The sequence below is a fragment of the Nocardioides sp. genome (genome assembly GCF_036405735.1).
GTDB lineage: Bacteria > Actinomycetota > Actinomycetes > Propionibacteriales > Nocardioidaceae > Nocardioides.
Genome location: NZ_DASWXC010000095.1, coordinates 57,672 through 105,015, shown reverse-complemented (window position 1 = coordinate 105,015; position 47,344 = coordinate 57,672). Strand labels below are relative to the sequence as shown.

General features: G+C 73.0%; 46 protein-coding genes and 1 riboswitch (1 of these 47 running past the window's edge). Of the genes, 25 read left to right on the top strand and 21 right to left on the bottom strand.

Translation table 11 applies throughout. The features are described 5' to 3' along the window. Together VGE38_RS15520 and VGE38_RS15515 are read left to right on the top strand one after the other, a co-directional pair. Positions 1 to 2,540 (top strand): DNA translocase FtsK (locus VGE38_RS15520; protein WP_414690974.1); only part of this gene is annotated, 2,540 nt, incomplete at its 5' end. After that, the gene (locus VGE38_RS15515; protein ID WP_331143455.1) at positions 2,537 to 4,240 is read left to right on the top strand and encodes a helix-turn-helix domain-containing protein; all 1,704 of its coding nucleotides are present in this window, start codon (positions 2,537 to 2,539) and stop codon (positions 4,238 to 4,240) included. The genes VGE38_RS15520 and VGE38_RS15515, both read left to right, overlap by 4 nt. A gap of 57 nt (positions 4,241 to 4,297) precedes the next feature. On the opposite strand, the gene VGE38_RS15510 is transcribed toward VGE38_RS15515, so the two are convergent. Together VGE38_RS15510 and VGE38_RS15505 are read right to left on the bottom strand one after the other, a co-directional pair. After that, on the bottom strand, positions 4,298 to 4,978 hold the full coding sequence (locus VGE38_RS15510; protein ID WP_331143454.1) for a response regulator: 681 nt from the start codon (positions 4,976 to 4,978) through the stop codon (positions 4,298 to 4,300). After that, entirely contained in the window at positions 4,975 to 6,675 is a 1,701-nt protein-coding gene (locus VGE38_RS15505; protein WP_331143453.1) for a sensor histidine kinase, read from the bottom strand. The genes VGE38_RS15510 and VGE38_RS15505 overlap by 4 nt, the downstream gene beginning before the upstream one ends. A gap of 182 nt (positions 6,676 to 6,857) precedes the next feature. Here VGE38_RS15505 and VGE38_RS15500 point away from each other — a divergent pair, with 182 nt between their 5' ends. From VGE38_RS15500 to VGE38_RS15465, 8 genes are all read left to right on the top strand, one after another. Beyond that, positions 6,858 to 7,820, top strand: a complete 963-nt coding sequence (locus VGE38_RS15500; protein ID WP_331143452.1) for a Bug family tripartite tricarboxylate transporter substrate binding protein — start codon at positions 6,858 to 6,860, stop codon at positions 7,818 to 7,820. Beyond that, positions 7,817 to 8,338, top strand: coding sequence for a tripartite tricarboxylate transporter TctB family protein (locus VGE38_RS15495; protein WP_331143451.1), 522 nt, complete (start codon positions 7,817 to 7,819; stop codon positions 8,336 to 8,338). Before VGE38_RS15500 ends, VGE38_RS15495 begins: the two co-directional genes overlap by 4 nt. 13 nt (positions 8,339 to 8,351) lie before the next feature. Beyond that, a complete protein-coding gene (locus tag VGE38_RS15490; protein WP_331143450.1) occupies positions 8,352 to 9,884 on the top strand; it encodes a tripartite tricarboxylate transporter permease in 1,533 nt (510 codons plus the stop codon). Then, on the top strand, positions 9,881 to 10,288 hold the full coding sequence (locus VGE38_RS15485; protein ID WP_331143449.1) for a universal stress protein: 408 nt from the start codon (positions 9,881 to 9,883) through the stop codon (positions 10,286 to 10,288). Before VGE38_RS15490 ends, VGE38_RS15485 begins: the two co-directional genes overlap by 4 nt. A 65-nt stretch (positions 10,289 to 10,353) precedes the next feature. Next, positions 10,354 to 11,817, top strand: coding sequence for a 30S ribosomal protein S12 methylthiotransferase RimO (rimO, locus tag VGE38_RS15480; RefSeq protein WP_331143448.1), 1,464 nt, complete (start codon positions 10,354 to 10,356; stop codon positions 11,815 to 11,817). Between the two features lies 1 nt (position 11,818). Then, the gene (gene pgsA, locus VGE38_RS15475; RefSeq protein WP_331143447.1) at positions 11,819 to 12,424 is read left to right on the top strand and encodes a CDP-diacylglycerol--glycerol-3-phosphate 3-phosphatidyltransferase; all 606 of its coding nucleotides are present in this window, start codon (positions 11,819 to 11,821) and stop codon (positions 12,422 to 12,424) included. Positions 12,425 to 12,474: 50 nt separating this feature from the next. Next, positions 12,475 to 13,011 carry a CinA family protein gene (locus tag VGE38_RS15470; RefSeq protein ID WP_331143446.1) on the top strand — a complete coding sequence of 179 codons (537 nt, stop codon included), beginning with the start codon at positions 12,475 to 12,477 and terminating at the stop codon, positions 13,009 to 13,011. Between the two features lie 96 nt (positions 13,012 to 13,107). Beyond that, on the top strand, positions 13,108 to 13,413 hold the full coding sequence (locus VGE38_RS15465; RefSeq protein ID WP_331143459.1) for a helix-turn-helix domain-containing protein: 306 nt from the start codon (positions 13,108 to 13,110) through the stop codon (positions 13,411 to 13,413). A gap of 1 nt (position 13,414) precedes the next feature. Here VGE38_RS15465 and VGE38_RS15460 read toward each other — a convergent pair whose 3' ends face one another. From VGE38_RS15460 to VGE38_RS15450, 3 genes are read right to left on the bottom strand one after another with little or no spacing between them, the layout of a single operon-like run. After that, positions 13,415 to 14,182, bottom strand: a complete 768-nt coding sequence (locus tag VGE38_RS15460; protein ID WP_331143445.1) for a DNA-formamidopyrimidine glycosylase family protein — start codon at positions 14,180 to 14,182, stop codon at positions 13,415 to 13,417. Continuing rightward, a complete protein-coding gene (locus VGE38_RS15455) occupies positions 14,169 to 18,728 on the bottom strand; it encodes an ATP-dependent helicase (protein WP_331143444.1) in 4,560 nt (1,519 codons plus the stop codon). The genes VGE38_RS15460 and VGE38_RS15455 overlap by 14 nt, the downstream gene beginning before the upstream one ends. A gap of 43 nt (positions 18,729 to 18,771) precedes the next feature. Continuing rightward, positions 18,772 to 19,368 (bottom strand): GNAT family N-acetyltransferase, encoded by a 597-nt coding sequence (locus VGE38_RS15450; RefSeq protein WP_331143443.1) that lies wholly within the window; start codon positions 19,366 to 19,368, stop codon positions 18,772 to 18,774. A 191-nt stretch (positions 19,369 to 19,559) separates the two neighbouring features. On the opposite strand from VGE38_RS15450, the gene VGE38_RS15445 reads away from it, so the two are divergent. From VGE38_RS15445 to VGE38_RS15410, 8 genes are all read left to right on the top strand, one after another. Then, positions 19,560 to 20,918: an MSCRAMM family protein gene (locus tag VGE38_RS15445; RefSeq protein ID WP_331143442.1), complete on the top strand. Its 1,359-nt coding sequence runs from the start codon at positions 19,560 to 19,562 to the stop codon at positions 20,916 to 20,918. A gap of 84 nt (positions 20,919 to 21,002) precedes the next feature. Further along, positions 21,003 to 21,545 (top strand): DinB family protein, encoded by a 543-nt coding sequence (locus VGE38_RS15440; protein WP_331143441.1) that lies wholly within the window; start codon positions 21,003 to 21,005, stop codon positions 21,543 to 21,545. A 43-nt stretch (positions 21,546 to 21,588) separates the two neighbouring features. Beyond that, entirely contained in the window at positions 21,589 to 21,783 is a 195-nt protein-coding gene (locus tag VGE38_RS15435; RefSeq protein ID WP_331143440.1) for a DUF3046 domain-containing protein, read from the top strand. Positions 21,784 to 22,025: 242 nt separating this feature from the next. After that, positions 22,026 to 23,081, top strand: a complete 1,056-nt coding sequence (gene recA, locus VGE38_RS15430) for a recombinase RecA (protein ID WP_414690978.1) — start codon at positions 22,026 to 22,028, stop codon at positions 23,079 to 23,081. Beyond that, positions 23,071 to 23,805: a regulatory protein RecX gene (locus VGE38_RS15425; protein ID WP_331143438.1), complete on the top strand. Its 735-nt coding sequence runs from the start codon at positions 23,071 to 23,073 to the stop codon at positions 23,803 to 23,805. The genes recA and VGE38_RS15425 overlap by 11 nt, the downstream gene beginning before the upstream one ends. Beyond that, the gene (locus VGE38_RS15420; protein WP_331143437.1) at positions 23,802 to 24,308 is read left to right on the top strand and encodes a phosphoribosyltransferase; all 507 of its coding nucleotides are present in this window, start codon (positions 23,802 to 23,804) and stop codon (positions 24,306 to 24,308) included. The genes VGE38_RS15425 and VGE38_RS15420 overlap by 4 nt, the downstream gene beginning before the upstream one ends. A gap of 11 nt (positions 24,309 to 24,319) precedes the next feature. Further along, a complete protein-coding gene (locus tag VGE38_RS15415; RefSeq protein WP_331143436.1) occupies positions 24,320 to 25,081 on the top strand; it encodes a HipA family kinase in 762 nt (253 codons plus the stop codon). Next, entirely contained in the window at positions 25,078 to 25,518 is a 441-nt protein-coding gene (locus VGE38_RS15410; RefSeq protein WP_331143435.1) for a DUF3037 domain-containing protein, read from the top strand. Before VGE38_RS15415 ends, VGE38_RS15410 begins: the two co-directional genes overlap by 4 nt. A gap of 101 nt (positions 25,519 to 25,619) precedes the next feature. On the opposite strand, the gene VGE38_RS15405 is transcribed toward VGE38_RS15410, so the two are convergent. The 4 genes from VGE38_RS15405 to VGE38_RS15390 are packed head-to-tail and all read right to left on the bottom strand — an operon-like array spanning position 25,620 to position 29,086. After that, positions 25,620 to 26,363, bottom strand: coding sequence for a sirohydrochlorin chelatase (locus tag VGE38_RS15405; protein WP_331143434.1), 744 nt, complete (start codon positions 26,361 to 26,363; stop codon positions 25,620 to 25,622). Between the two features lie 52 nt (positions 26,364 to 26,415). Next, complete coding sequence (locus VGE38_RS15400; RefSeq protein ID WP_331143433.1) at positions 26,416 to 27,159, bottom strand: phosphoadenylyl-sulfate reductase; 744 nt, start codon at positions 27,157 to 27,159, stop codon at positions 26,416 to 26,418. Next, the gene (locus VGE38_RS15395) at positions 27,156 to 27,347 is read right to left on the bottom strand and encodes a hypothetical protein (RefSeq protein ID WP_331143432.1); all 192 of its coding nucleotides are present in this window, start codon (positions 27,345 to 27,347) and stop codon (positions 27,156 to 27,158) included. Before VGE38_RS15395 ends, VGE38_RS15400 begins: the two co-directional genes overlap by 4 nt. Next, positions 27,344 to 29,086 (bottom strand): nitrite/sulfite reductase, encoded by a 1,743-nt coding sequence (locus VGE38_RS15390; protein ID WP_331143431.1) that lies wholly within the window; start codon positions 29,084 to 29,086, stop codon positions 27,344 to 27,346. The genes VGE38_RS15395 and VGE38_RS15390 overlap by 4 nt, the downstream gene beginning before the upstream one ends. Before the next feature lie 365 nt (positions 29,087 to 29,451). Between VGE38_RS15390 and VGE38_RS15385 the strand changes: the two genes are divergently transcribed. Next, positions 29,452 to 30,894, top strand: coding sequence for a glycine hydroxymethyltransferase (locus VGE38_RS15385; protein ID WP_331143430.1), 1,443 nt, complete (start codon positions 29,452 to 29,454; stop codon positions 30,892 to 30,894). Between the two features lie 42 nt (positions 30,895 to 30,936). Here the strand turns inward: VGE38_RS15385 and VGE38_RS15380 are convergent, their stop codons facing one another. Together VGE38_RS15380 and VGE38_RS15375 are read right to left on the bottom strand one after the other, a co-directional pair. After that, positions 30,937 to 31,770: an endo alpha-1,4 polygalactosaminidase gene (locus tag VGE38_RS15380; protein ID WP_331143429.1), complete on the bottom strand. Its 834-nt coding sequence runs from the start codon at positions 31,768 to 31,770 to the stop codon at positions 30,937 to 30,939. Between the two features lie 16 nt (positions 31,771 to 31,786). Then, positions 31,787 to 33,484: an acyl-CoA dehydrogenase family protein gene (locus VGE38_RS15375; RefSeq protein WP_331143428.1), complete on the bottom strand. Its 1,698-nt coding sequence runs from the start codon at positions 33,482 to 33,484 to the stop codon at positions 31,787 to 31,789. Positions 33,485 to 33,501: 17 nt separating this feature from the next. On the opposite strand from VGE38_RS15375, the gene VGE38_RS15370 reads away from it, so the two are divergent. Then, the gene (locus tag VGE38_RS15370; protein ID WP_331143427.1) at positions 33,502 to 34,416 is read left to right on the top strand and encodes a YihY/virulence factor BrkB family protein; all 915 of its coding nucleotides are present in this window, start codon (positions 33,502 to 33,504) and stop codon (positions 34,414 to 34,416) included. 23 nt (positions 34,417 to 34,439) lie between these two features. Continuing rightward, positions 34,440 to 35,543 carry a potassium channel family protein gene (locus tag VGE38_RS15365; RefSeq protein ID WP_331143426.1) on the top strand — a complete coding sequence of 368 codons (1,104 nt, stop codon included), beginning with the start codon at positions 34,440 to 34,442 and terminating at the stop codon, positions 35,541 to 35,543. Between the two features lie 199 nt (positions 35,544 to 35,742). Here VGE38_RS15365 and VGE38_RS15360 read toward each other — a convergent pair whose 3' ends face one another. The 9 genes from VGE38_RS15360 to VGE38_RS15320 form a co-directional block, all read right to left on the bottom strand. After that, positions 35,743 to 36,003: a DUF3263 domain-containing protein gene (locus tag VGE38_RS15360; RefSeq protein ID WP_331143425.1), complete on the bottom strand. Its 261-nt coding sequence runs from the start codon at positions 36,001 to 36,003 to the stop codon at positions 35,743 to 35,745. 54 nt (positions 36,004 to 36,057) lie between these two features. Continuing rightward, positions 36,058 to 37,416: a pyridoxal phosphate-dependent decarboxylase family protein gene (locus VGE38_RS15355; RefSeq protein ID WP_331143424.1), complete on the bottom strand. Its 1,359-nt coding sequence runs from the start codon at positions 37,414 to 37,416 to the stop codon at positions 36,058 to 36,060. Continuing rightward, entirely contained in the window at positions 37,416 to 38,180 is a 765-nt protein-coding gene (map, locus tag VGE38_RS15350) for a type I methionyl aminopeptidase (protein WP_331143423.1), read from the bottom strand. The genes VGE38_RS15355 and map overlap by 1 nt, the downstream gene beginning before the upstream one ends. Positions 38,181 to 38,297: 117 nt before the next feature. Beyond that, a complete protein-coding gene (locus VGE38_RS15345) occupies positions 38,298 to 38,876 on the bottom strand; it encodes a DUF3618 domain-containing protein (RefSeq protein WP_331143422.1) in 579 nt (192 codons plus the stop codon). Continuing rightward, positions 38,852 to 39,298 carry a phage holin family protein gene (locus tag VGE38_RS15340; protein ID WP_331143421.1) on the bottom strand — a complete coding sequence of 149 codons (447 nt, stop codon included), beginning with the start codon at positions 39,296 to 39,298 and terminating at the stop codon, positions 38,852 to 38,854. The genes VGE38_RS15345 and VGE38_RS15340 overlap by 25 nt, the downstream gene beginning before the upstream one ends. Further along, a complete protein-coding gene (locus VGE38_RS15335) occupies positions 39,295 to 39,981 on the bottom strand; it encodes a hypothetical protein (RefSeq protein ID WP_331143420.1) in 687 nt (228 codons plus the stop codon). The genes VGE38_RS15340 and VGE38_RS15335 overlap by 4 nt, the downstream gene beginning before the upstream one ends. Positions 39,982 to 40,089: 108 nt before the next feature. Next, a complete protein-coding gene (locus VGE38_RS15330) occupies positions 40,090 to 41,094 on the bottom strand; it encodes a PfkB family carbohydrate kinase (RefSeq protein WP_331143419.1) in 1,005 nt (334 codons plus the stop codon). After that, a complete protein-coding gene (locus VGE38_RS15325; protein ID WP_331143418.1) occupies positions 41,078 to 41,749 on the bottom strand; it encodes an MBL fold metallo-hydrolase in 672 nt (223 codons plus the stop codon). The genes VGE38_RS15330 and VGE38_RS15325 overlap by 17 nt, the downstream gene beginning before the upstream one ends. Next, positions 41,746 to 42,546 carry a maleylpyruvate isomerase family mycothiol-dependent enzyme gene (locus VGE38_RS15320; RefSeq protein ID WP_331143417.1) on the bottom strand — a complete coding sequence of 267 codons (801 nt, stop codon included), beginning with the start codon at positions 42,544 to 42,546 and terminating at the stop codon, positions 41,746 to 41,748. The genes VGE38_RS15325 and VGE38_RS15320 overlap by 4 nt, the downstream gene beginning before the upstream one ends. Positions 42,547 to 42,660: 114 nt before the next feature. Here VGE38_RS15320 and uvrA point away from each other — a divergent pair, with 114 nt between their 5' ends. From uvrA to VGE38_RS15305, 3 genes are all read left to right on the top strand, one after another. Continuing rightward, complete coding sequence (gene uvrA / locus VGE38_RS15315) at positions 42,661 to 45,561, top strand: excinuclease ABC subunit UvrA (protein WP_331143458.1); 2,901 nt, start codon at positions 42,661 to 42,663, stop codon at positions 45,559 to 45,561. Positions 45,562 to 45,679: 118 nt separating this feature from the next. Then, entirely contained in the window at positions 45,680 to 46,144 is a 465-nt protein-coding gene (locus tag VGE38_RS15310; RefSeq protein ID WP_331143416.1) for a Rieske (2Fe-2S) protein, read from the top strand. 82 nt (positions 46,145 to 46,226) lie between these two features. After that, a riboswitch (guanidine-III (ykkC-III) riboswitch) is annotated at positions 46,227 to 46,291 on the top strand. 11 nt (positions 46,292 to 46,302) lie between these two features. After that, complete coding sequence (locus VGE38_RS15305; protein WP_331143415.1) at positions 46,303 to 46,617, top strand: DMT family transporter; 315 nt, start codon at positions 46,303 to 46,305, stop codon at positions 46,615 to 46,617. Positions 46,618 to 46,657: 40 nt separating this feature from the next. Here VGE38_RS15305 and arfB read toward each other — a convergent pair whose 3' ends face one another. Beyond that, a complete protein-coding gene (gene arfB / locus VGE38_RS15300) occupies positions 46,658 to 47,113 on the bottom strand; it encodes an alternative ribosome rescue aminoacyl-tRNA hydrolase ArfB (RefSeq protein WP_331143414.1) in 456 nt (151 codons plus the stop codon). Positions 47,114 to 47,194: 81 nt separating this feature from the next. On the opposite strand from arfB, the gene uvrC reads away from it, so the two are divergent. After that, a protein-coding gene (gene uvrC / locus VGE38_RS15295; protein ID WP_331143413.1) for an excinuclease ABC subunit UvrC crosses the window boundary here: on the top strand, positions 47,195 to 47,344 show its 5' portion. 1,830 nt of this gene lie beyond the right edge of the window; the window shows 150 of its 1,980 coding nt (coding positions 1-150); it begins with the start codon at positions 47,195 to 47,197; the stop codon falls past the right edge of the window.

Here is a 47,344-nt window from a genome sequence, read left to right as displayed (position 1 = left end):
CCGGGCGCGGGCCGATCGCCAGCCTCTTCCTCGCGCTCTTCCGCGGCGTGGCCGCGGTCTGGCTCGCCGTCGCCAACGGCATCGGCTCACTGGCCCGCAGCATCGGTCACGGTGCGCGCGAGCTCGAGCCGGAGCACCGCCGCGACGGCGCCGGCCTGTTCGTGCTGGGCCTCGCGCTGGTCGTGGCCGGCGCGGTCTGGTTCCAGATCGACGGCGGCGTGCTCGGCTTCGTGGGCGCCCTGGTCACCGGCTCGGTCGGCAAGGTGGGCTGGCTGGTCCCGCTCGCGCTGGTCTACGTCGCCGCCCGCACCATGCGTGACCCGGTCGGCAACGGTCCCGCTGGCCGTCAGGTGATCGGATGGTCCGCACTGTCGCTCGGGGTGCTCGGCATCGTCCACATCGCGAACGGCAACCCGCAGCCCCAGGGCGGCAACGCCGAGTCCCTGCAGACCGCCGGCGGCGCGGTCGGGTACGTCGTCAGCGCGCTGCTGCTCGACCTGCTCCGGTCCGCCTACGTCGTCGTGCCGCTGTTGCTGCTGCTCGCCTTCTTCGGCGTGCTGGTCGTCACCTCCACCCCGCTCTACCAGGTCCCCGAGAAGCTCGCCGCGATCCGGGACCGGGCGCTGGGTCGCGAGCACCTCGACGACCACGACGACCTCGGCGATGCCTACGAGGTCGGCCCGCACGACACCCAGCCCATCGGGCGGCGTGGCCGGAAGGCCAAGGACGCCGCCCTCGAGGACAGCTTCATCGACCCGGACATGGGCGACCCGGCGTACGACTCGCCCGTGCTCGCCGAGCGCGAGATCGCCAAGCGGCGCCGCCGTCGCAAGGACGCCCTCGACGTGGCGCTCGAGGAGGGCACCGCGGACGGCGACCTCGGTCTTGCGCTCTTCGCCGACGAGGTCCCGACGGCTGCTGCCGCGGTCGCTGCTGCCGCCGTGCCGGAGCCGACCGTGTCGCGCCGCAGGCCGGGCGCCACGGCCGAGCCGGTCGAGGAGAAGGGCGAGCTCGAGCCGCCCCCGCACACGCCGCTGCCGCAGCGCGTCGAGCAGCTGACGCTCGCCGGCGACGTCACCTACACGCTGCCCGGCAACGACCTGCTGAAGGCCGGCTCGCCCCACAAGGCGCGCTCGCAGGCCAGCGACGACGTCGTGGGCAGCCTGACCCGGGTGCTGGAGGAGTTCGGCATCGACGCCCAGGTCACCGGCTACACCCGGGGCCCGACGGTCACCCGCTACGAGGTCGAGCTCGGCCCGGCGGTGAAGGTCGAGAAGGTCACCGCGCTGAGCAAGAACATCGCCTACGCGGTGGCCAGCGCCGACGTCCGCATCCTCAGCCCGATCCCGGGCAAGTCCGCCATCGGCATCGAGATCCCGAACACCGACAAGGAGATCGTCTCCCTCGGTGACGTGCTGCGCTCCACGATCGCGCGCAACGACCACCACCCGATGGTCGCCGGCCTCGGCAAGGACGTCGAGGGCGGCTTCGTCGTCGCGAACATGGCGAAGATGCCGCACCTGCTGGTGGCCGGCGCCACCGGATCCGGCAAGTCGTCGTTCATCAACTCGCTGATCACCTCGATCCTGATGCGGGCCACGCCGGACGAGGTCCGGATGATCATGGTCGACCCCAAGCGGGTCGAGCTGAACGCCTACGAGGGCGTCCCGCACCTGATCACCCCGATCATCACGAACCCGAAGAAGGCCGCCGAGGCGCTGGCCTGGGTCGTGCGCGAGATGGACATGCGCTACGACGACCTGGCCAACTTCGGCTTCCGCCACATCGACGACTTCAACAAGGCGGTGCGGGCCGGCAAGGTGCAGGTGCCCCCGGGCAGCGAGCGGGAGCTCGCGCCGTACCCCTATCTCCTCGTCATCGTCGACGAGCTCGCCGACCTGATGATGGTCGCCCCGCGCGACGTCGAGGACTCCGTCGTCCGCATCACCCAGCTGGCCCGTGCCGCCGGCATCCACCTGGTGCTCGCCACGCAGCGGCCGTCGGTCGACGTGGTCACCGGCCTGATCAAGGCCAACGTGCCGTCGCGGCTCGCGTTCGCCACCTCGTCGCTCGGCGACAGCCGCGTCATCCTCGACCAGCCCGGCGCCGAGAAGCTCGTCGGACAGGGTGACGGGCTGTTCCTCCCGATGGGCTCCTCCAAGCCGATCCGCGTCCAGGGGTCCTGGGTCTCGGAGGCCGAGATCGCCGCGGTCGTGAAGGCGTGCAAGAGCCAGCTGGAGCCGTCCTACCGCGAGGACGTCACCGCGCCGGCCGCGTCCAAAAAGGAGCTGGACGACGACATCGGCGACGACCTCGAGCTCGTCGTGCAGGCCATCGAGCTGGTCGTCACCACCCAGTTCGGCTCAACGTCGATGCTGCAGCGCAAGCTGCGCGTCGGCTTCGCGAAGGCGGGTCGCCTGATGGACATCATGGAGAGCCGCGGCGTGGTCGGGCCCAGCGAGGGCTCCAAGGCGCGCGACGTCCTCGTGAAGCCCGACGAGCTGGACAGCGTCATCGCCACACTGCAGGGGGAGCTGTGACCGAGCAGACCGAGATCATGACCGAGCCGACCTCGTCGATCGAGCCGCCCTCGTTGATCGAGCCGACCTCGTCGATCGAGCCTGTCGAGATCCACCGCAACGGCCGGCTCGCGGCCGTCACCGGCGGGCTGGCGGCCGTGCTGGCCGTCGCGTTCCTGGTGCGCGGCTCCGGCGCGCTCGACCTGGCGCTGGGGATCGTGCTGGCGGCGCTGGCCGGCTACCAGCTCTTCACCGCCTGGGACGCGCGGACGCCGGTGCTGCTCGCCGACGCCCACGGCGTCCGGATCCGCCTCGGCGGCTCCTGGACCGGCCTGCGCTGGAACGAGATCGACGAGGTCGAGCACCTGCCGCGACGCTCGTGGTGGCGCGACGGCCGGCTCGTCGTGCTCCCGGTCGAGGAGGACCGCCACGTGGCCGCGCTCGGGTCCGCCGGACGACGCCAGGCCGCGGTCGCTCGCCGGCTCTATGGCGCGCCGTTCGCCCTCCCGCTCGGACTCGGCACCGCCGTGACCGGTGGCAGCGGCCAGCTGTCGATCCGCCTCGCCGACCTGGCCGGCGACGCCGCGACGATCGTCGAGATCGACCCCCTCGCGGAGGACGATCTGTCCGACGAGCGTTCGTCGGTCGAGCAGCCGGAGCCGCTAGGCGAGGGCGTCGTCGAGACCCCCGACCCGGTCGCCGACCCGATGACCGACACCGCCGAGCGACCGGTCTTCGCGAGCCCGACGCCGTCGCCGCTGCGACAGCCGATCGCGGCCGTCCGTGCCGAAGTCACCCGCGACCTGACCCGCGACTACACGATTGGCGCGAACGCGCTCAAGCTCGACACCGCCGATGCCGAGGACGGCACGGCGAGCCGCCTGCCGGAGGCCGACCAGCTCCGTCCTGCGCGCGACGTCGACTGGGCGGGCATCACGCCGATCGCCCGCCCCGGCGAGGCCGTCGAGCCGATCGTCATCGACGGGCTCGGCGCGACGCCGGCCGTCGAGCCGGTGATCGGCCCCGAGCTGGCCGCGGCGCGGACGCGGCTCGGCCTCGGCATCGACCAGCTCGCCGAGCGGACCCGGATCCGCCCCCACGTGCTGGAGTCCATCGAGGTCGACGACTTCGGGCCGTGCGGCGGTGACTTCTACGCCCGCGGCCACCTGCGGACGCTGGGCCGGGTGCTCGGCGTGGACGCCGCACCGCTGCTGCGGACCTACGACGCGACGTACGCCGACGCGCCGATCAACCCCCGCCGCGTGTTCGAGGCCGAGCTGGCCACCGGCGCCGGCGGCCCGATCCGGCGCATGAAGGGCGGCCCGAACTGGTCGGTGCTCGTCGCCGCCGTGATGGCGGTCGTGCTGGCCTGGTCGATCGCGCGCCTGGTCTTCGACGGCTCGGCCACCACGCCGCCACCGGCGCCCAGCCTCGGCAGTGGCTCGCAGGGCACGACCAACCCCTACGGCAACCTCCCGGCGCCCGTCCCGGTGTCGATCACCGCGGCGGGCGGCGGTGCCCACGTCGTCGTACGCGACGGTGGCGGCACCATCGTCTACACCGGTGACCTGGCGTTTGGCGAGACCAAGCTGCTCAAGGCCTCCCCGCCGGTGCGGGTGCAGTCCTCCGACGGCTCGGCGACCGTCGCCGTCGACGGCGGGCAGGGCGTCCCGCTCGGCGCCACCGGCGAGCAGGCCCAGCGGACGTTCACCGTCGACTGATCCGCCCCGGGCACCTGACGCCTCTCACACGCCTGCGGCGTGTCGCGGGGAGCAGCGTCAGGTGCCCGCGGCGGTCCGGAGCCGATAGCGCCGCTCGGGGCGTCCGGACGTCCCGTAGTTGAGCCGTACGGCGACCCGGTCGACGCTGCTGAAGTGCTCGAGGTAGCGCCGCGCGCTCACCCGGCTGATGCCGACCGCTGCGGCGCACTCGGCGGCGCTGAGCTCGGCGCCGTCCCCGAGCGCGGCGAGCACGGCCTCGGCGGTCTCGTTGCTGAGTCCCTTCGGCAGCTGGTCGCGGACCGAGGGCTGTCGCGCGAAGACCGCGTCGATGTCGGCCTGCCCCGGCCGCTGCAGCCCGCGGAGCGCCTCGTGTGCCCGGCGGAAGGCGTCGAGCCGCTCGGCGAGGTCCTCGAACGCGAACGGCTTGACCAGGTAGTGCGCCGCGCCGGCGGCCGCGGCCGCCCGCACCGTGTCGGCCTCGCGCGCCGCCGTGATCACGATGACGCCGACGTCGTTGCCGGCGCCGCGCAGCCGACGGAGCACCTCGGTCCCGCTGACGTCGGGCAGGTGGACGTCGAGCAGCACCAGGTCGGGCGTGAGGCGCGCGATGTCGGCGAGCGCCTGCTCTCCGGTGGAGGCCACGCCGAGGATCCGGAAGCCCGGTATCCGCTCGACGAACCGGGTGTGGATCGAGGCGACCATGAAGTCGTCCTCCACGACGAGGACTCCGAGGCTCACGCGCGCTCCTCCTCAGGTCGTGGCTCAGGTCGTGGCTCAACTGCTGGGTCGGTCCGGACCGTGGCCCAGGGCGCCACCGGGAGCCGCACGGTGAAGACGGCGCCGCCGAGCGCCTCGTCATTGTGCACCGTCACGGACCCGCCGCGACCCTCCGCCAGCACCCGCACGAGCGCCAGCCCGACCCCGCGCCCGCTCGGGCCGCCCGGCTTGGTGCTGTAGCCACGCCGGAACAGCTCGGCGACGCGCTCCGGCGCCACACCGGCGCCGGTGTCGGCCACCCGGATGACGACGTCGGGGCCCGGCTCGGCCAGGCCGACATGCACCAGCACGCGGGCGGGCCGGGTCGCACCGGCGTACGCCGCGTCGACGGCGTTGTCGACCAGGTTCCCGACCACGGTGCCGACGTCGGCGGCCAGGTCGGCATCCAGGCGCGGCAGGGCACTGTCCTCGTCGAGGTCGAGGGCCACCCGTCGCTCGGCGGCGACGCTGCCCTTGGCGATCAGCAGCGCGGCGACGGCCGGGTCGCCGACGCGCGCGGTGACGAAGTCGCTGAGCGCAGCGCGCCGACGGGTCAGACCGTCGACGAAGCGCGCGACCTCGTCGTACTCCTGCAGCTGGATCAGCCCCGAGATCGTATGCAGGTGGTTGCTGAACTCGTGGGTCTGCGCCCGAAGCGTGTCGGTGATGCTCTCGCGCGCGTTGAGCTCGCTCTGGAGCGTGAGCAGCTCGGTGCGGTCGCGCAGCGTGGTGACCGTGCCGGCCGGCCGGCCGTCGTGCAGCACGCGGTTGCGGTTGAGCACCAGGACCCGGGCGCCGGCGACCAGCACCGCGTCGCGCACCTCGTCCGGCCCCCGCAGCAGCTCACGGACGTCGGAGCCGACCGGCAGGTCGTCGAGCCGCCGCCCGGTGGGGTCCTCGGCCAGGCCGAGGAGCTCACGGGCGCTGTCGCTCATCAGCGAGATCCGCCCGTCCGTGCCCACCGCGACGACGCCCTCCCGGATCGACCGGAGCAGTCCCTCGCGGTGGTCGGCCAGCGCCGCGATCTCCGCAGGCTCCAGGCCGCGCGTGCGCCGCTTGATCAGGCGCGCCAGCAGCCACGACCCCAGCAGACCCAGGGCGAGGCCGCTGCCGAGGACGGCGACGACGTCGGCCCGGACGTGGGCGAGCCGCTCGGTCAGCGGCGGATAGTCCTCGGTGACGGCCACGACGCCGACCGGCGCCGGTGCCGTCCGTGTGGCAGGAGCGGCGTCGCCGCCGGCGTACACCGGCACCTGGGCGGCGATGGCCCGGCCACCCACGTCGTCGATGTCACCGCTCCACGCCCGCTCGGCGGGGCCGCCGAGGGGCAGCGTCTCGCCCACGCGGGTGGGGTCGGTGGCGACCAGCACACGGCCGTCCAGGTCGGTGAGGTACGCGTCGCTCGCCCCGACGTCGGCGCGCCGGGTCTGGAGGTAGAAGGAGAGCGCGGCCATGCCGCTGCGCTCGAGCAGGCCGTCCCGGACCGCGGGGATTCCGGCGAGGCTCTCCGCGGCGGCGCGCAGACGGTCCTCGCGCGAGTCCCGGAAGTCGGCGTCACTCTGCCGCAGCGACACGACGCTGGTGACGACCAGCACGACCAGCAGCACGGCGAGCTGCAGGACGAGGAACTGCCCTGCAAGAGAGAGGTGCCGGCGACGCGTGGCCGGACGTGACCACAAGTTCCACTACCTCCTTTGGTTGCCTAAGAGTGACGGCCGTCACCGGCTGCTGTGAGCATCGGCACAGGACGCGCGAGGCGTCCGGGCCGGCGGCCCGTACCGACATCACACACCAAGTCTGGAGGCAGCGCTTGTCGACGACGACAGCACCGTCACGCCACCGGCGCGCACGCCGGTTGGCCGTGGTCGCCCTCGCCACGACGCTCGCAGCCGTGCTGTGCGGCTGCGGGGTGACGCGGGGCGACGACTCCCGCGACCTCGACATGTGGATCCCGAACAGCCCCGGCGGTGGCTACGACCAGACCGGTCGGGCCGCGGTGGGCGTGCTCGAGCGCGACGACATCACCGGCGGCGACATCCAGGTGACCAACATCCTGGGCGCCGGCGGGTCCGTCGCGATGTCGAGGCTGATGGGGGAGGAGGGCAACGAGAACCTGCTCATGACCCTCGGCCTCGGCGTCGTCGGCTCGACGTACTCCTTCGGGGTCGACGCCCGGCCGCACGACGCGACCCCGATCGCGCAGCTGATCGAAGAGCAGGAGGGCGTGCTGGTCCCGGGCGACTCGCCGTACCGCACCATCGAGGACCTGGTGGCGGCCTGGCAGGCCGACCCGTCCTCGATCGTGGTCGGCGGCGGCTCCTCGCCGGGCGGTCCGGACCACCTGTTCCCCATGCAGCTCGCCAAGGCGGTCGGCATCAACCCGCGTGAGGTCACCTACGTGGCGTACGACGGCGGCGGCCCGCTCACCAGCGCGCTGCTGGGCCACAAGATCCAGGTCGGCTTCTCCGGCCTGGCCGAGTTCGAGGGCCAGATCGAGGCCGGCGAGCTCCGGGCGCTCGCGGTCTCGGGCGAGGAGCGGGTCGACAGCCCCGCGATCGCCGATGTGCCGACGCTCACGGAGAGCGGCATCGACTTCGTCTTCACCAACTGGCGCGGCGTGGTGGCTCCTCCGGGGATCTCCGAGGAGCGCCGGGCCGAGCTCATCGACTACCTCGCCCGCATGCACGACTCGTCGGAGTGGCGCCAGGCACTGGCCGACAACGGCTGGGCCGACGCCTTCGCGACCGGCGACGAGTTCGAGCGCTTCCTGGTTGAGCAGGACGAGCGGGTGGCGACCACCCTGAAGGAGCTGGATCTGCTGTGAGCACCTCCGCCCCCACCCCGTCCGGTGCCACCTCGTCAGGTGGCACCGACCGGGCGCAGTACCTCCTCGCCGCCGCGATGGTCGTCGCGGGCGCCTACACGGTGCTCGACGGCAGCCGGCTCGACGTCGGCTTCGCCGATCCCGTCGGCCCGCGCGTGTTCCCCTACGTCATCGGTGCCGGTCTGGCCCTCGTCGGCGTGCTGCTGGCGATCGCCACGGCGCGCGGCTCGCGCCCCGAGCCGGAGGCGGGCGAGGACGTCGACCTGACCGAGCCGGCCGACTGGCTCACCGTCGCCAAGCTCGTGGGTGTCGTCCTGTTCACGATCGCGACCGTCAACCTGCTCGGCTGGGCGGTCACGGGCGCGGTCCTGTTCGCCGGTGCCGCCTGGGCGCTCGGCAGCCGCACCACGATCCATGACGTGCTGGTGGGCCTCGTGCTCGCCGTGGCGAGCTGGTACGGCTTCTTCGTCGGCCTGGGCATCCCGCTCTCGCCCGGCGTCCTCGACGGAATCCTGTGAGAGGCGACGCGTGATGGACAACCTCGACCTGCTCTGGACCGGCCTTGAGGCCGCTGCCTCGCCGCAGAACCTGCTCTACGCGGCGATCGGCGTGCTGCTTGGCACCTTCGTCGGCGTGCTGCCCGGCATCGGCCCTGCGATGGCGATCGCGCTGCTGCTGCCCGTGACCTACGGGCTGGAGCCGACCGCGGCCTTCATCATGTTCGCCGGCCTCTACTACGGCGGCATGTACGGCGGCTCGACGACCTCGATCCTGCTCAACACCCCGGGTGAGTCCGCGTCGGTGATGACCGCGCTCGAGGGCAACCTGATGGCGCGGGCCGGCCGCGGCGCGCAGGCGCTGGCCACGGCCGCGGTCGGCTCGTTCGTAGCGGGCACGATCGGCACGCTGCTGGTCGCGTTCTTCGCCCCGTCGCTGGCGGAGGTCGCCGTCGACATCGGCGCGCCGTCGTACTTCGCGCTCATGGTGCTCGCCCTGGTGATGACGACGTCGGTCCTCGGCGCCTCGCCGCTGCGCGGGTTCGCCGCGCTGTTCATCGGGCTGACGGTCGGGCTCGTCGGCCTCGACCTCAACACCGGCCAGCCGCGCCTGACGCTCGGCATCACCCAGCTGGTCGACCGGCTCGACATCGTCGTGGTCGCCGTGGGCATCTTCGCCCTGGGCGAGGCGCTGTGGGTGGCCGCCCACCTGCGCCGCCGTCCGGTGCGGGTCATCCCGGTGGGACAGCCGTGGCTGGGCAAGCGCGACCTGCGGCGCTCGTGGGCACCATGGCTGCGCGGCACCGCCTACGGCTTCCCGTTCGGCGCGCTGCCGGCGGGTGGCGCGGAGATCCCGACGTTCCTGTCCTACGTCACCGAGCGGCGCTTCGCCAAGCACGACGAGTTCGGCAAGGGCGCCATCGAGGGCGTCGCCGGCCCGGAGGCCGCCAACAACGCCTCGGCCGCCGGCATGTTCGTGCCGATGCTGGCGCTCGGTCTGCCGGTGACGGCCACGGCCTCGGTGATGCTGTCGGCGCTGCAGGGCTACGGCATCCAGCCCGGCCCGCAGCTGATGACCGACCACTCCGACTTGGTGTGGACGCTGCTGGCCAGCCTGCTGATCGGCAACGCGCTGCTGCTGGTGCTCAACCTGCCGCTCGCGCCCCTGTGGGCCAGGCTGCTGCGGATCCCGCGCCCGCAGCTGTACGCCGGCATCATCTTCTTCGCCTGCCTCGGCGCCTACGCCACCAACCAGGACCCGTTCGCGATCGGGCTGCTGCTCGCCTTCGGTCTGCTCGGACTGGCGATGCGGCGCTTCGGCCTGCCGGTGCTGCCGCTGATCCTCGGCGTCATCCTCGGCCCGCTCATGGAGACCAAGCTGCGCGAGGCGATGGCGATCTCGGGCGGTGACTACGGCGGCCTGGTCGACGAGCCGCTCGCCGTCGGCATCTACGTCGTCATCGTGCTCTTCCTCGTCGGCCGCCCGCTGCTGTCGTGGTGGCAGGGCCGGCGCGGCGACGGTGGCGACGGCTCGGACCTGACGACGACGGAGGCGGTGGCGCGATGAGCGGCTGGATCGTGGTGGCATGGACGCCCGACGAGTTCGGGGAGGCTGCGCTCGAGCATGGCATCGCCGAGGCCCGCGGTCGGGACGCGGGCGTCGCGGTGGTGAACGGCACCCGCGGCGACGCCCTGGTCGACGACCGGTACGCCGGCGCCGACTCGCTCGCCGCGCTCGAGGACCGGCTGGCGGGCCTCGACGTGCCGCACGAGGTGCGGCAGGGCATCGGCCCTGACGTGGCCGAGCAGGTGCTGGCGGTCGCCGACGAGCTCGACGCCCGGATGATCGTGGTGGGGCTGCGCCGTCGTACGCCGGTCGGGAAGCTGCTGATGGGCAGCGTCGCGCAGCGGCTGCTCCTCGGCGCGCACTGCCCGGTGCTGGCGGTCAAGCCGGGGAGCCGACCGGCCTGACCGCGGCCGAGGCGACCGGTCGGGTTTCGCCGGGCCGGGGTGGCCCGCACTATCCTCGACGCAACATGACGACTGACACCCAGCCACTCCTCTCCGTCGCGATGGTGACCCTCGGGTGCACCCGCAACGAGGTCGACTCCGAGGAGCTGGCCGGTCGGCTCCAGGCGGGCGGGTTCCGGCTCGTCGCCGATCCCGCCGAGGCCGACACGGTGGTGGTCAACACCTGCGGCTTCGTCGAGCAGGCCAAGAAGGACTCCGTCGACACGCTGCTCGAGGCGGCCGATCTCAAGGCGTCGGCCGACAACGGTGGCAAGGCGCAGGCGGTCGTCGCGGTCGGCTGCATGGCGGAGCGGTACGGCAAGGAGCTCGCCGACTCGCTGCCCGAGGCCGACGCCGTGCTCGGCTTCGACGACTACCCCGATATCGCCGCGAAGCTGCGCGCGATCGTCGGCGGCGAGACGCACCACGCCCACACCCCGCAGGACCGCCGACTGCTGCTGCCGATCTCACCCGTCGAGCGGGACGCGAGCGCCATCTCGGTGCCCGGGGTCTCGACGGGCTCGGCCGGCGGGGGAGAGGTCGCCGCCTTCTCCGAGGTCCGTGCCCGGCTCGACGACGCGCCCTGGGCGCCGCTCAAGCTGGCCAGCGGCTGTGACCGTCGCTGCACGTTCTGCGCGATCCCCACGTTCCGCGGCTCGTTCGTCAGCCGCCGGCCCAGCGACGTGCTGCACGAGGCGCAGTGGCTGGCCCAGCAGGGCGTGAAGGAGCTGTTCCTGGTCAGCGAGAACTCCACGTCGTACGGCAAGGACCTCGGTGACCTGCGGCTGCTCGAGACGCTGCTGCCCGAGCTGGCCGCCGTCGACGGCATCGAGCGAGTGCGGGTGTCCTACCTGCAGCCCGCCGAGACCCGTCCCGGGCTGATCGAGCGCATCGCGACCACGCCGGGCGTGGCGCCGTACTTCGACCTGTCGTTCCAGCACGCCTCCAACGCCGTGCTGCGGCGGATGAAGCGGTTCGGCGACCCCGACAGCTTCCTCGGCCTGCTCGACCAGGTTCGTGCCCTGGCGCCCGAGGCGGGCGTCCGCTCCAACGTCATCGTCGGCTTCCCCGGCGAGACGGAGGCGGACCTGGAGATCCTGTGCGACTTCCTCGTCGCAGCGCGCCTCGACGTCACCGGCGTCTTCGGCTACTCCGACGAGGACGGCACCGAGGCGGCCGGCTTCGACGCGGCGCTCAAGCTCGACGAGGACGAGGTGCGGGCCCGCTTCGAGCACGTGCAGGGGCTCGTGGAGGAGCTCAACGCCCAGCGCGCGGAGGAGCGGATCGGGGAGTACGTCGACGTCCTCGTGGAGTCCGTCTCCGATGGCCCCGACGGCCCCGATGTCACTGTCGTCGGCCGGGCCGCCCACCAGGGCCCCGAGGTCGACGGCACCACCTCGCTGCTCGGCCGGGACGCCCAGGTCGGCGACTTGGTCCGGGCCGAGGTCGTCGCGACCGACGGCGTCGACCTGATCGCGAAGGCGATCTGACATGACGCAGACCCGGCCCAGCAACTGGAACGTGCCCAACCTGCTCACGTCGCTGCGGATCCTGATGGTGCCGTTCTTCGGGGCCGCGCTGCTGGTGGACGGTGGCGAGGACGCCACGTGGCGGCTGGTGGCCTACGCGCTGTTCTTCGTCGCCATGGTCACCGACAAGATCGACGGCGACCTGGCCCGCAAGCACAACCTGGTGACCAACTTCGGCAAGATCGCGGACCCGATCGCGGACAAGGCGATCACCGGAATGGCCTTCGTCGGACTGTCGATCGTGGGCGACATCTGGTGGTGGGTGACCATCGTCGTCCTGCTGCGCGAGTGGAGCGTCACGCTGCTGCGGCTCTCGATCCTCAAGCGGGTCGTGATCCCCGCCGACCAGCTCGGCAAGGTCAAGACCAGCGTGCAGGCGGTCGCGCTGGCCGGCTTGTGCGTGCCGCTGCGGGACGACGACCTGCCCTCGTGGGCCCAGGTCCCCGGCGAGGTCCTCTTCTACGGCTTCCAAGCCACGCTGGCCGTGGCTGTCGTGCTCACGCTGTGGTCCGGTTGGCAGTTCTTCGCCGGCGTGTGGGGTCAGCGGCACGCCCTGCGGTCGGCCTGACCGTCCCAGCAGCCCCCGGTCGGTTCGGGCGGCTGTCTACGATCGGGACCATGACAGCCTCCTCAGGCTCCCCGGGGTCCTCCGGCACCGTCGGGCTCGGCCAGCGTGTGCACCTGCTGCTGCGCGCGGAGGGCGCCACCGTCGCGACGGCCGAGTCGCTCACGGGGGGCCGGCTCGCCACGCGGCTCACCGACGTCCCCGGCGCCTCGGAGACCTACCTCGGCGGCGCCGTCACCTACGCGACCCAGCTCAAGGTGGCGATGCTCGGCGTGTCCGAGGACCTCGTGGCCGACCACGGGGTCGTCTCGCCCGAGTGCGCCGAGGCAATGGCCAGCGGAGTGCGCGCTCTCACCGGAGCGACGTACGGCCTGGCCACCACCGGTGTCGCCGGACCCGAGCCGCAGGAGGACCAGCCGGTCGGGACGGTGTACATCGGCGTCGCCGGGCCCGGCTTCGTCGGCTCGGTTCCGCTCAGCCTGAGCGGGAACCGGACGAACATCCAGGAGGAGGCCTGCACCGCAGCGCTGTCGGCGCTGGAGGCCCGATTGATCGAGGCGGAGGGCGCCCAGCTCGCCGTCGCGGAATAACCGGACGGGGTTGCGGGCGTTGTGGCCAGTGACTCGGGTAGCGTGGACACAACCCGCACACCCCCGATGACCCCGATGACGAGGGAGGCAGTCCGCATGGTGCTGTTCCGCCGGCTTCTCGGCGACGTGCTGCGCGCGCAGCGGATGGAGCGCGGGATGACGCTGCGGGAGGTCTCCGCCGAGGCGCGCGTGAGCCTGGGCTACATCTCCGAGATCGAGCGCGGCCAGAAGGAAGCCTCCTCCGAGCTGCTCGCCTCCCTGTGCAGCGCCCTCGACGTGCGGCTGTCCGACGTCCTGCGTGAGGTCTCCGACGCGGTCGCCGTCGAGGAGGCCGCCACGCTCCCCACGCCGATCCCCGTCGCGGTCCGCACGGCCGGCGACGTCGTCGCCTCCGCCGCCTGACCTACGGCACGCGCTCCGGCTGGCACGCCGGGCAGAAGTACGCCGTGCGCTGCTGCCCCTGCGGGCCGGTCTCCAGCGCCGCGACCGGCGTGCCGCAGCGACGGCAGGCGGCCCGCTGCCGCCCGTAGACCGCCAGGGGTGCGGCGCGCCCGCGCCCGTCGGCCGCCTGCCGGAGCTTGAGCCGGGCGACCCGGACGGTGCGGACCAGGTCGGGCACCGCCGCGACCGGCACGAGCGGATGCAGGCCCATCGTGAAGCAGGTCTCGGCCGCCCAGATCGTGCCGAGTCCTGCCAGGCTCGTCTGGTCGCGCAGCGCGTCGAAGACCGGCTCCTCCGGATGGGTCAGCAGGCGGCGTACGGCCTCCTGCTCGTCCCAGTCCTCGCCCAGCAGGTCCGGTCCGAGGTGGCCGACGGCGTCCCGCTCCCGGTCGCGGGGGAGCAGCTCGGTGATGCCGAGCGCGAAGCCGACCGCCTGCGTGTCACCGGCCGTCAGCACCACACGTGCGGTGTGGGCCGGCCGGGGCCAGCGCTGGCCCGGGCCGAGCACCACCCAGGTGCCCTCCATCTTCAGGTGCGTGTGCAGCGTCCACCGCTCGCCGATCCGGGTCAGCAGGTGCTTCCCGCGCGCCACGGTGCCGATGACCGTCTCGCCGGCGAGGTCGGTGGTCGCGAACCGCGGCACCCGCACGTCGGTGCTCGTCAGCACCTTGCCGGTCAGGGCGGTGTCGAGCCGGCGCGCGGTGCGCAGCACGGAGTCACCCTCGGGCATCGCGCATCCGCAGGCCGCGAGGCGTGGGCACGAACCCGGCCAGCTGCAGCGCCTGTCGCAGCGGCGTCTCCCCACCCCCGAGCAGCTGGGCGCCGTCGGCCTTCTCGACCGTCAGCCTGCCCAGCGCCCCGCGGCGCACGGCCTCGGCCAGCCCGGCGGCCGCCGGGGTGAGGACGGCGGGGTCCTCAGACCAGGTCAGCAGGGTCTTGCCGCCTCGCTCGACATAGAGCGCGAGCGCGCCGTCCACGAGTACGACGAGCGCGCCGGCCTTGCGGCCGGGGCGGTGGCCACCGCCGTCGCCCTCGCCGGCGCCCGTCGGGGCCGGCCACGGCAGCGCGGCGCCGTAGGGGTTGGCCGGGTCGGTGGCCGCCAGCGTGACGGCGGTCGGCTTGTGGTCGTCCGATGACGAGCCCGGCGGGACGGCGAAGGTGCGCAGCCGGTCGACGGCGCCGGCGGTGCCGAACTGGGCGGCGCCCAGGCCCTCGATGAAGTAGCCCCGGCGGCAGCGACCGGACTCCTCGAAGGCCGCGAGCACCTTGTAGACCGCCGCGAACCCGCCCGGCGTCCGCTCGCTCACGGCGGCACCGCGGGTGACGATGCCGTGCCGGTCCAACAGCCGCTCGGCCGCGGCGTGCGCCCGGCGCGTCGGGTCGCGGTCGATCGGCGGGAGCAGCGACCATCGTCCGGCGGTCTCGGGCGGTCCGGTGCGCACGGGCATCCGGGGCCGGCTCCCGGCCGTGCGGATGCGCGGCGGCGGCCGGCGGCTGCGGTGGGTCGGCGTGCCGGTGCGGGTCAGGGCCCGCAGCGGGGTGAGGGTGTCGTTGCTGACCCGGCCCGCCCAGACCAGGTCCCACAGCGTCTGCGCCAGCGCCGGGTCGTCGGTGCTGCCGATGTTGTCGCTGAGCTGCCGGAAGAACCACGCACCGCCGGGCTCCAGCGCGTCGAGGACCGACTGCGCGAGCTCGGAGTGCTCCAGGAGGGCCGGTTCGGGCAGCGTCAGGTCGGCGCTGTCGGCGAGGTGCAGCGACACCCAGCCGTCGGAGCCGGGAAGCGCGCCGTGGCCGGACCACAGGACCTCGCCGGAGGCGGTCAGCTCGTCGAGGTACGCCGGCTCGTAGTCGCTCACTCGCGCCGCGAGCACCAGCGGCTCCAGCGCGCTGGCCGGCACCGGAGCCCCGGCGAGCTGGTCGATCGCGGTGAGCACGCCGTCGACGCCGTGGAGGCGACCTCGGCCGCTGCTGGCCGCGACCGCCTGCCACGCGGGCAGGAAGCGAGCGAGCGTGGTGGGCTCGACCGGCTCGATCTCCTTGCGCAGCCGCGCCAGCGAGCGGCGGCGCAGCGTGCGCAGCACCTCCGCGTCACACCATTCCTCGCCGCCCAGGAAGTCGGCGGACCCCGCCGGGCGGAACTCCCCGTCGAGCACGCGCCCCCGGGCGGCGAGCCGCTCCAGGGTGTGACGCACGACCGCGTTGCCGAGGCCGAGGCGTTGGGCCACCTCGTCGGCGGTGAACGGCCCGTGGCTGCGGGCGTAACGACCCACGAGGTCTCCGACCGGGTCCTCGACCGGCTCGGTCAGGACCGAGGGCGTGCCGGGCGGGACGGGCACCCCGAGCCCGTCCCGCAGCCGGGCGACGTCCTCGATGACCGCCCAGCGCTCCTCGCCGGCCATCCGCACCTCGACGATGCGCCGGGCGGCGGCCAGCTCCGAGATCGCCTGCTCGCCGTCGTAGGACCGCTCGAGGATCTCCTCGGTGCTGAGCGGGCCGATCATCCGGACCAGGTCGGCGACGCCCTCGGTGCCGCGCGCCCTGCGCTCCGGCACGCGCCGTTGCAGCTCCTCCTCGAGCTCGGCCAGGACGGCGGGGTCGAGGAGCTCGCGCAGCTCGGCACGGCCGAGCAGCTCCGCCAGCAGCCCCTGGTCGAGTGACAGCGCGGCGGCGCGGCGCTCGGCGATGGGGGAGTCGCCTTCGTACATGAACTGGGCGACGTAGCCGAACAGCAGGGTGCGGGCGTACGGCGACGGCTGCTGCGTCGCCACGTCGACCACCTGCACCTCCCGGCGCTCGACCCGCTGCAGCAGCGCGACGAGGCTGGGGAGGTCGTAGACGTCTCGCAGGCACTCGCGCACGGCTTCCAGGACGATCGGGAAGGAGGGGTACTGCGAGGCGACCTCGAGCAGTGCCGCCGAGCGCTGTCGCTGCTGCCACAGCGGGGACCGGCGGCCCGGGTCGCGCCGGGGCAGCAGCAGCGCACGGGCGGCGCACTCGCGGAACCGGCTGGCGAACAGCGCCGAGCCGCCGACCTCCGTGGTCACGATGTCCTCGATCTCGCCCGGCTCGAAGACGACCAGGTCGCCTCCGGGCGGCTCCGCGTCGGTGTCGGGGATGCGGATCACGATGCCGTCGTCGCTGGCGACGGCCTGACCGTCGACACCGAGACGCTCCCGCAGCCGTGCGTTGATGGCGAGCGCCCAGGGTGCGTGCACGGGGGTGCCGTAGGGGGAGTGCACGACCAGCCGCCAGTCGCCGAGCTCGTCGCGGAAGCGTTCGACCAGCAGGGTGGTGTCGCTGGGCAGCACCTTGGTCGCCTCGGCCTGCTCGCGGACGTAGCCGACGAGGTTGGCCGCCGCCCAGGCATCGAGACCGCCCTCGCGCGCACGCTCCTCGGCACGGCCCGCGGGCAACGCGGCGAGCTCGCGTGTGAGGGCGCCGATGGCCGCGCCGAGCTCGGCCGGCCGGCCGAGGCTGTCGCCCTTCCAGAACGGCAGTCGGCCGGGGACACCCGGCGCCGGGGTGACCAGCACCCGGTCATGGGTGATGTCCTCGATGCGCCAGCTGGTCGCGCCGAGGGCGAAGACGTCGCCGACGCGCGACTCGTAGACCATCTCCTCGTCGAGCTCACCGACCCGGCGGCCGGCACCGGCGTTCTCGTGGGTCGAGCCCGCCGAGACCAGGTAGACGCCGAAGAGACCTCGGTCCGGGATGGTGCCTCCGCTGGTCACGGCCAGGCGCTGGGCGCCGGGGCGCCCGGTGAGGGTGCCCGTCACCCGGTCCCACACGACCCGCGGTCGCAGCTCGGCGAACTCGTCGCTGGGGTAGCGCCCGGCCAGCAGGTCCAAGGTGGCGTCGAAGGCGCTGCGAGGCAGCGAGGTGTACGGCGCCGCGCGGCGGACCAGCGCGTAGAGGTCGTCGACCTGCCAGGCGTCCAGGGCGGTGGCGGCGACGACCTGCTGCGCGAGCACGTCGAGGGGGTTGCTCGGGACGGCGAGTGACTCGATGGCGCCGGTGCGCATGCGCTCCACCGCGACCGCGGTCTGGGCCAGGTCGCCGCGGTGCTTGGGGAACAGCACGCCGCGCGAGACCTCACCCACCTGGTGCCCCGCCCGGCCGACGCGCTGCAGGGCGCTGGCCACGCTCGGCGGGGACTCGATCTGCACCACGAGGTCCACCGCGCCCATGTCGATGCCCAGCTCGAGGCTGCTGGTCGCGACCACGGCCGGGAGCCGGCCGGACTTCAGGTCGTCCTCGATCAGCGCACGCTGCTCCTTGGACACCGAGCCGTGGTGGGCCTTCGCGATGATCGTCGCTGCCTCGGCTCCGGCGCGCTCGGCGGCGATCTCGTTGAGGCGTGCGGTCAGCCGCTCGGCGAGCCGCCGGGAGTTGGCGAAGACGATGGTGGAGCGGTGCTGCTCGATGAGGTCGGCGACCCGCTCCTCGACGTGGGGCCACAGCGACCTCCCGCCGTCGCCGCCGTCCGCGCCGTCCTGGCCGTCCTGGCCGTCCGGGCCGTCCGGGCCGCCTTGGGGCTCGGTCATGTCCTCGACCGGCACGACGACGCGCAGGTCCCAGCGCTTGTCGGCCGGCGGTGCGACGATGTCGACCGGGGCCGTGCCGCCGAGGAAGCGCGCCACCTCCTCCAGCGGCCGCACCGTGGCGCTGAGACCCACCCGCTGGGCGGGCTGCGGCAGGAGTGCGTCGAGCCGTTCCAGCGTGAGGGCCAGGTGAGCGCCGCGCTTGGTGCCGGCGACGGCGTGGACCTCGTCGAGGATGACCGTCTGCACCCCACGCAACGCCTCCCGCGCCTGGCTGGTCAGCATCAGGAACAGTGACTCCGGCGTCGTGATGAGGATGTCGGGCGGTGACGTCGTCAGCCGTCGGCGCTCGGCCGCGGGCGTGTCACCGGACCGGACTCCGACCCGCACGTCACCGGTGGCGACGCCGAGCCGGTCGGCGGTGTGGCGGATGCCGGTGAGCGGCGAGCGCAGGTTGCGCTCGACGTCGACCGCGAGCGCCTTCAACGGCGAGATGTAGAGCACCCGGCACCGCCGCTGCTTGTCGGGCGCCGGCTCGGTGAGCAGCCGGTCGATCGCCCACAGGAACGCGCTCAGCGTCTTGCCGGACCCGGTCGGAGCCACCACGAGCGCGTTGCGACCGGCACCGATCGCCGTCCACGCTCCGACCTGGGCGGGCGTCGGCGCGGCGAAAGCCGCCCCGAACCACTCGCGGGTCGGGGCGCTGAAGCGGGCCATCGGGTCGATGCTCTCCATCCTGCCCCCATCCTTCCCCACGGTGCCGACACCGGCCCGTCCGCTACCGGTGCGGCGGCCACTCCTCGGCCAGCAGCGCGTAGCCGAGACCGTCGAGCCAGGCGCCCGAGCGATGCAGCGACTCCTTGACCAGGTGCTGCTCACGGCGCATGCCGACGCGCTCCATCAGCCGCCACGAGGGTTCGTTGTCGGCGAAGCACAGGGCGTAGACCCGCCGCAGTCCCAGCGGTCCGAAGCACAGGTCGACCAGGGCGCGGACCGTCTCGGTCGCATAGCCGCGGCCACCATGGTCCGGGTCGAAGCACCACCCGAGCTCGGCCTGCGTGCCGCGGGCGGCCTCCCGGACCTCCGCCTGGGCCCAGGCGTCCTCGACCTTGATCATCGCGTCGCCCACGACGATGCCGTCACGCTCGACGATGACCAGGCGATGCGCGAAGTCGCCCTCGACGAAGGCGGCGCGATGGTCGGAGAGCGTCGCGGGCGCGGCGGAGATCCACCGCGTGACGTCGTCGCGCCCGCGGTAGGCCCAGATGAGGTCGAGGTCGGCTTCGCCCGCGCGGCGGAGCAGCAGCCGGTCGGTGCGCACCGGCCAGGAGATCGAGGAGAGCGGGTCGCTCCCGTGGTGGGGGGACGTGGTCACGGCGGAAACCTACGCGTGCGCACCGCCGGTGTGCGCGCGGATATGGACGCACACCCGACGCCCGCCCCCGCTGCCAGCGCCGCGACGGGTGCGGTGGATGGCGCAGACCAAGGATCGGTGTGGTGGAACCACCCAGGACCGACCGTCCTGTGCCGACAGGAGAGGAGACCGCTTCTCTCGGAGGAACCCTCATGCATCTTGCCGTCCCTGCCCGCCGACGCCGCACACCGGCGGCCGTGGCCCTCGTGAGCGCACTCGTCATCGCCCTGGCGCCGCTCGCGCCGGCCGCCGCCGTCGAGGCCACCGTCGATCCCGATCCCAGTCCCGGGCACATCGTCGTCACCGTGACCGACGAGCGCACCGACGCGCCGCTGCCCGACGCGGAGGTGGCGCTCCACCCGGTCGACTGGGACGGTCTCGCCGCTCCGCTCGCCACCGTCACGACCGACCCCGACGGCCACGCCGATCTGGACGGCACCCTGCTCGCGCCCGCGGGTCCGTACGCCATCCAGGTGAGCGCCGCCGGGCACGAGACCCGGTGGGCTGCCGACGCGTCCGATCTCGCGCTCGCCACGGCGTACGCCTTCGACGCCACGGCCGGCCAGGCCGTCGCGGTCGCACTGCCCCCGCTCAAGGGCGCCGTCACCGGCGCCGTGGTCGCTGCCGAGACGGGCGAGCCGCTGCACTGGGCCGAGGTCTGCGCCGCCGCGGCCGGCGAGGACGGCGCGGTCCCCGACGTGTGGAGCTGCCGGTGGAGCAACGCCGAAGGAGCATTCACGCTGCCGGTGCACGCCGGTACCTACGTCGTCCGCCTGCGCGCCGCGGAGCGCGCCGCACACCACCTGGCAGCCCCCGTCGTCGTCGAGGCCGGTCAGACGGTCGACACCGGCGAGATCCCCCTCGAGCTGCTGCCGGAGCTGGTGCCGACCGCGCCGGCGACGGTCTCCACCGCCACCCCGGTGGTCGGCTCCCCGGTCACGGTGACCCTGCCCACCTTCGCGGACCCGAGCGTCCACACCACCGTGGCATGGTTCGCCGGCGAGCGCCGCAAGCCGGTCGCCACCACGGTCAGCTTCGTCCCGGCCAGGCAGTACGCCGGCGCGGTACTGCGCGTCGCGCTGGTCTCGACCCTGCCTGGCCACCGCACGCGCACCCAGGAGATCCTCGTCGGCACGGTGACAGGGCCGCGCGGACCCGTCACCAAGCCCGGCAAGCCGGAGAAGCCGGTCAAGCCGCCCAAGCCGGTCAAGCCGGGGAAGCCCGAGAAGCCGGGCAAGCCGCGCCACGCCGCTCCGGTCGTCCAGGCCCCGGCCCCGGTCGCGGCGGCGAGGATCGGCAGCGTGGCGAAGGTCAGCGCTCCGGTGGTCGCCGCAGGCGCGACGGTGTCCTACCAGTGGCTGGCCGACGGCAAGCCGGTCAAGCGGACCACGAGGCCGGCGTACCGCATCGGGCCGCGGCTGCGGGGCGAGGCCGTGGCCGTGCGGGTCACCGTCACGAAGCCAGGCCACGCGTCGTACGTGAAGGTCCTCCGGCTCGGCCGGGCGCGCTGACCGGCGCCGGTCTGGCTCCATCTCGACGGAGCCTGGCCGGAACGGGTACGGCGGCCGGCCGCCGGGCGCTGGGAGGATCGCGCCGTGACCAGTGAGAGCGAGATCGTCCCGGACACCAAGGACTGGACCTGGGTGCTCGACGCGCCGTGTCCCGAGTGCGGCTTCGTGGCGGCCGAGGTCGGCGTCGACCTGCTGGGCCCGATGGTCCGCGACACCGCGACCGCCTTCGAGGCCGCACTCGGCGCTCCTGGCGCGGCGACCCGCCCGTCCGCTGGGCGGTGGTCGGTGCTGGAGTACGCCTGCCACGTGCGGGACGTGCACCGCATTTTCGCCGAGCGGATCCGCCTGATGCTCACCGAGGACGAGCCACGCTTCCCCAACTGGGACCAGGACGAGGCGGCTGTCGTCGGGCGGTACGCGGAGCAGGACCCCTCGGTGGTCGCGCGCGAGCTGCTCGACGCGGCCGCCGCCGTGGCCGACGCCTACGACGCGGTGCCGCCCGACGCGTGGGGCCGACGCGGGATCCGCAGCAACGGCAGCGAGTTCACCGTCGAGACCCTCGGGCGCTACCACCTGCACGACGTGGTGCACCACCGCGGGGACGTCGCCGGCGTGCGTGCCGGCTGAGGCCGCCCAGCGCTGCGTCGTCGGCGCGAGCCATGATGGGGGCATGAGGCACACCGAGTTCTGGAACCGGATGAGCGAGGCGCTCGGCTCCGGCTACGCCGAGGTGTGGGCCGAGCAGTACGTCATGGCGGAGCTCGGCGGCCGCACCGCCCGGGAGGCGCTGGACGCCGGCGTCCAGCCCAAGCAGGTGTGGGCCGCCGTCTGGCGCGCGCTCGACCTTCCCGCCCGCGACCGCTGACCTCCCGCAGCGCGTCGAGCGATGCCGGAGGTACGACGACACGCCGTCGCCCCACAACCCGGATCGAACATCTGTTCGGGCTACAGTGGAGCGACAGATGGCGCGCTGGCGACGCGGTCCACAGGGGCCAGAGGTGGCGCACCGACACTGTCGGTGGCTGCGTCTAGCGTCCAGCCTTGATGACGACGACACGAGGAAAAGTGAAGAAGACGGCTGGGGCCAAGGGCTCCGAAGGAAGGAACATCATGGCTGGTGGAGACCGCGAGAAGGCGCTGGACGCCGCTCTCGCCAACATCGAGCGGCAGTTCGGCAAGGGCTCGGTCATGCGGCTGGGCGACGACTCCCGTGCGCCGCTGGAGGTGATCCCGACCGGTGCGATCGCGCTCGACGTCGCGCTCGGCATCGGCGGCCTCCCGCGCGGCCGCGTCGTGGAGATCTACGGTCCGGAGTCCTCCGGTAAGACCACGGTCGCCCTGCACGCGGTCGCCAACGCCCAGCGCGCCGGTGGCGTGGTGGCCTTCGTCGACGCCGAGCACGCGCTCGACCCGGAGTACGCCAAGGCGCTCGGCGTGGACACCGACGCCCTGCTCGTGTCGCAGCCCGACTCCGGTGAGCAGGCGCTGGAGATCGCCGACATGCTGATCCGCTCCGGCGCCCTCGACCTCATCGTCATCGACTCCGTGGCCGCGCTCGTGCCCCGCGCCGAGATCGAGGGCGAGATGGGCGACAGCCACGTCGGTCTCCAGGCCCGCCTGATGAGCCAGGCGCTGCGCAAGATGACCGGGGCGCTCAACAACTCCAAGACGCCCGCGATCTTCATCAACCAGCTGCGCGAGAAGATCGGCGTGATGTTCGGCTCGCCGGAGACCACCACGGGTGGTCGGGCGCTGAAGTTCTACTCCTCGGTCCGCCTCGACGTGCGCCGCATCGAGACGCTCAAGGACGGCACCGACATGGTCGGCAACCGCACCCGCGTCAAGGTCGTCAAGAACAAGGTCGCCCCGCCGTTCAAGCAGGCCGAGTTCGACATCATGTACGGCCAGGGCATCAGCCGTGAGGGCGGGCTGATCGACGTCGGCGTCGAGGCCGGCCTGATCCGCAAGGCCGGCGCCTGGTTCACCTACGAGGGCGACCAGCTCGGCCAGGGCAAGGAGAACGCCCGTAACTTCCTGCGCGACAACCCCGATCTCGCCAACGAGCTCGAGAAGAAGATCCTCGAGAAGCTCGGTGTGGGGCCGTCGGTCGACATGCCGGAGGCCGAGGCGCCGGCCGCGCCGATCGGTGTCGATGACTTCTGATCGACAGGCTCGACCACCGAGTCTCGACGGCGCTCGACCACCGAGTCTCGGCGGCGCTCGACCGCCGAGTCTCGACGGCGCTCGACCACCGGGCGACATCCCTGACTTCGTCGAAGGGGAGTGGCTCGGCGATGTCAGCGTCGGCGTCGACGCCTGGACCAGGCGCGGTGGCGGCGAGGGGACGACCCCGCCGCCACCGGAGGCCCGCCCGGAGGAGCCGGGGGACGAGGCATCACGAAGTGACGCCGAGGCGTTCGCCCGCAAGATCCTGCTTGACCAGCTGACCGGGCAGGCCCGCAGCCGCAAGGAGCTGGCGGAGCGGCTGGCGAAGAAGAACGTCCCGGACGACCTCGCAGCCCGGTTGCTCGACCGGTTCGAGGAGGTCGGCCTCATCGACGACGCGGCCTTCGCGCGCGCCTGGGTGGCCAGCCGCGGTCGTGCCGAGGGCCGGGCGCTCGCGCGGCGTGCGCTGGCGCAGGAGCTGCGCCGCAAGGGCGTGGCCGACGAGGTGGCCCGTGAGGCGCTCGACGAGATCGATCCCGCCGAGGAGGAGGCCGCGGCGCGCGCGCTGGTGCGTCGCAAGCTGCGCTCGATGGGCTCTCTGGCGCCCGAGGTCCGCACCCGCCGGCTGCTCGGCATGCTGGCGCGCAAGGGGTACCCCGGCTCGCTGGCGATGGCCGCGATCCGGAGCGAGATGGCCGACGTGCCAGAATCCGAGGTGTGACCACACCCGCCCCGGCCGACCGGGAGATCCTCACCTACGAGCTCTTCGGCACCGCGGTCCGCGACATCGCCCAGCAGGTGGTGGACGCCGGCTACGAGCCCGACCTGGTGCTCTCCATCGCGCGGGGCGGGCTCGGCCTCGGGATGGGCCTGGGATACGCCCTCGACGTCAAGAACCTCTCCGCGGTCAACGTCGAGTTCTACACCGGGATCGAGCAGCGCCTCGACGTCCCGATCATGCTGCCGCCGACGCCCGCGGCCGTGGACCTGACCGGCTTGAAGGTGCTGATCGCTGACGACGTCGCCGACACCGGCAAGACGCTCGAGATCGTGCACCAGTTCTGCGAGGGCCACGTCGCCGAGGCCCGTACCGCGGTGATCTTCGAGAAGCCGTGGACGGTCATCAACGCCGACTTCGTCTGGAAGCGCACCGACCGGTGGATCGACTTCCCGTGGTCATCGACCCCGCCGCTGGTCAACCGCCACGGCGGGCTGGCTCATTGATCCCGCTCGCGGTGACCCTGCCGCGGATCACGGTCACGCGCTACGTCACGCCGCTGCGTGAGGGCGGCAGCCTGCCCGGGATCGTGGAGGGCGACGACCTGGGCACCTACGTCTGCAAGTTCCGGGGAGCCGGCCAGGGGCTCCGCGTCCTGGTCGCCGAGGTCGTGGTGGCCGGCCTGGCTCGTGCCCTGGACATCCCCACGCCCGACCAGGTCGAGCTCGACCTGGATCCGCAGCTCGCGCGCTACGAGGCCGACGAGGAGGTCCAGGACCTGCTCAACGCCAGCAGCGGCTCCAACCTCGGCATCGACTTCCTGCCGGGCTCCTTCGGGTACGACGCCGCGTGCGAGCCGGACCCCGACCTGGCAGGGCGGATCCTGTGGCTCGACGCCCTGTGCGCCAATGTCGACCGCAGCTGGCGCAATCCCAACCTGCTGGTCTGGGGCGGCACCGTGCAGGCCATCGACCATGGGGCCTCGCTCTACTTCCACCACTCCTGGCCCGGTGGCAGCGCCAGCGCGGAGCGCTTCGCGGCCCAGCCCTACGACGCCTCTGAGCACGTGCTGCGAGCGTTCACGGCCCAGGCGCGGTCGCAGGACGCCTCGTTGGCCGAGCGGCTGAGCGACGACGTCCTGGCCGCGGTCGCGGCCGCCGTACCCGACGCGTGGCTGGAGCCGGTCCCCGGGGCGGAGAACGCCGCCGCCGTCCGGGCGCGCTACGCGGCGTTCCTGCGCGCCCGCCTCGACGGCGGACGGGGGTGGCTGCCGGCATGACCCAACACCCCGACCAGCACCCCGACCAGCATCCCTACCAGTACACCGTGCTGCGCTGCGTGCCGCGCGTGGAGCGCGAGGAGTTCGTCAACGTCGGCGTGGTGCTCTACTGCCCCGGTCGGGAGTTTCTCGGCGCCGCCTGGCACCTCGACGAGGCCCGGCTACGCGCCTTTGCGCCGGAGCTCGACGTGCCCGCCGTGCGCGCGGCGCTGCAGGCCGTCGACCTGGTCTGTGCCGGCGAGGCGCATACCGGCTATGCCGGCGCGGTCCGCGCCACGGCGTACGGCGTCCGCGTCCTGAGTGACACGCAGAGCTCGCGCTTCGGGTTCCTCAAGGCGCCGCGCAGCACCGTGCTGCAGCCGGGGCCGGTGCACGGCGGCATCACGGTCGATCCCGCCGTCGAGCTGGAACGGCTGGTGCAGGGACTCGTTCGCTGAGGCTACTGGGTCTCGACACGCGCCGTCGCGACCTCGTTCCTCGGTCGCGGGCGCTGCTCGACCACCGATCACGTCGTCCGCTGGCGCGTCCGCCGTCGCCGTCAGACCGGAACGAGCTCGACGGCCCCGACGGCGTAGCGCGCGAGGATGGTCCGGGCCAGCTCGGGGTGCGCCCCCAGGGGCTCGGAGACCGCGACGGCGCCGGCCTCGAGCGCGAGCTCGGCGGCTCGGTCGGGGAGCCACCCGGGCGCGAGGAACAGGGACGCCACGGCGATGTGCCGACGACCCTCGGCGCGGAAGGCTCGCACCGCCTCGCCGGTGGCCGGCGGGGTGGCGGAGGCGTAGGCCGCCACGACCGGGAGCTTGTGGTGGGCGCCCCACGTGCGGGCCAGCCGGGCCACCGACTGGTTGGCCAGCGGGTCGCTGGAGCCGGCGGCGGCCAGCACGAGCGCGTCCAGCTCGCGCACGCGAGCCTGGCGTAGGGCGTCCCGCATCCGCACGTCGAGGACCTCCAGGAAGCGTGGCTCCAGGCCCAGCACGTCGGTGGCGCGGATCTGCACCCCGGGGTGCTTGGCGGCTGCCGCGGCGATGGCGGACGGGACGTCGACCTTGGCGTGGTAGGCCTCGGTGAGCAGGAGCGGGACCACGACGATCTCGTCGTGGCCGGCGCGGACGAGGCGGTCCACGACCGTCTGGAGCGACGGCTTGGAGAGCTCCAGGAACGCCTGCTCGATGCGGAGGTCTGGGCGCATCGCGCGCGCCTCGCCGACCAGGGCGGTGATGGTGGCGGCCGAGCGCGGGTCCCGCGACCCGTGGGCCAGGGCGATCAGGGCGGGAGCAGCCATGTTCGTGTGCCTTTCGTGCTGCGGGGGAGTCGGTGGGTTCTCGGGGCGGCCGTCAGGTGTGGATGCCGCACTCGGTCTTGCCGGTGCCGGCCCAGCGTCCGCTGCGCGGGTCCTCGCCCGGCGCGACCCGGCGGGTGCACGGCTCGCAGCCGATGGACGGATAGCCGTCGTAGACGAGCGGGTTGACCAGCACGCCGTTCTCGACGATGTACTGCTCCACCTGCTCGTCGGACCATCGTGCGATGGGGGAGACCTTGACCTTTCCCTTCTTCGCGTCCCAGCCGACGACCGGCGCGATCACCCGGTTGTGCGTCTCGGCGCGCCGCAGCCCGGTGGCCCAGGCGTCGTACCCCGCCAGCGAGTCCTGCAGCGGCTGCACCTTGCGCAGCCGGCAGCACAGGTCGGGGTCGGTGCGGTAGAGGTCCTGGCCGTACGCCGCGTCCTGCTCGGCCACGCTCTGCACCGGCGTGATCGTGATCAGGTTGACGTCCAGCGTGGCGGCGACCGCGTCGCGGGTGCCGATGGTCTCGACGAAGTGGTAGCCGGTGTCGAGGAAGACGACGTCGACACCCGGGACCACCTTGGCGGCCAGGTGCGCCAGCACCGCGTCGCCCATGGACGAGGTGATGCAGAACCGCTCGCCGAAGGTGGCGGCGGCCCACTCGATGATGGTCTCCGCCGGCGCCAGCTCGAGCTCGGCGCCCCAGTGCGACACGATCTCGCGCAGCTCCTCCGGCGAGCGACCGCCGGTGTGGATGGCGCGGTTCGCGCGGGCGGTGGCGGTGGAGGCGCTCACGGGGTCACCCCGCCCGGCCGCGGGATCATGCCGAGCGACTTCAGCGAGAACGCCCGCAGGCACGCGCGGCACTCCCACGACCCGTGCGGCGAGGTGACCTCGCCGGCCTCGTCGACCACCTCGTGCGGGCGCAGGTCCTCCTCCCCGCAGAACGGGCAGAGGAACGGGGTGACGCGCGAGCCGGTCATACCGTCACCAGCTGCTCTTCGCCGAGCTCGTCGAGCCGCTGGTCGCCGCGCAGCAGCGCCTCGTCGGCACGCGCGACCCACGCGGCGAAGGCCTCGCCGTCGGTCCGGTCGGCGAGGTAGTTGCCCACCACCACGGTGATGTAGTCGTCGAGGCCGGCGCTGGTGACCTTGTGGGCGCGCAGCTTGCGGCCGAAGCCGGCCGTGAGCCCGATCCCGCCGCCCAGGTGCACCTGGAATCCCTCGACCTGCTCGCCCCGCTCGTCCAGGACCAGCTGGCCCTTGAGGCCGATGTCGGCGACCTGGGTGCGGGCGCAGGAGTTCGGGCACCCGTTGACGTTGACGGTGATCGGCGTGTCCAGGCCCGGGAAGCGGCGCTCGAGCTCGTCGATGAGGTCGCTCGCCCGCTGCTTGGTGTCGACGATGGCCAGCTTGCAGAACTCGATGCCGGTGCAGGCCATCGTGGAGCGGCGCCAGTTCGAGGGTCGGCCGGTCAGGCCGATGACCTCGAGGTCGTCGAGGAGCGCCTCGACCTTGTCGCCCTCCACGCCCAGGACCACGAGCTTCTGGTACGACGTCAGTCGCACGCCGTCGGCGGCGTACCGCTCCACCAGGTCGCCCAGAGCGGTCAGGATGGCACCGCTGACGCGGCCGACCGTGGGGGCGGCGCCGACGTAGAAGCGGCCGTCCTTCTGCTCGTGGACGCCGATGTGGTCGCCGTTGCGGGCCGCGGTCCGGGGCGACTCGCAGTCGACCAGGGACCGGCCGAGGTACTCCTTCTCGAGGACCTCGCGGAACTTCGCCACACCCCAGTCGGCGACCAGGAACTTCAGCCGCGCCCGCGAGCGCAGCCGGCGGTAGCCGTAGTCGCGGAAGATCCCGATGACGCCTTCCCACACGTCGGGGACCTCATCGAGGGGGACCCAGACGCCGAGCTTCTGGGCGAGCATCGGGTTCGTCGACAGGCCGCCGCCGACCCACAGGTCGAAGCCGGGCCCGTGCTCGGGGTGGACCACCCCGACGAACGAGACGTCGTTGATCTCGGGCGCGCCGTCGAGCGAGGGGTGGCCGGAGACGGAGGTCTTGAACTTGCGCGGGAGGTTGGAGTACGCCGGGTGGTTGATGTAGCGGCGCTTGATCTCCTCCAGCGCGCTCGTGCCGTCGATGATCTCGTCGGCGGCGACGCCGGCGAGAGGCGAGCCGAGGAAGCCGCGCGGGCTGTCGCCGCAGGCCTCGGTCGTGTCGAGGCCGACCGCGGCGAGCCGGTCCCAGATCTCGGGGACGTTCTCGATGTCGATCCAGTGGTACTGGATGTTCTGCCGGTCGGTGATGTCGGCGGTGCCGCGGGCGAAGTCCGACGAGATCCCGCCCAGGGTGCGCAGCTGCGCGGGCCCCAGCAGAGCGCCGTCGGAGCGGACCCGCATCATGAAGTAGCGGTCGTCGAGCTCCTCCTCGGCCAGCGCCCCGGTCTTGCCGCCGTCGATGCCGGGACGGCGCTGGGTGTAGAGGCCCATCCAGCGGAAGCGACCGCGCAGGTCGGCCGGGTCGATGGAGTCGAAGCCACGCTTGGAGTAGATGTGGAGGATCCGCTCCCGCACGTTGAGCGGGTCGTCGTCCTTCTTGGACTGCTCGTTCTTGTTGAGCGGCTCGGTGTAGCCGAGCGCCCACTGCCCCTCGCCACGCTTGGTGCGCGGGATCTCGGTGTGCTGGGGCGGCTGGGGCTTGAAGCGCAGATCAGGCATGGCGGAGAGGTCCTTCGCTGAAGGGGCGCGCAGGTGCGCGGAGACGTCCGGGTGTCGGGGGTCAGGCGTCAGCGAGGCCAACACATCATGCTGCGGGTGCGCCCGAAGTCCACGTGGCGGCGAACCACGAGGTGCGCATGGGTGGCAGCAGTGACCATGTCAAGGAGTCTCAGGGCTCGGACGGGCTGTCCACAACCGCGAATCTCGTGATGCGAGACCTTTGTCCGACATTCGAGACGAATCTCCGGGACCCCCGCCGCAGGTGTGACGGAGGTCGCAGTGAGCCGCTGCCGCGCGCCCGCCGGGCGACCGAGCCGCGGACGGGATTGGTCGCCGGCGCGCGCCGCTCACTACGCTTGTGTGCCATGGCCGACCTCAACGCCCTGACGAGCAGCGCTTACACCCAGGCCCTGGAGGTCATCGCCTCCGTCGAGCCCCGTGTCGCGGAGGCGACCCGGCGCGAACTGGCCGACCAGCGCGCCTCGCTCAAGCTCATCGCCAGCGAGAACTACGCCTCGCCGGCCGTGCTGCTCACCATGGGCACCTGGTTCAGCGACAAGTACGCCGAGGGCACGGTCGGCCACCGGTTCTACGCCGGCTGCCAGAACGTCGACACCGTCGAGGCGCTCGCCGCCCAGCACGCCCGCGAGCTGTTCGGCGCCGAGTACGCCTACGTCCAGCCGCACTCCGGCATCGACGCCAACCTGACGGCGTACTGGGCGATCCTGGCGCACCGCGTCGAGGGCCCCTGGCTCAAGGACGCCGGCGTGAAGAACATGAACGAGCTCTCCGAGGCCGACTGGGAGCGGCTCCGCGGCGAGCTGGGCAACCAGCGCCTGCTCGGCATGAGCCTCGATGCGGGCGGCCACCTCACCCACGGCTTCCGCCCCAACATCTCGGGCAAGATGTTCCACCAGCAGCAGTACGGCACCGACCCGGAGACCGGGCTCCTCGACTACGACGCGGTGCGCGCCAAGGTCCGTGAGTTCAAGCCGCTCATCCTGGTCGCCGGCTACTCCGCCTACCCCCGCCGGATCGACTTCGCGAAGATGCGCGAGATCGCCGACGAGGTCGGCGCCACCCTCATGGTCGACATGGCCCACTTCGCCGGCCTGGTAGCCGGCAAGGTCTTCACCGGCAACGAGGACCCGGTGCCGCACGCCCACGTCGTCACCTCGACCTCCCACAAGTCACTGCGCGGCCCGCGCGGCGGCTTCATCCTCGCCACCGAGGAGTACGCCCCGAGCGTCGACCGCGGCTGCCCGATGGTCCTGGGCGGCCCGCTGTCGCACGTGATGGCCGCCAAGGCCGTCGCCTTCGCCGAGGCCAAGCAGGCGTCCTTCCAGACCTACGCCCAGCAGGTGGCCGACAACGCCCAGAGCCTCGCCGAGAGCTTCAAGAAGCGCGGCATCAAGCTGGTCACCGACGGCACCGACAACCACATCGTCCTCCTGGACGTCTCGCCGCTCGGCCTCACCGGCCGGCAGGCGGAGTCGGCGCTGCTCGAGTCCGGTGTGGTGACCAACCGCAACTCGGTCCCCGCCGACCCGAACGGCGCCTGGTACACCTCCGGCGTCCGGCTCGGCACCCCGGCGCTCACCACGCGCGGCCTGGGCGCCGACGAGTTCGACCAGGTGGCCGAGCTCATCGCCGGTGTCCTCAAGAGCACCACGCCCGGCACGACCTCGGCCGGGGCGCCCAGCAAGGCGTCGTACGTCATGGCCGACGGCGTCGCCGAGCGGACCAAGTCCGCCGCCGCGGAGCTGATGGACAAGTTCCCGCTCTACCCCGGCCTCGACCTCAGCTGAGGTTGCGGCCCGGGCCGGGGCCGGGCCTGGGTCGGGGGCTCCTCAGCAGCTGCGGTAGACGTACCCCGGGCGCCCGGCAGGCACCAGGTCGCGGTCGCGCAGCAACACCGCCCGTCGGCCCGCGGCCGCCCGGCAGGCCGCGGGGTACGTCGCCAGGCCGTTGTCGGTGTACTCGATCTCCAGCACGTGGTCGCCGTAGACCCGCGTGTAGGCGCCGCACTCGCGCCACACGGCGCACTCCTCGGCCACCGCGAAGTCGAGACCGCGCCGGTGGGCGCGCCCGCTCAGCTCGGCGGCGTTCTTCTGCGCGATCGCGAGCCCGTGCCGGTGCGCCCGGCGCGCCAACAGGCCCGCGAGCCGGAGGTTGTGCACCGGCGCGAGCCGGCCGCGGGAGCGGGCGTAGGAGTCCAGGTTGTCGGGCTCGACGGCGCGGAAGCCGGCGGCCGCGCATCGGTCGATCCACCGCCCGACGATGCGGGCGATCGCGCGCCGCTTGCGCGGCGTGGAGGTGTCGAGCAGGGTCTCGCCCCACGCCGCGTCGCGCACCTCCCTGCCGTGGGCGCGCAGCAGCAGACCAGGGTGGTGCCGTCGCCACCATCCCGTCCGGTGCGGCTGGGTCTGGAAGGCGTTGACGTAGCAGATGTTGTAGGCGCCCGGAACCGGCGGCTCGGTCCGGTCGCGCACGACGACGCCGACCCCTACGGGTGGCGGGTAGGCCCCGCCGAGCTGGTAGTCGAACGGCGTCGTGGGCGGCAGCTGCACCGGCGCCGCGGTGCCGGTGCCGGCCACCGCGACCGGCAGCGTCACGGCGACGAGCAGCGCCATGAGGATGCCGGCCGCGACGCGCCCGCGGTGACCGGGTCGTGCGATGCGCATGGTCGCTCCGGCCCGATCAGAGGACCGGCGTCGCACGCTCGACGACGGCGTGCAGGTCGCCGCCCTCGAGCATCCCGTAGGTGCCGTCGTGGCCGCGCCCGTCGGCCCACCCGAGCCGCGAGGAGCAGAACAGGTCGGCGACCTCGGCCGGCGCGAAGCGCACCAGCAGCGAACCCTGCAGGACCGCCGCCATCCGGCCGGCCAGGCGGCGCGCGGAAACCTCCAGCTGGTCCGGTGAGCCCATGAGCGAGCCGAGCAGCGCCAGCGTCTCCTCGATCGCCCGGTCCAGCCGGCTGTCGCCGCCACGCGCGCGGCCGACCTCGGTGATCCACGCGTCGAGGGCCTCGGGCTCCCGCGACAGCGCCCGCAGCACGTCGAGCGCGTTGACGTTGCCGGACCCCTCCCACACCGAGTTGAGCGGGGCCTCGCGGTAGAGCAGCGGCAGGCCGGACTCCTCGACGTACCCGTTGCCGCCCAGGCACTCCAACGCCTCGGCCACCAGCCCCGGAGTCCGCTTGCACACCCAGAACTTCGCCAGTGGCAGCGCGATCCGCCGTAGGGCCGACTCATGGGCGTCATCGGACGCGTCGACGGCGGCGGCCAGCCGCAGCGCCAGGGCGGTCGCCGCCTCGGACTCCAGGTGGAGGTCGGCGATGACGTTCTGCATCAGCGGCTTGTCGGCCAGCAGCCCGCCGAACGCGGAGCGGTGGGCGACGTGCCAGGAGGCCTCCGCGACAGCGCGGCGCATCAGTGAGGCCGAGCCGAGCACGCAGTCCAGCCGGGTGGCGGCCACCATCTCGATGATCGTCCGCACGCCCCGGCCCTCGTCACCGAGCCGGAACGCCACCGTGCCGTCGAACTCCAGCTCCGAGGAGGCGTTGGACCGGTTCCCGAGCTTGTCCTTGAGGCGCACGACGTCGAGCCGGTTGCGGGTGCCGTCGGGCAGGACCCGGGGGAGCACGAAGCAGGTCAGGCCGCCGGGCGCCTGTGCGAGGACGAGGAAGACGTCGTTCATCGGCGCCGATGTGAACCACTTGTGGCCGTGCAGCGTGTAGGACCCGCCACCGTCCCCGAGCGGCCGGGCCTCGGTGATGTTGGCGCGTACGTCGGAGCCGCCCTGCTTCTCGGTCATGCCCATGCCCGCCAGGGCGCCGAGCTTGTCGGCCGCCGGTCGGACGCCGGGGTCATAGCGCCGGGAGGCGAGCAGCGGCGTCCACTCCTTGGCCAGGGCGGTGTTCTCCGGGTCCGCGCGCAGCGCGGGCACCGCGGCGTACGTCATGGAGATCGGGCAGCCGTGGCCCGGCTCGGTCTGCGACCAGGCCAGGAACCCGGCGGCGCGGCGCAGGTGGGGGTGGGGGACCCCGGAGGCGGCGTCCTCCCAGGGCGCGGCGGCGAGCCCGTGACCGACCGCCCGCTCCATCAGCCAGTGCCACGACGGGTGGAACTCGACCTCGTCGACCCGGTTGCCCCACCGGTCGTACGGCTTCAGGACCGGCTCGTTGTGGTTGGCGAGCAGGCCGTGCTCGCGGGCCTCCGCGGAACCGGCCTCGAAGCCGAGCGGCACCAGCGACTCCAGCACCTCCGCCGAGCCGTGCCGGAGCACGGCCTCCACCAGGGCATGGTCGGAGGTCACCACGTTGTGTCCGGCCAGGAGCGGCGCCTGGTTGAGGACGCGCCTGCGGTCGGCGGCGGCTGCCGGGATCTGGTCGCTCATGCGCCTACCGTAGAGCCGTGACCACGGGGACGCAGCAGCAGCCGGCGACCGTCGCCGTACCCGCGCCGTGGCACCGGCTGCGCGCCTGGCTGTGGCGGCTGGTCGTGGCCGCGACCCGCTCCTGCCTGCAGCACCGGGTGACCGGGCTGGCCGCTGAGGCGGCCTTCTTCGCGGTCCTCTCCATCCCGCCGCTCGTGTTCGCCCTCGCCGGGGCCGTCGGCTACGTCACCGCGCGGTTCTCTCCGGCCCAGGTCGTGCAGATCCGCGACGCGATTCTGGAGGTGGCCGGCCGGTTCCTGACCGAGGACGCCGTCGCCGACGTGATCGCCCCCACCGTCGACGACGTGCTGCGTGGCGGCCGCTTCGACGTCATCTCGATCGGCTTCGTGCTCGCGCTGTGGTCGGGGAGTCGGGCGCTCAACGTCTTCGTCGACACCATCACGATCATGCACGGGCTCGGCGGCGTACGGCCCATCGTCCGGGCGAGGGCGCTGTCGTTCGTGCTGTACCTGCTGGCCATGGTGACCGGCGTCTTCGCCATCCCGCTGCTCGTGGCGGGGCCGCGGCTGGCCGCCGACGCGCTGCCGGTCGGCGCGACCGTCGTGCACGCGCTCTACTGGCCCGCGGTCGTCGCGCTGTGCGTCTGCTTCCTCGCCACGCTCTACCACGTCTCGCTGCCGGGCCGGACGCCGTGGCGGGCCAATCTGCCCGGTGCCGCCTTCTCGTTCGCCGCGTGGGTGCTCGGCTCCATGCTGCTGCGCTGGTTCCTCACCGCCACCGCGCAGGACTCCCGGTCGATCTACGGTCCGCTGGCGGCGCCGATCGGTGTACTGCTCTGGCTCTACCTGCTGGCGATCGCCGTCCTGATCGGCGCCTCGATCAACGCGGCCATCAATGCAGCCAGCGCCGCCGTGGCGCGCGAGGACCGATGAGGGACGTGCACTAGATTGCCGACGTGTCCGAGCCCGACCTGACTCCCGCCGCAGCCGTCGACGGCCACCGGCGGGGCCGGGTGGCGCTGCCCGAGCGGACCCGCTCCCCATGGTGGGAGCTCGGTCGCCGGGTGCTGGCCGCCGTCGGCATCCTGGTCGGCACCGTGCTGCTGGTCTACTTCGACCGGGAGGGCTACCGCGACGCCAACGGCGACGGCATCAGCCTCATCGACGCGATCTACTACACGACCGTCACGCTCAGCACGACGGGCTACGGCGACATCGCGCCGATGACCGACTCCGCCCGACTCATCAACGCGTTCATCATCACCCCGGCGCGCATCGCCTTCCTCGTGCTGCTCATCGGCACGACGCTCGAAGTGCTGGCGACCCGGGGCCGGGAGCTGATCCGCATCGCCCGCTGGAGGAAGCACATGGGCCACCACGTCGTCATCGTCGGCTACGGCACCAAGGGCCGTTCCGCCGTCGACACCCTCGTCAACAACGGTCTGGACAAGGAGTCGATCGTCGTGGTCGACCCGACCCCGCTGGCGCTGGAGGACGCCCACGCCGACGGGCTCGCCGTCGTGAGCGGTGACGCGACCCGGCGCGAGGTGCTGCGCCGCGCCGGCGTCGCGAACGCCGACCAGGTCATCATCACCACCAACCGCGACGACACCAACGTGCTCACCACGCTCACCACCCGCCAGCTCAACCCGGACGCCTGGATCGTCGCCGCGGTGCGCGAGCAGGAGAACGCGCCGCTGATGAAGCAGTCCGGCGCGGACTCCGTCATCACCTCCTCCGACGCCGTCGGCCGCCTGCTCGGGCTGTCCTCGCTGAGCCCGACGCTGGGATCGGTCATGGAGGACCTGCTGACCTACGGCGAGGGGCTGGAGGTGGCCGAGCGGGACCTGCTCGTCAGCGAGGTGGGGAAGCAGCCCCAGACGCTGCCCGACCAGGTCATCGCGGTCGTGCGCGACGAGAAGGTGTTCCGCTACTTCGACCCTGTGGTCACCCAGCTCGCCCGTGGCGACCGGCTGATCGTGGTGCGCCCCGCCAAGGAGCTGCCGTGGGCGCCACGGCCCGGCACCCACGACGAGGACCTGGCCTCGGGGGACGACTGAGCCGGGGAAAATGAGATCGAGCCGCTGGCGTCTCGGGTCACCAGCGGCTCGACGTGGAAGAATCTACCCGCCGGTACGCGTCCGGCCAAGGTCCCGGGCGAGGATCGGGACCAAGATGATCCGGCCGGGTCATGTCGGCTGGCCCGTCGGGATCAGTGAGGCGGGACTGGCCGATCCCTGACGCACCGGCGCGCCTGGCTCAGCCGTCGGCGCGTCGAGCCGAGCGGTCCTGCCGACGGGCCGACCGCTGCCTGCGCAGGCGGCGGACCAGCGGCGGGTCGGCGGCCAGGGCGTCGTCGGTGTCGATGAGCGCGTTGAGCCGCTGGTAGTACTCCGCGGCCGTCAGGCCGAAGCGCTCGCGGATCGCGGCGTCCTTGGCCTCGCCCGCGGTCCACCAGGACCGCTCGAAGGCCAGCATCGCCGCAGCGTGCGTCCCGAGCTGTCCTGCCACGTGCGTCACGGCCACGAGTCTCCCAGCCGCGCTCCTCGCGCCCGGACCCGGGGTGGGCGCCGGTCACCGCATCGATGCGACGAGCTGCGCGAGGTCCTCGGGAGTCGTGAGGGGATTGACGATCGCGAACCTCGTGCACACCCGGCCGTGATGCCGTGACGGGGTCACGAACCCGACCTGCTCGTCGAGCAGTCGACTGCTCCACGCCTGGTAGTCGGCGGTCTCCCAGCCGATCCGCTCGAAGATCAGCACCGTGAGGTCCGGCTCCACGAGCAGGCGCAGGTGCTCGGCGTCGTCGATGAGCCGGCGGCCGGCGCGGGCGGTGGCCAGGGTCTGCTCGAGGGCCTCGGCGTACGCCGTGGTGCCGTGCACCGCCAGCGAGAACCAGAACGGCAGGCCGCGGGCCCGGCGGGTGAGCTGGATGGCGAAGTCGCTGGGGTTCCACTCGCCCTCGACGGTGACCGGGTCGAGGTAGCCGGCCTTCTGCGTGTGCGCGGCCCGGGCGAGGACGGGGTCGCGGTAGATGAGCGCGCAGCAGTCGTACGGCGCGAACAGCCACTTGTGGGGGTCGACGATGAACGAGTCGGCCCGCTCGACGCCCGCGAACAGGTGGCGTACCGAGGGGGCGGCCAGCCCGGCGCCGCCGTACGCGCCGTCCACGTGCAGCCACCAGTCATGCGCCTGTGCGACGTCGGCGATGCCGGCGATGTCGTCGACGACGCCGACGTTCGTGGTGCCCGCGGTGGCCACGACCGCGAAGACGCTGTCGAGATCGGCCGGCGAGGCGGCGTCGACCCAGGCCTGCACGGCGGCGCCGGTCATCCGGCCTCGCTCGTCGCCCGGGATCAGCACGACGTCGACGTCCATCACCGACTCCAGCGCGTGCTTGACCGACGAGTGCGTCTCGTCGGTGAGCAGCACCGACCAGCGCGGCGGGCGTCCGCCACGGCGGTGCTGCACGGCGGCGCGGGCCGCGACCAGCGCGGAGAGATTGCCGATGGTGCCGCCCTGCACGAACACGCCCCCCGCGTCGGTCGGGAAGCCGGCCAGGTCGGCGAGCCAGCGCAACGCCTGGTTCTCGGCGAACACGGCCCCGGCGCCTTCCAGCCAGCTGCCGCCGTACACGCTCGAGGCGCCGACGAGCATGTCGAAGGCCGCCGCCGCGCGGGTGGGCGCGCCGGGGATGAAGGAGAGGTAGCGCGGGTGGTCGATGGACAGGCACGCCGGGGCGAGCACGTGCTCCCACAGCCGCATCGCCTCGGCGCCGCCGATCCCGTCGGGCGTCACGGTCTGGCCGGCCCGGGCGAGCAGCTCGTCGGGGGACAGCGACGTGTCGAGCGGCGCCTCCATCGTGAGCCGGTCCAGGCAGAGCTCGGCCAGTGCCCGGGCGAGCTCGGCGGCCCCGTCGTCGTGGCGGTGCATCAGCGTGCGGTGAGGACCAGCGGGCCGTCGGCGGTCACGGCCACCGTGTGCTCCATGTGGGCGCCGCGGGACCCGTCGGCGCTGCGCAGCGTCCAGCCGTCGGAGTCGGTGTAGATCTCGTCGGTGGTGTGGAGGAACCACGGCTCGATCGCGATGACGAGCCCCGGCTGCAGCTTGAAGCCGCGGCCCGCGCGGCCGTCGTTGGGCACGTGCGGGTCACCGTGCATGGTCCGACCGACCCCGTGGCCGCCGAACTGGGTGTTGATCTTCAGCCCCGCACCCCGCGCGACCTCGGCGATGGCCGCCGAGATGTCGCCGATCCGGTTGTCCGGCTGCGCCGCGGCGATACCCGCCTCGAGCGCCCGCGTCGTGACGTCGATCAGCCGCAGGTCCTCCTCCCGCGGCGTGCCGACGACCACGCTCAGCGCGGAGTCGGAGACCCAGCCGTCGACCGCGGCCGCGAAGTCGACGCTGAGCAGGTCACCGTCCTGCAGCTCGTAGTCGAACGGCAGCCCGTGCAGCACGGCGTCGTTGACGCTGGTGCACAGCACCTTGCCGAAGGGCATCGCGCCGAAGGACGGGTGGTAGTCGATGTAGCAGGACTCCGCGCCGCGCTCCTTGATCATGCGGTGCGCGAGCTCGTCGAGCTCGAGCAGGTTCACGCCGACGTCGGCCGCCTCCTGCAGGGCCGCGAGGACGTCGGCGACGAACCGGCCCGCCGGCCTCATCTGCTCGATCTGGGTGGGGGTGCGGAGCTCGATCACAGCGAAACCCTACGCCGACGCTGCCGCAGCAGCCGCCTCGACCGGGCAGGTTCGCCGACGGCCGGGCAGCACGAGGCCCGCCGGGGTTCCCGGCGGGCCTCGCGAGGTGGGGTCGGCTCAGCTCTGCTGTACGTCGGAGCGGACCGACTCGGCGGCCGACTTGCCCTCCGAGCGGACGTGCTCGGCTCCCTCGGCAGCTGTCTGCTTGACCTGCTGGGTGGCCTCCATCGCGGTGTCCTTCACGTCCTGCGCGATCTCCTGGCCGACCTGCTTGGCCTTGTCCATGACCGGCTGGGCGTTCTGCTGGGCGGTCTCGACCAGGCCCGCTCCGGCCCTGGCCTCCTTCTCGGTGGCCGGGAACAGCGAGGCGACGACCATGCCGGCGCCGAAGGCCATCAGGCCCGCGGCGAGCGGAGCGCCCTCGAACCGCTGCTCGGCCTGGTCGACCGCGCCCTTCGCCGCGTCCTGGACCGAGCCGGCCGCGGACTGGGCGGTGCCGGTCGTCGTGGCGCGGGCGCTGTGGGCGGTGCCCATCACGCGGTCGCGCATCGAACGGACCCGGTTGCGCGCCGCGGTCTTGCGGCGCTCCATGATCGCCGACGGGCTGACCCGGTCCTGCAGCGCGTCCAGGTCCGAGGACAGGGACTCGCGGGTGCTCCGGATGTCGGTGTTCAGCTCTTCTGTGCTCTGGCCCATGCCGCGTCCTCCTTGAGTGTCTGCTGCGTGCGGGGCAGCTCGGGGTGGCTCTGCTTCAGTGCCTTGCGGCCGGTCATCGCCAGCACGCCCGCGACCACCGCCCACAGCACGGTGGTGATCAGGGCGGCCAGCTCGACCGGCATCCAGTTGTCCAGCAGGTAGGTCAGCGCCAGTGAGGCGAAGAACAGGGTCAGCAGCCCGGCGACGCCGGCACCGCCGAGCATCCCGGCGCCCTTCCCGGCCTTGGCGGCCTCCTGCTTCAGCTCGGTCCTGGCCAGCTCCATCTCCTGCTTGACGAGCGTCGAGAGGTTGTCGGCGATGTCACCGACGATCTCGCCCAGGCTGCGCTGGTCCTCGTTCGGCGGTGCACCGGCCGGCGAGGTGCCGAGCGGCGGGTCGACGTGGCGTGGTTGCTCGGTCACGGCAGCTCACCGCTCCCGGTCAGGCCGGTGGTCCCCGTCGTGCCGGTCGTGGGCCCGGTGGTCCCCGTCGTCCCCGTCGTCCCCGTCGGGGTCGTCGTGGTGGTCGGCGCGGGCGTTGCGGGATAGCCCGGCGTCACCGTCGGCCGCGGCGGCGAGGTCGTGCCGACCGGCGCCGTGGTGGACTGGCGCTCGGCCGCGACCGCGGCGCCCGCCGTACCGTCCGCTGCGGCACGGAAGATGCGGCCGGCCGCCACGCCCGCCGCGAGTGCCCCCAGCAGGAACGTGCCCGGACGGCGGCGCGCGAAGTCGCGGACGTCGTCGAGCAGCTGCCCGGGCTCGCGCCCGTCGAGCTGGGAACCCAGTGCCCTCGCGCGCTGGGAGACCTCTCGCGCGAGGTCGGCGGCGAGGCCGGAGGTCCCGCCCTGCGTCGCCATCCTCTCGAGGTCGTCGCCCAGCGAGCGCAACGTGCCCACCAGGTTGTCGCGTTGGGACGTGACCTGGTCGTTGAGCTGGGAGCTCACCTGGCCCATCGCGTCGTTCATGACGTGCTTGGCCTCGTACGCCGCCGTCGAGGCGACGTTCTGCGCCTCGCTGGTGGCCACGCTGCCCACGTGCTTGCCTTCGTCGGCGGCGGTCGACGCCGCCGTCTTGACCCGTTCGGTGGAGCCCGAGTCGGTGGTCATGTTGCCTCCCCATCGTCGCTGGTGGTCCTTGGCTCGGTAGCCGCGTCGCACCGGGGCATTCGCCACACCCGCCAAAATCTGGGGAGGCCGGCCGGCAAGGGCCTCGGGTCAGTCGAGGTGCCGCAGCTCGGCCAGCGTGGGCGGGTCGGCCCCCGGCCGGGCGACGGTGATCGCGGCGACCGCCGCCGCATGGGCGAGCACCTCCCGCCACCCGGGCTCATCCAGCTGGCGCAGCGCCGGACGCTCGGGGCCGCCCAGCGCGCCGAGCCGGCCCAGGCCGTCCAGCGTCGCGGCGCAGAAGGAGTCGCCCGCCCCGATGGTGTCGGCCACCGCGACGGGCGGCGCCGGGACATCGACCGTCAGCGCCGGCGTCACCGCCGTCGCCCCGGCACCGCCCCGCGTGAGCACCACGGCGGCCGGTCCGTGCTCGAGCAGCACCCGGGCGGCGGCCACAGGGTCGGCGTCGGGGAACAGATGGGCGAGGTCCTCGTCGGACGCCTTGACGACGTCGGCGCGCGCGACGACGGCCAGCGCCCGTGCGCGTACGCCGGCCAGCGGGCCCATCGCGCCGGGGCGGATGTTGAGGTCGTAGCTCACCGTCGTGTGGGGGCGCAGCTCGTCGAGCAGGTCGAGGACCGCCGCGGCGCCCGGCTCCAGGACCGCGCCGAGGGAGCCGGTGTGGACGACCAGCGGCCGGCCGGCGGCCGCCCCGGCGAGGTCGCCCTCCAGCGTCCGCTCGGGCCGCCACTCGAGGCTCCACTCCAGGTCGAAGGCGTAGCTGGCCGACCCGTCCGGGCCGATCAGCGCCTCCGCCGACGAGGTGCGCCCGGATCGCGGCCGCTGGCGATCCACGTCGACCCCCTCGGCGCGCAGGTGCCCGTCGAGCACGGTGCCGAGCCGGTCACCGGCGTACTGCGTCAGCAGCCTCACGGACCGCCCGAGCCGACGCAGCGCGACCGCGACGTTCGCCGGACTGCCGCCGGCGTGCTCGCTCACCGAGCCGTCAGGGCGCCGGACGACGTCGACGAGGGCCTCGCCGACGACCAGGGCGAACGGCGGAATCACGTCCGTCCGGGCCGGCCCCGCGGGATCGCGGTCACCAGCCGCGCTCACGCCACTCCGCCAGCGAGGGTCGCTCCCGGCCGAGGGTGGAGTCGTCGCCGTGGCCGGGGTAGAACCAGGTGTCGTCGGGCAGCCGCTGGAAGATCCGCTCCTCCACGTCGTTGATGAGCTGCTCGAAGGCCGCCTCGTCGCCGAAGGTGTTGCCGACGCCGCCGGGGAAGAGCGAGTCGCCGGTGAACAGGTGCGGCGGGCCGGCGGGGTCGTCGTACAGCAGGCAGATCGAGCCCGGTGTGTGGCCGCGCACGGCGATGACCTCCAGCTCCGACTCGCCCAGCCGGATCCGGTCGCCCTGGCCGACCGTGCGGGTGACCGGCACACCGGTCTGCTCGGTGATCGCCGCGGCGTCCGGCTCGCCGGCGATCACCTCCGCGCCGGTCGCGGCCACGACCGCCGCGAGCGCGCGGTGGTGGTCCCAGTGCTGGTGGGTGGTCACGACGGTCGACAGCCCGCCGGCGCCGATCCACGGCACCAGCCGCTCCGGCTCGGCGGCGGCGTCGATCAGCAGCTGCTCGCCGGTGTGGCGGCAGCGCAGCAGGTAGCAGTTGTTCGACATCGCCGGGTCCACGGCGACCTTGTGGATCGCGATATGGGTCAGGTCCCGTCCGTCGTACAGTCCGCCGGGCCGCACGGAGCCGGTGTAGCTCACATCCCCTCCAGTTCCGGCAGCGCGCCGCCCTCGCTCGTCACGTCCAGGCCCGGGTACGGCGGCCGCCCGGTCAGCCACCACGCCAGCCCGGCCGCCGGCCCGCTCACCGTGGGGCCGCCCGCGCCGATCCGCCAGCGGCGGTCGAGGTCGCCGGCGACCAGGTCGACCGCCGTCTCCGTGGCGCGGCGCCCGGCCAGGTCGTCGAGCAGCGCCAGGGTGAACGTCGTCGGCCATGCGCCGGGGGAGTAGTCCCGGGCCAGGTCGACGTGGTGGATCTCCACCTCCCGCAGTCGCATCCAGGCGACCGCTCCGGCCCGGAACGGGCTGGGCGCACCCGGCGTGCGCTCGATGGTGGCGTCCAGCAGCGCCGGTGGCCGGGCGACGAGCGCCACCAGAGCGTCGGCCAGCTCCGTGACCGCGCCGAGCAGCCGCTCGCGCAGGACCGTCGGGTCGGCCTCGCCGAGCGTGGCGATGTCGGCGTCGCGCCGCTCCTGCGAGGCGTACATCGGGGCGGCCGGCCCGGTGACCACGCCGCGCACGGCGCCCGCCAGGCCCTCGGCGTTGAGCGCGAGGTGGGCCACGACGTGCCCGCGCGTCCAGCCCGGCAGCAGGCTCGGCCCGCCCCAGTCCTCCTCGCCCAGGGCGTCGACGGTGCGGACGAGTCGCTGCGAGGCCGCGCGCAGTGCCTCGGCCGCGGCGACGGTGTCACCGCGCAGGTCCGGTGCGCTCTCAGGTGCGCCCTCGGTGGGGCCCTCGGTCGGGCCCTCAGTCGGCCCTGTGGGTGGGATCGTGGTCACAGCACCCATCCTGACCCATCCGGGGAAGCGGGTCCCTCAGGTGCGACCTGTTAGCATGGCGAACACTTGTTCGACTCGACCCTCGTCGACCTGACCGCGAGAGGACCGCGCCGCGTGGCGGACCAGCTCATCATCCGAGGCGCTCGGGAGCACAACCTCAAGGACGTCTCCCTCGACCTGCCGCGCGACTCCCTCATCGTCTTCACCGGCCTGTCCGGGTCCGGGAAGTCCAGCCTCGCCTTCGACACGATCTTCGCCGAGGGCCAGCGCCGTTACGTCGAGTCGCTGTCGGCGTACGCGCGCCAGTTCCTCGGCCAGATGGACAAGCCCGACGTCGACTTCATCGAGGGTCTCTCGCCGGCGGTGTCGATCGACCAGAAGTCGACGAGCAAGAACCCCCGCTCCACCGTCGGCACCATCACCGAGGTCTACGACTACCTCCGCCTGCTCTACGCCCGCGCCGGCCGTCCGCACTGCCCGACCTGTGGGGCACCGATCGAGCGGCAGACGCCGCAGCAGATCGTCGACAAGATCCTCACCCTGGAGGAGGGCAGGCGGTTCCAGGTCCTCGCGCCGGTGATCCGCGGCCGCAAGGGTGAGTACGTCGACCTCTTCGCGCAGTTGCAGAGCCAGGGCTACTCCCGCGCGCGGGTCGACGGCGAGACCCACACGTTGGACGACCCGCCGAAGCTCGACAAGCAGAAGAAGCACACGATCGAGGTGGTCGTCGACCGGCTCCAAGTCAAGGCGTCCAGCAAGCGGCGGCTGACCGACTCGGTCGAGACCGCGCTCGAGCTGGCCGGCGGGCTGGTGCTCATCGACTTCGTCGACGCGGGCCCGGACGAGGTCTCCGAGATGAAGTTCTCGGAGAAGATGTCGTGCCCCAACGACCACGTCATCGACACCGACGACCTCGAGCCGCGCTCGTTCTCCTTCAACAGCCCGTTCGGCGCCTGTCCGGCCTGCCACGGTCTCGGCACCCGGATGGAGGTCGACCCCGAGCTGGTCGTGCCGAACCCGCAGGCCACGCTGGGGGAGGGCGCGATCCAGCCCTGGAGCCACGCGCACATCGCCGACTACTTCCTGCGGCTCATGGGCGCGCTGGGCGAGGAGCTCGGCTTCGACCTCAACACGCCGTGGGAGAAGCTGTCGGCCACCGCCCAGCGGGCGATCCTGGACGGCCACCCGACCAAGGTCCACGTCGTCACCCGCAACCGCTACGGGCGCCAGCGCGCCTACTACGCCGACTTCGAGGGGGTCCGCGGCTATGTCGAGCGGCGTCACCAGGAGGCGGAGTCGGACACCAGCCGGGAGCGGTTCGAGGGCTTCATGCGCGAGGTCCCGTGCCCGACCTGCCGCGGCAGCCGCCTCAAGCCGGTCTCGATGGCGGTCACCCTCGGCCCGAAGGACGCCGGTGGCCGCAACATCGCCGAGGTCTGCGCCCTGCCGATCGACGAGGCGGCGCAGTGGCTGCGCACCGTCGAGCTCTCCGCGCGGGAGCGGCAGATCGGCGAGCGGGTGCTCAAGGAGATCCAGGAGCGGCTCAACTTCCTGCTCGACGTGGGTCTGGACTACCTGTCGCTGGACCGGCCGTCGGGGTCGCTGTCCGGCGGTGAGGCGCAGCGGATCCGGCTCGCCACACAGATCGGCGCCGGCCTGGTGGGCGTGCTCTACGTCCTGGACGAGCCCTCGATCGGCCTGCACCAGCGCGACAACCAGAAGCTCATCGAGACGCTGGTGCGGCTCAAGGAGCTCGGCAACACGCTCATCGTCGTCGAGCACGACGAGGACACCATCCGGGTGGCCGACTGGGTCGTCGACATCGGCCCGGGCGCCGGTGAGCACGGTGGCCACGTGGTGCACAGCGGCACGGTGAAGGAGCTCTACGCCAACGAGAGGTCGCTCACCGGGCAGTTCCTCGCCGGCAAGCGCGAGATCCCCGTGCCCGCCGTACGCCGTCCCACCACGAAGGGCCGCGAGCTCAAGGTCATCGGGGCGCGGGAGAACAACCTCAAGGACATCGACGTCGCCTTCCCGCTCGGCGTCTTCCTGGCGGTCACCGGCGTCTCGGGCTCCGGCAAGTCGACGTTGGTCAACGACATCCTCTACACCTCGCTGGCCAAGCAGCTCTACAACGCCCGGACCGTGCCCGGGAAGCACCGGACCATCACGGGGCTCGAGCACATCGACAAGGTCATCCACGTCGACCAGAGCCCGATCGGGCGTACGCCGCGGTCCAACCCCGCCACCTACACCGGCGTCTTCGACCACATCCGCAAGCTCTTCGCCTCCACCCCGGAGGCGAAGATGCGCGGCTACCTGCAGGGCCGGTTCTCGTTCAACGTCAAGGGCGGTCGCTGCGAGGCGTGCGCCGGTGACGGCACGATCAAGATCGAGATGAACTTCCTGCCCGACGTCTACGTCCCGTGCGAGGTGTGCCACGGCGCGCGCTACAACCGCGAGACGCTCGAGGTGCACTACAAGGGCAAGACGATCGCCGAGGTCCTCGACATGCCGATCGAGGAGGCGGTGGAGTTCTTCGCCGCCGTACCCGCCATCGCCCGGCACATGAAGACGCTCGTCGAGGTCGGCCTCGGCTACGTGCGGCTCGGACAGCCGGCCACGACGCTGTCCGGCGGCGAGGCGCAGCGCGTGAAGCTCGCGGCCGAGCTGCAGAAGCGCTCTACGGGTCGCACGATCTACGTCCTCGACGAGCCCACCACGGGGCTGCACTTCGAGGACATCCGCAAGCTCCTCGGCGTCCTGTCCAGCCTCGTCGACAAGGGCAACTCGGTGCTCGTCATCGAGCACAACCTCGACGTCATCAAGACCGCCGACTGGATCGTCGACATGGGTCCCGAGGGCGGCAACAAGGGTGGCGTCGTGGTGGCGGAGGGGACGCCGGAGCAGGTCGCGGCGGTCGCCGCCTCCCACACCGGACGCTTCCTGCGCCCGCTGCTGGAGGGGCGCGAGGCGCAGCAGCCTCCTGCCCCGAAGCGCACGCGGAAGAAGTGATTCTCAGGCTCGTCACAGGCACCGCACCGCCACCTGCTCTAAGGTGAATTTTCAAGCAGCCGGCAGAGCCGGCTCACGGAGCAGACGGGCCGGACAGGCCGGAAGGAGCCAGAAGGACATGGACGTGCCGGACCACAGCCTGACCCGCCGCTCCGCGGTCACCGGGGCGCTCGCCGTGCCACTGCTGGCCGCCTGCGCCTCCGACGAGGAGCCCGCCGGACCGGCCGCGTCCTCCTCCGCGGGCGCGACGTCCACCACCGCGCCGTCCCCGGGAGGCTCCTCCGAGCCCGCCGGAGGTGAGCCGCTGACCAGCACCGCCGACATCGAGGTGGGCGGCGGCCGGATCTTCCCCGAGGACAACGTCGTCGTCACCCAGCCGGAGAAGGGCGTCTTCAAGGCGTTCGACGCCACCTGCACCCACCAGCAGTGCCAGGTCACCCGGGTCAGCGACGGCGCCATCGGCTGCTCGTGTCACGGCAGCAGGTTCTCCATCAGCGACGGTGCGGTCGAGGGCGGCCCGGCGCGCAGCCCGCTGCCGGAGGTGCCGATCACCGTCGCCAACGGGGAGATCAGCCTCGCCTGAGCCGTTCCGACGACCCGCCGCGCCCGACGCAGCTCCCGGCACCGCTCCCTCCACCGACCGGCCAGCGCCGCGGGTAGACTTGGCCGCGGGCCGAACCGGCTCACCGGACGAGGGAGCCGTACCCGGAACGCGACAAGACGGCCTTCGAGGAGTTCGTCGTGGCGTGGTTCGTGCTCGTTCTGTCCGGTGCCTTCGAAGCCGTCTGGGCGGTCGCCCTCGGCAAGTCCGAGGGGTTCACCCGGCCGACCGCTTCGCTGGTCTTCGTCGTCGGGCTCGTCCTCAGCATGGGCGGCCTGGCCTACGCGCTGCGCACCCTGCCGGTGGGGACCGCGTACGCCGTGTGGGTCGCGATCGGCGCCTCGCTGACCGTGGCCTACGGGATGGCGACCGGCGCCGAGTCCGTCACAGTGGTCAAGCTGCTGCTCTTGGCCGGCCTGGTCGGTTGCGTGGTGGGTCTCAAGCTGGCCCACTGAGACGCACTGACGCCGGGCTCCGACCCGCCCGCCGCTCGACTCATTCGTCGCGGACCCGGCCGCGCAGCGCCTTGGTCCGCCCGAGCTGCTTCTTGGCCTCGACGCGTCGGCGCTGCGAGGCGCGGCTCGGCTTCGTCGCGCGCCGGGGCGGTGGGGGTGGCGCGACGGCCTCCCGCAGGAGGGCGACCAGGCGCTCCCGGGCCGCGACCCGGTTGCGCAGCTGGGAGCGGTGCTCGGAGGCCACGACCGCGACGTGGCCCTGCGTCATCACCCCGGCCAGGTTGCGGACCAGACGAGCACGCTGGGCTTCGGTGAACGCGGTCGAGCGCCCCGGCGCGAAGAGCAGCTCGACGCGGGTGTCGGTCGTGTTGACCGACTGGCCGCCGGGGCCGGGGGAGCGGGAGAAGCGCTCGATCAGCTCGGCGGCCGGGATGGTCGCGCCCGTCGGGAGTCCCGGGGCGGCCGGCACGGCGAGGTTCTGACCGGGCTCGCTCACGGGTCGACCGTACCTCCGGGGCCGCTGGGTCGCTGCTGAGTCGCCGCTGGGGCTGTCGGCGGCGGACCGTAGGGTTGGAACGTGCCTGACCCGCGGAGCTACCGGCCCAAGCCGGGGGACATTCCCACCCAGCCCGGGGTCTACCGCTTCCGGGACCCGAAGGGTCGCGTGATCTACGTCGGCAAGGCGGTCAACCTCCGCGCCCGGCTCGCCAACTACTTCCAGCCGCTG

Bases quoted from the DNA above. Each gene is read 5' to 3' on its own strand.
- pgsA (WP_331143447.1), top strand. From the start codon at position 11,819: ATGACGCAGACCCGGCCCAGCAACTGGAACGTGCCCAACCTGCTCACG.
- VGE38_RS15460 (WP_331143445.1), bottom strand. From the start codon at position 14,182: ATGCCCGAGGGTGACTCCGTGCTGCGCACCGCGCGCCGGCTCGACACC.
- VGE38_RS15380 (WP_331143429.1), bottom strand. From the start codon at position 31,770: ATGCGCATCGCACGACCCGGTCACCGCGGGCGCGTCGCGGCCGGCATC.
- VGE38_RS15425 (WP_331143438.1), top strand. From the start codon at position 23,071: ATGACTTCTGATCGACAGGCTCGACCACCGAGTCTCGACGGCGCTCGA.
- VGE38_RS15485 (WP_331143449.1), top strand. From the start codon at position 9,881: ATGAGCGGCTGGATCGTGGTGGCATGGACGCCCGACGAGTTCGGGGAG.
- VGE38_RS15385 (WP_331143430.1), top strand. From the start codon at position 29,452: ATGGCCGACCTCAACGCCCTGACGAGCAGCGCTTACACCCAGGCCCTG.
- VGE38_RS15355 (WP_331143424.1), bottom strand. From the start codon at position 37,416: ATGCACCGCCACGACGACGGGGCCGCCGAGCTCGCCCGGGCACTGGCC.
- VGE38_RS15405 (WP_331143434.1), bottom strand. From the start codon at position 26,363: ATGGCTGCTCCCGCCCTGATCGCCCTGGCCCACGGGTCGCGGGACCCG.
- rimO (WP_331143448.1), top strand. From the start codon at position 10,354: ATGACGACTGACACCCAGCCACTCCTCTCCGTCGCGATGGTGACCCTC.
- VGE38_RS15445 (WP_331143442.1), top strand. From the start codon at position 19,560: ATGCATCTTGCCGTCCCTGCCCGCCGACGCCGCACACCGGCGGCCGTG.
- VGE38_RS15390 (WP_331143431.1), bottom strand. From the start codon at position 29,086: ATGCCTGATCTGCGCTTCAAGCCCCAGCCGCCCCAGCACACCGAGATC.
- VGE38_RS15435 (WP_331143440.1), top strand. From the start codon at position 21,589: ATGAGGCACACCGAGTTCTGGAACCGGATGAGCGAGGCGCTCGGCTCC.
- VGE38_RS15310 (WP_331143416.1), top strand. From the start codon at position 45,680: ATGGACGTGCCGGACCACAGCCTGACCCGCCGCTCCGCGGTCACCGGG.
- VGE38_RS15465 (WP_331143459.1), top strand. From the start codon at position 13,108: ATGGTGCTGTTCCGCCGGCTTCTCGGCGACGTGCTGCGCGCGCAGCGG.
- VGE38_RS15470 (WP_331143446.1), top strand. From the start codon at position 12,475: ATGACAGCCTCCTCAGGCTCCCCGGGGTCCTCCGGCACCGTCGGGCTC.
- VGE38_RS15335 (WP_331143420.1), bottom strand. From the start codon at position 39,981: ATGACCACCGACTCGGGCTCCACCGAACGGGTCAAGACGGCGGCGTCG.
- VGE38_RS15455 (WP_331143444.1), bottom strand. From the start codon at position 18,728: ATGGAGAGCATCGACCCGATGGCCCGCTTCAGCGCCCCGACCCGCGAG.
- VGE38_RS15345 (WP_331143422.1), bottom strand. From the start codon at position 38,876: ATGGGCCAGAGCACAGAAGAGCTGAACACCGACATCCGGAGCACCCGC.
- VGE38_RS15410 (WP_331143435.1), top strand. From the start codon at position 25,078: ATGACCCAACACCCCGACCAGCACCCCGACCAGCATCCCTACCAGTAC.
- VGE38_RS15395 (WP_331143432.1), bottom strand. From the start codon at position 27,347: ATGACCGGCTCGCGCGTCACCCCGTTCCTCTGCCCGTTCTGCGGGGAG.
- VGE38_RS15375 (WP_331143428.1), bottom strand. From the start codon at position 33,484: ATGAGCGACCAGATCCCGGCAGCCGCCGCCGACCGCAGGCGCGTCCTC.
- VGE38_RS15490 (WP_331143450.1), top strand. From the start codon at position 8,352: ATGGACAACCTCGACCTGCTCTGGACCGGCCTTGAGGCCGCTGCCTCG.